Here is a 54861-nt window from a genome sequence, read left to right as displayed (position 1 = left end):
CCGCCCCCAGGATCGCCACGACCATCGAGACCAGGTTGAACCCGAACATCTCATAGTCGAAGTCGGACAGCGCCCGGAAGATCGTGCCGCCCACGATGGCGCCGACCAAGCCCAATGCGATGTTGAGGACGCAGCCTTCGCCGCGCTTGTTGACGATCAGGCTGGCCAGCCAGCCGGTGATCGCTCCGAAGAATATCCAGCCCAGTACCGACATCGGCGAAACCCCTTTCCCTTTACCGCATTAGGTAGATAGTTGGAGCGGGCGGCACAAGCGCGAGCGGGAGCGATGGCGGACGAGGCGGTCAAATCCCGCAAAATCTGGCGCGTGCTGGGCCCCGGCCTCATCACCGGCGCGGCCGACGACGATCCTTCCGGCATCGCGACCTATTCCCAGGCCGGCGCGCAATTCGGCTACGGCCTGACCTGGACCATGCTGCTGACGCTGCCCTTCATGGTGGCGATCCAGATCATCAGCGCCTGCATTGGCTGGGACACGCATAAGGGCCTCGCCAGCAACATCGCGCGCCGCCTGCCGGCGCCGGTGCTGCTCGGCCTCGTCGCGTTGCTCGTCGTCGCCAACACGCTCAACATCGCGGCCGACCTCGCGGCGATGGGGGAAGGCCTGCGCCTCATCGTGGGCGGCCCGTCGGTCGCCTATGCCCTCGGCTTCGGCGTCGCCTGCCTGCTGGCCGAAGTGTTCATCCCCTATCACCGCTATGCCGGCTATCTGAAATATCTGACGATGGTTCTCTTCGTCTATGTCGCGGCGGCGTTCAGCGTGACCATTCCCTGGGGCCAGGTGCTGGTCGCCACCTTCCTGCCGTCGCTGTCGCTGGGCAAGGACGAGCTGCTCACCATCGTCGCGGTGTTCGGCACCACGATCAGCCCCTATCTCTTCTTCTGGCAGGCCTCGCAGGAGGCCGAGGAGTCCCATCTCAGCTATCGCCACGGCTCGCGCCGGCTGCCGACGCTGAGCAAGAACGCCTTCCGCCACATCGCGGTCGACACCACCTTCGGCATGGTGGTCTCCAACGCCATCGCCTTCTTCATCATCGTCACCACGGCGGCGACGCTGCATGCCCATGGCATAACCAAGATCGACACGGCGGCGCAGGCCGCCGAGGCGCTGCGCCCCATCGCCGGCGCTTTGACCTTCGTGCTGTTCTCGGCCGGCATCATCGGCACCGGCCTCCTCGCCGTGCCAGTGCTGGCGGGCTCGGCGGCCTATGCGGTGGCCGAGACGTTCCACCTGCGCGGCAGCCTGGAGCTTCCCGCCAACCGCGCCATCGGCTTCTACGCCATCGTCAGCGCCGCGACGCTCGCCGGCGCCGCCTTGACGCTCACCAGCATCGACCCCATCGCCATGCTGTTCTGGTCGGCGGTGATCAACGGCGTCGTCGCGGTGCCGATCATGGTGGCGATGATGATCGTCGCCGCCAGCCGCGACGTGGGTCCCACCCTGCCGCGCTGGCTGGTGGTGCTCGGCTGGCTGGCGACGGCGCTGATGGCCGTCGCCGTGGCCCTGCTGGGCTGGTCGAGCTTCTGAAGCTCAGCCCATCGTCACCACGACCTTGCCCATCGCCTTGCGATCCATCAGCATACGGATCGACTTGCCGGCCTCGGCCAGCGGGAAGGTCGCCGACACGTCGGGCTTCAGCTTGCCCTCGGCGATCATGCCCAGGATCTCGCGCAGCGAGTCGTTGGCGCCCTTGGGATCGCGCGCCGTGAAGGCGCCCCAGAACACGCCCAGGATATCGCAGCCCTTCAGCAGCGTCAGGTTCAGCGGAATCTTCGGGATCTCGCCGGCCGCGAAGCCGATCACCAGATAGCGCCCCTCCCAGTTCATCGCGCGCAGCGCCGGCTCGGCATACTGGTCGCCCACCGGATCGTAGAGCACGTCGGCGCCCTTGCCGTCGGTCAGCTCCTTGATCTTGTCCGAGATCGCCTTCTGCTGGTCGCGCGACAAAGGCAGCTTGGGATAGACGAAGCCGGCCGTGGCGCCATGCTTGATCGCCAGATCGACCTTCTCTTGCGTCGAGGCGCCGGCGATCACCTTGGCGCCCATCGCGACGCCGAGCTCCACCGCCGACAATCCCACGCCGCCGGCCGCGCCGAGCACGACCAGGCTCTCGCCCGCCTTCAGCCGGGCCCGGTCCTTCAGCGCGTGATAGGACGTGCCGTAAGTGACGATGAAGGCGCTCGCGACCTCGAAGCCGACATTCGCCGGCACCTTCACGCAGCGCCGCGCGTCCGCGACGACTTCTTCCGCGAAGCCGCCATTGCCGATCGACACCGCGACGCGGTCGCCGACCGCGAAGCCGCTCACCCCTTCGCCCAGCGCCTTGACGAGGCCCGAGACTTCGCCGCCGGGCGGGAAGGGCAGCGCCGGCTTGAACTGGTACTTGTCGGCCAGCATCAGCACGTCGGGGAAATTCACGCCGCACGCCTTTACGGCGATCAGGACCTGGCCCTTGCCCGGCTCGGGCGACGGCAGCTCGCGCAGCTCCATCTCCTCCGGCGGCCCGTAATGCGTGCACAGCATGGCTTTCATGGCGATTCTCCCGATGGCTTACAGTGTTTTAATGACGAGGTGCCGCGACCATAAGCGATGCTTTGCGCGGCGCAAAGCCGGATCGAATTGTCACGGCCGCGCGTATAATGGGCGGCGTTTTTGGGATCTGCGACATGCGAAAATTGCTTCTGGCGATGTGCGGCGCGGCGATCCTGTCGGGTGCGCCCGCCATTGCCGCCGACAGCCCGGCCTGTGTGCGCCGCAACGACATCCGCGACTGGTCGAATGCCGGGCATAAGACGCTGCTGCTGGAAAGCTACGGCCACCGCAAGGTGCGGCTGACGCTCACCGGCAATTGCGCCGGCTTTGGGCCTTACGATTCCTTCCAGATCGCCGGCGCGCTGGAGAGCGCCGCAAGCTGCATCGTCGAAGGCGACATCGTGCGCACGCGCTGGGCCGGCGAGCCGGGCGTCTGCACCGTCGTTTCCGTGACGCCGTATAGCGGCGAGCTGCATCCCAAGGGCGAACACCATCTCGCATTCTGATGGATCGGAATCGGGAACTGCGCGTATAATGGAACCTGGACGGGCGCTCACATTTCAACGAAGGAATGCGCACCCATGCGTAAACTTGCTCTTGTCGCCGCCGTGGCCGTGGTTGCCGCGACGACGCCGGCCTTTGCCAAACCGACCATCTGCATTCGCCAGGACGACATCTACAACTGGTCGTCGCCCGACGACAAACATCTGGTGCTGGAGAACCTGCGCCACCAGAAGGCCCTGCTGACGCTGATCGGCACTTGCGGCGGCTTCAAATTCACCGAGACCCTCATGATCCGCTCGCCCGGCGCGATGGGCGTCAGCTGCGTCTCACGCGGCGACATGGTGACGACGCACGATCTGGGCTTCCGCGGCACCTGCTCGGTGGTGAAGATCGAGCCCTACACCGGCCCGGTCGGCACGCATCACGGCGGCCAGAGCGGCGACACACAAAATAGCAGCGGCCACTAGCATCACTGTCATCTCCGGCGAGCCGCGCGTAGCGCGGCGAGGGAAGGGGACCCAGGCCTCTCAGCCGGTAGGCTCCGCGATACCTGGGTCCCCTTTCCCTCGCTCACTTCGTTCGCTCGGCCGGGGATGACAGGGTTTACTGAATTCGCAGATCGCTCAACACCGCCGCCGGCCGCCGTTCTCCCACCATCGCCCCGCGCGTGTTGAGCACCGGCGCGCGCAGCACCGCCTTCGCTCCGTCGCCCAGAAGGCCCAGTCTGTCGAGCACCGCCGCGATGACGGTCTCCGCGGCGCGTCCGGCCCCGTCGTCGATCTTGATCGCGATGCCGAGGCCGCGTCCCGGAAGCCAGCCACCGAAGAAGCCCTCCGCGCCGGTCTTCACGGCGGCGGCGCCATCGCTCGCGCGGATCAGCGTGGCGCAGACCCGCCCCGTCCCCGACATCAACTCCGGATGCTTGATCATCGCGCCGAGAATCCGCTTCGCCGCGTCGGCGCGCGGCTTCGCCAATCCCTTGCCCGACGCCATGCGCGCCGCGGCCCGCGCGAACTCTCTCAGCGAGGTCGCGAAATTCGGCGCGGCGCAGCCGTCGATGCCATAGGGCAGGTCGGCCGCGCCGGACAGGTCCTTCAGCACCGCCGCCACCGCCTGCTGCACCGGATGGTCGATCCGCTCATAGCCCGCCGTCGCGACATCCCAATGCCGCGCCACGGTCAGGAATCCCGCATGCTTGCCCGAGCAATTGTTGTGCAGGCGCGTCGGTTTCTCGCCCGCGCGGATCATCGCCTCGGCGACCGGCTCGTAGCGCGACGGATGCGCGCCGCAAGCGAGGTCCTTCTCGGAAAGCCCGATCCGCGCCAGCCAGGCCGCGACGCGTGTCGTGTGCATCGGCTCGCCGGAATGGCTGGCGCAGGCCAGCGCGATCTCCTCGTCCGACAGGCCGAACGCCTCCGCCGCGCCGGATTCCACCAGCACCATCGCCTGCATCGGCTTGAGGGAAGATCGCGAATAGACCGGCGCCGCGATGTCGCCCAGCGACGCCACGACCGCGCCGTCCGCATCGACCACGGCCAGGACGCCGCGATGCACGCTCTCGACCAGTTCGCCGCGGGTCAGTTCGACTAGAATGGGATTCGTCATGGCCGTATGAATAACTCCGAACGGGGGCGCGGGACCAGCATGCGCGGATATTTTGCAGTAGGTGTTGACGGCATCTCCAAGCCGATGAATCTCGGCAATCTTATGCGCATCGCCAATGCGTTCGGCGCAAGCTTCTTCTTCACGATCAACGCGCGGGTGAAGCTGGCCGAGGCGCAATCCGACACCGCGCGCACCGAAGGCGCCATCCCGCTCTACAGCTACAAGGACGCCGGCGAGTTCCGCCTGCCGGTCGGCTGCCGCCTGGTCGGCGTGGAGATCGCCGAAGACGCCGTCGAATTGCCGCGCTTCCGTCACCCGACCCGCGCCGCCTATGTCTTCGGCGCCGAGCGCATGTCGCTGTCGCCGGAAATATTGTCGCGCTGCGAATTCGTGGTGAAGATCCCGACGCGGTTCTCGATCAATGTCGGCATGGCCGGCGCGATCACGCTGTACGACCGGTTGATCAGCATGGGCGGCTATGGCGCACGCCCCATCGTGCCGGGCGCCCCGCCGCCCGACCTTCCGCCCCCGCACAAATGGGGTGCCCCCCTTGTGCGTACAAGAAAGTGACAACGAAAATTGCGGCGCTATAGTCCCGCCCGCTCATGACCACCCCCGCTCTCGATATCTCCCATCTGCGCAAGGTCTATCGCGGCGGCACCGTCGCCGTGCAGGACGTTTCGCTCATCGTCCAGCCCGGCGATTTCGTCGGCCTTCTCGGTCCCAACGGCGCCGGCAAGTCGACCACGATCCACTGCGTCACCGGCATTTCGAACCCGACCTCGGGCACGATCCGCATCTTCGGCGTCGATGCGGTCGAGAACTATCGCGAGGCGCGCAAGCTGGTGGGCCTCAGCCCCCAGGAATTCAACGTCGATCCCTTCGCCACCGGGCGGCAGATCGTCGACTGGATGGGCGGCTATTTCGGCATGCGCAAGGCGGAGCGCAAAAAGCGCGTCGACATGCTGATCGAACGCTTCGATCTGGTGGCCCATGCCAACAAGCCGTTCCGCGAACTTTCCGGTGGCCTGAAGCGCCGCGTCATCCTCGCCCGCGCCATGATCAACGATCCGGCGCTGCTGATCCTCGACGAGCCGACCGCGGGCGTCGATGTCGAATTGCGCATGGATCTGTGGCGTTATCTCCAGGAGCTCAACCGCGACGGCAAGACCATCCTGCTCACCTCGCACTATCTCGAAGAGATCGAGCGGCTGTGCCGCACCATCGCCATCGTCGCCGGCGGCCGCATCGTGCGCCACGGCCCCAAGGGGGAATTCTTCACCGAGCCCGGCGGCCTGGAGCGCGCCTATCTCGCCGCCACCGGCCGCGCGGCCGATCACATCGCGGCGGCGGCACGATGAGCGTCAACTGGATCGGCCTGTGGACGATGATCCGGCGCGAACTGCAGCGCCTGGCGCGCGTGCCGATCCAGGCGGTGGTGGCGCCGCTGATCTCGGCGCTGTTGTTCATCTTCATCTTCGGCTTCGTGGTCGGCGGCAGCATCCGGCACATCGGCGGCTTCCGCTATCTCGAATTCGTGCTGCCCGGCGTGGTGATGATGAACGTCATCAGCGCCTCCTTCCTGCAATCGACCGCCCAGGTCTATTTCCAGCGCTTCCAGAAGAGCATCGAGGAAATCCTCGTCTCGCCGCTCTCCTATGTCGAGATGATTGCCGGCACGGTCAGCGTGGTGATCCTGCGCTCGGTCCTGACGGCGATCGGCATCATGCTGATCGGGGTCGGGTTCGGCGCGGTGCACATGCATTCGCTGCCGGAATTTTTGTTCTGGACGACCTTCGTCTCGATGATCTTCGGCTTTCTCGGCATCATCATCGCGCTTTGGGCCAAGACGTTCGAGCAGCTCAACATGCTCATGGTGTTCTTCATCCAGCCGCTGTCGATGGTCGGCGGGGTGTTCAACACGGTCGAGATGCTGCCGCCCTGGCTGCGCTGGCTGGCCTATGCCAATCCGCTGTTCTATTTCATCAACGGCCTGCGCCATTCGATGATCGGCTTCTCGGAAGGCTACGAGACCTTCGGCGCGATCTTCACCGTGGCGCTGGCCGCGATCCTCGGCGCCATCGTCTGGCGGCTCTACGCGATCGGCTGGGGCCTGAGGGAATAGCATTGCCGAAGCGGGCGGCTTGCACTCTCCTCCGATTTCCGTATCTTGCGCGCTCATGAACTCGATGCTTGCCCGTTCGCGACGCCGCACCTCCCTCCGATGGGGTGGATGAGCACGCGCGCCTGACCGCGAGTTATCTCAAACAGCCCCGCCGGAACCGCGCGGGGCTTTTTCGTTTCCAGACCCTTCGCGTCCCGGCTTTCACCGGAGAACGCCATGGACATGCCCAAACTTCACGCCCAGGTCGAGGAGACCTGCATGAACGCCTGGCCGGCCTTGAAAGAGGTCATCTATGACGGCTGGCTGATCCGCCTCGCCAACGGCGCGACGCGACGCACCAATTCCGTCAACGTCATCGGGCCGGGCAAACGCCCGCTGGCCGAGAAGATCGAGTACTGCGAGGCGATCTACCGCGCCCACGGCCGGCCCTCCTATTTCCGCCTGCTCAGCCATGCCCCGCCGGCGCTCGAGCAGGCGCTCGACGCCCGCGGCTACCGCGCCGAGGACGAGACGATCACGCTTTACATGAATTTCAGCCGGGCCAAGCCGAAGCCGCCGGACGGCGCCATCGTCACCGATGTCCGCGAGGGCCGCCCGACCAAGGCCTGGCTCAACGCCCATCGCATCCACTCCCGCCGCACGCCGGAAGAGGCGGCCGCGCTGCATGCCGTGCTCGATGCCGTGGCGGTTCCGGCCCTCTTCGCCGAGGCGCGGGGCGAAGACGGCGAGATCGCCTCGGTCGCCTTCTGCGGCATCCACCAGCGGATCGCCTGCCTGCAATGGGTGGTTACTGATCCAGCGCAACGCCGCATGGGCCTGTCGCATGCAACTTTGTCGGCGCTTCTCGCCCGGGCGGAGGCGGCCGGCGCGCGCGGTGCCTGCCTGCAGGTCATAGCAGCGAATGCCCCTGCCGTTGCGCTCTACAAACGTCTAGGATTTGGATGCGAACTCTATCGGTATCACTACCGCGTGCGATGACATCGGAAATCCTGACCGTCGAGGAGTGCTACGCCGCCGACCGCTATGCGGCCGCGCACGGCATCGCCACGCTCGAACTGATGGAACAGGCCGGCCGCGCCATTGCCGACGCGATCTGCAAGCGCTGGACGCCGCGCCCGATCGTGGTGTTCTGCGGCCCCGGCAACAATGGCGGCGACGGCTTCGTCGCGGCCCGCCACCTCGACGCGCGCGGCTGGGACGCCTGGGTGGAATGCCTGGTCGATCCCGCCACGCTCAAGGGCGACGCGGCGGAGATGGCCCGGCGCTGGACGGGCGAGACCATCGCCATCGCCGAGAGCAACCGCATGGCGGACTTGTTCGTGGACGCGCTGTTCGGCGCCGGCCTGTCGCGCCCGCTGGAGGGCGAAGCCAAGCGCCTGGCGCTGGCCGCGCCGAAATACAAGGACCGGATCATCGCCGTCGACGTGCCGAGCGGCATCCATGGCGACACCGGCAAACCGCTGGGCGAGTGTTCCTTCGACGCCGGCCTGACCGTCACCTTCTTCCGCAAGAAGCCGGCGCATGTCCTGCTGCCCGGCCGCGAACGCTGCGGCGAGGTCGTGGTTGCCGATATCGGCATCCCCGAAGCGGCGCTCGGGGCGATCAAGCCGACGCTGTTCGAGAACGGCCCCGCGCTGTGGACCTATCCTTGGCCGAAGACGGAGGGGCACAAATACGCCCGTGGCCATTGCGTCGTGGTCAGCGGCCCGGCCCATGCCACCGGCGCCGCGCGCCTGGCGGCGCGGGGCGCGTTGCGCGTCGGCGCCGGCCTCGTCAGCGTCGCGAGCCCGCCGCCCGCCGTCGTGGTCAATGCCGCGGCGCTCACCGCGATCATGGTCAAGCCGTTCGACGGCCCGACCGGCCTCGCGGGCCTGCTCAAGGACGCTCGGTTCAACGCCGTCGTGATCGGCCCCGGCTGTGGCGTCGGCGCCGAAACGCAGCAACTCGTGGCGGCCGTGCTGCGCAGCACAGCGTCGGCGGTGCTCGATGCCGACGCGCTCACCTCCTTCCGCGCCGAGCCGAAGGTTCTTTTCGCGATGCTGCGCGAGCCCGCCGTGCTGACGCCGCACGAAGGCGAATTCGAACGGCTGTTTCCCGGCCTGCTCGCCGCGTCGAAAAGCCGGATCGAAGCCGCCCGGGCCGCCGCCGCCAGCGCCAAATGCACCGTGCTGCTCAAGGGCGCGGACACCGTGATCGCCTCCGCCGACGGTCGCGCGGTGATCAACAGCAACGCGCCCCCGACCTTGGCGACGGCCGGCTCCGGCGATGTCCTTTCCGGCTTAATCGGCGGTTTGCTGGCGCAAGGGCTGTCGTCCTTCGACGCCGCGGCCGGCGCCGCTTGGCTGCACGGCGAAGCGGCGAACGCTTTCGGTCCGGGCTTGATCGCGGAAGACCTGCCGGAGCAGCTTCCCGCCGTGTTGAAGGAACTGAAAGGCAATGAGTGACGTCGAAGTCCGTCCGGTGGCGCAAAGCGATCTGCCGGCCTTGCTCGACATCTACAATCACTACGTCGTCCACACCCCGATCACCTTCGACCTCGAACCGCGCACGCCGGCCCAGCGCCAGGCCTGGCTCGACCAGTTCCAGCCGACCGGTCGCTATCGCTGCTTCGTGGCGGCGCGAGGCGGCACGGCCATCGGCTGGGCCAGCTCGGCGAAGTTCAAGGACCGCGCCGCTTACGACACCTCCATAGAGACCAGCATCTATCTGGCGCCGGGCGAGGGCGGCAAAGGCCTCGGCCGCCTTCTCTATCGAACCCTGTTCGACGCCCTGAAGGGCGAGGACATTCATCGCGCCTATGGCGGCATCACGCTGCCCAACGACGCCTCGGTCGGCCTCCATCGCGCGATGGGTTTCGAGCACATCGGCACCCAGCGCGAGATCGGCCGCAAATTCGGCCGCTACTGGGACGTGGCGCTCTATCTGAAGCCGTTCCCCTAAAGCCCTAGCCACCCCCCCAAACCCCTGCTATACGGCCCGCCTTCCGGCGGTTCGGGCTTGAAATCCCGGGCTTTCGGCAAGGCCCCGGCGCGGGCGTGGCGGAACTGGTAGACGCACTGGTTTTAGGTACCAGCGGCGAAAGTCATGGGGGTTCAAGTCCCTCCGCCCGCACCACTTCGGGAACGCGTATTTTCAGGGAAGCAGAACGATGCAAATTACCGAGACCGTATCCGAAGGCCTGCGCCGCGAATATAAGGTCGTCATCGCCCAGAGCGATCTCGACTCGCGCCTCACTGGCCGGCTCGAGGAAATGAAGCCGCGCGTGAACCTCAAGGGCTTTCGCCCGGGCAAGGCACCGGTCTCCTTCCTGAAGAAGAGCTTCGGCAAGTCGCTGATGGGCGAGATTGTCGAGGCCGCCGTCAACGAATCCAGCCAGAAGGCCGTCAGCGACAACGCGCTGAAGCCCGCCGCCCCGCCCAAGGTCGATCTCGTCAGCCAGATCGAGCAGGTCGTCGACGGCAAGAGCGATCTGGAATTCACCGTCCAGGTCGATCTGATGCCGGATTTCGAGCTGGCGGACGTCTCCAAGCTGAAGATCGAGCGGCTGGTCGGCGAAGTCGGCGACGCCGATGTCGAAGAAGCCCTGAAGCGCCTGGCCGAGCAGTCCAAGACCTTCTCGCCGCGCGAGGCGGACGAGCCGGCCGAGAGCGGCGACACGCTGGTCATCGATTTCGTCGGCAAGACCGACGGCGTCGAATTCCCTGGCGGCCGGGCGGAGAATTTCAATCTCGGCCTGGGCACCGGCCAGCTCATCCCCGGCTTCGAGGACCAGCTCATCGGCGCCAAGAAGGACGAGGCGCGCGAGGTCAAGGTGGCGTTCCCCGCCGACTATCCGGAAGCCAGCCTCGCCGGCAAGGACGCGGTGTTCGAGGTCACGGTGAAGGAGGTCAGGAAGCCCGACCCCATCGTCATCGACGGCGAATTCGCCAAGAAGCTCGGCATCGAAGACCTCGCCACGCTCAAGGATCGCGTGCGCGACCAGATCAAGTCCGATTTCGCCAAGGCCAGCCGGCTGCACATGAAGCGCCGCATCCTCGACGCGCTCGACGAGACCCATTCCTTCGCGCTGCCGCAGGGCATGGTCAATGCCGAGTTCGACGGGATCTGGAAGCAGGTCGAGGCCGAGCTCAAGCGCGAAGGCAAGACCGCCGAGGACGAAGGCAAGTCCGAGGACGAGCTCAAGAAGGAATACCACGAGATTGCCGAGCGCCGCGTGCGACTCGGCCTGGTGCTGGCGCGCCTCGGCGAGCAGAACGGCATCACGGTCGGCGCCGAAGAGGTCCAGCGCGCCGCCATGGCGCGGGCACGTCAGTTCCCCGGCCAGGAGCAGCAGGTGCTGCAATTCTACTCGCAGAATCCGCAGGCCGCCGCCGAACTGCGCGCCCCGATCTTCGAGGACAAGGTCGTCGACTTCATCGCCGAACTGGCCGACGTGACCGACCGCAAGGTCGATCGCGACACGCTGTTCATGGACCCGGACGAGGCGGTCGAGAAGATGAAGGCCGAGAAGGCCTGAAACCGCGCCAATCCGGGTGTGGCGCGGGAGTTCCGCGATTTCGCGCGACAGGATTCAGCGTCCAATAACCCTTTGTGAGCAAGGGTCGCAATGACGCTTGCGGCGCTATATATGTGTCATTGACGTGCCACCGGGCGCGTAAGACTCTCGGAAAGCTGATTCGAAAGGCTGGAATTCATGGCAGACCCGCGCGACATCATGATGAACACGCTGGTGCCGATGGTGGTCGAACAGACCGCGCGCGGCGAACGCGCCTACGACATCTATTCGCGTCTCCTGAAGGAGCGGGTGATCTTCATCACCGGCCCGATCGAGGATTACGGCGCCAGCCTCATCACTGCCCAGCTTCTGTTCCTCGAGGCCGAGAATCCGAAGAAGGAAGTCCACATGTACATCAACTCGCCGGGCGGGGTGGTGACGGCGGGCCTTGCGATCTACGACACGATGCAGCTCATCCGCCCGCCGGTGCAGACCTTCTGCGTCGGCCAGGCGGCGAGCGCCGCGTCGCTGCTGCTCATGGCGGGCAAGAAGGGCGAGCGTTTTGCGCTGCCCAACAGCCGCGTCCTGGTGCACCAGCCGAGCGCCTCCTATTACGGCCAGGCGGCGGACATCGCCCGCCACGCCGAGGAAGTGGTCAAGCTGAAGCACCGGCTTAACGAAATTTACGCCAAGCATACCGGTCGTACGGTGGCGGAGATTGAAAGAGCGCTCGATCGCGATACATATATGACGGCAGAGGAGGCGAAAGCCTTCGGCCTGATCGACCAGATCATGGCGCGGCGTCCGGAAGGCACGGACGGCGCCTGAAGTTCCCGAAAAAGCGCCGGATTCCCAAGGGATTGAGCCAGATTAAACAATTCTTGATCCGCCTGGCGCTAACGTGGTCGAATGAACGGATGTGGGCGCTGCTTCGGTTGGCGCCAATTATGGAATGCATCGGCCCGCAAGGGTTGGGTGGGAAGCAAACGAGGCAAAAAGCCTTGGAGAACCAATGAGTAAGGCGAGCGGCGGCGAATCCAAGAATACGCTGTACTGTTCCTTCTGCGGCAAGAGCCAGCACGAGGTCCGCAAGCTCATTGCCGGGCCGACCGTGTTCATCTGCGATGAATGCGTCGAACTGTGCATGGAGATCATCCGCGAGGAGAACAAGACCTCCTTCATGAAGTCGAAGGAGGGCGTGCCGACGCCCCAGGAGATCTTCAAGGTCCTCGACGACTACGTGGTCGGCCAGCAGCACGCCAAGAAGGTCCTGAGCGTCGCGGTCCACAACCACTACAAGCGCATCAATTCGTCCGGCAAGAACGGCGATGTCGAGTTGGCGAAATCCAACATCATGCTGATCGGCCCGACCGGCTGCGGCAAGACGCTGCTCGCGCAGACGCTGGCCCGCATCCTCGACGTGCCCTTCACGATGGCCGACGCCACGACGCTGACCGAGGCCGGCTATGTCGGCGAGGACGTCGAGAACATCATCCTCAAGCTGCTCCAGAACGCCGACTACAATGTCGAGCGGGCGCAGCGCGGCATCGTCTATATCGACGAGGTCGACAAGATCAGCCGCAAGTCCGACAATCCCTCGATTACCCGCGACGTGTCGGGCGAGGGCGTGCAGCAGGCGCTGCTGAAGATCATGGAAGGCACGGTCGCCTCGGTTCCGCCGCAGGGCGGGCGCAAGCATCCGCAGCAGGAGTTTCTCCAGGTCGACACGACCAACATCCTGTTCATCGTCGGCGGCGCCTTCGCCGGCCTCGACAAGATCATCTCGTCGCGCACCCACGGCTCCTCGATGGGCTTCGGCGCCAATGTCCGCGCCCCCGACGAGCGCGGCACGGGCGAAGTGCTCCGCGAAGTGGAACCCGAGGATCTGCTGAAGTTCGGCCTGATCCCGGAATTCATCGGCCGCCTGCCGATCCTGGCGACGCTGGGCGATCTGTCGGAGCCGGCGCTGATCGAGATCCTGACCCGCCCGAAGAACGCGCTCGCCAAGCAGTATCAGCGCATGTTCGAGATGGAAGGCGTCAAGCTGCGCTTCCAGGAAGAGGCGATGCACTCGATCGCCCGCAAGGCGATCGCGCGCCGCACCGGCGCCCGCGGCCTGCGCTCGATCATGGAAGGCTTCCTCCTGGAGACGATGTTCGAGCTTCCGACGCTGAACGGCGTGCAGGAAGTGGTGATCACGTCGGACGTCGTCGAAGGCAAGGCGCGTCCGCTGTACACCTATTCGGACAAGGCCGAAGCCCGCGAAAACAAGGCGAGCTGACCTAAGGGTTCGAAGCGCGCTCGCACGCGCTGTCTCGGGACTGCGCACGCTATCCGGCTATCGGCGGGAAAGTTTCCCAAGGCCGCGTTTTTGCGTGCGCCTTGCTTGTTCGGCATTGAGAGCAGAGATTGTAGCCGGGCTGGTTCACTCGTACGTCGGCGCAAGCGCGCAAGCAAAAGAGGCAAGATGCAAACCAAGCCCAATACCACCAGGCCCGAAGTCGGGCCCCTACCGGCGCGTCGGCGCTGGGAAGCGCCGCGTGTCATCGTGAGCGAATTGGTGTCGAATACCAACGTGAAATTCAACGCCAATCCCAGCGAAGTACACGCGTTGACAACCAATTCCATCGCCAATCATAGTTCTTGAGCGCGCTGGCGGGGGTCTTGCGGCTCGATGGCGGTCCGTTGCGCCAGGCCGATGTCGAACGCCAGATCAGCACCATGCAGCATGCGGGCCCGGATCGCATGCGGGTCCGGTGCAGCGGGCCGATCGGGCTCGGTCATGCGTTGTTGCGCGTCACGCATGAAGATGCTTTCGACAGCCAGCCGATCGTCGCGGACGGCATCGCGGTCGTCGCCGATGTGCGCCTCGACAACCGCGAAGAGCTCGCGCGTGCGCTCGACATCGGCGAAACCTCGTTGGCGCGCCTCGCCGACAGTGCCCTGATTGCCGCTGCCTACAAGCATTGGGGCGAGGATTGCGCCGCCCATCTGCTCGGCGATTTCGCCTTCGCGATCTGGGACGGTCGGCTGCAAAAGCTGACGCTCGCCCGCGATCACATGGGAAACCGTTCCATTCGTTACCATCGCGGCGCAGGCTTCTTCGCCTTCGCCAGCCAGGCAAAGGGCTTGTGGGCGCTTGCCGACGTGCCGCGCCGGATCGACGAATTCCAGCTCGGCCGCAGGCTCACCTTCGACTTTCGCGGCCCGCCGGGGCGCACGCTGTTCGAGGGCATCGACGCACTTGCGGGGGGCACGGTTCTGACGGTCTTGGCCGACGGAACGACGCGCTTGAACCGCTACTGGACGCCGGCGCCGGATCCCGCCCATCTCGGCCGCGACGAAGCCTATTATGTCGAGACCTATCGCAAGATTCTCGCCGAGGCGGTGGCATGCCGCATCCGCAGGGCGGTTCATCCGGTCGGGCTGTTCCTCAGCGGCGGCATGGACAGCGCGGCCATCGCGGCGCTCGCCGGTCCGGCGATGCGGGCACGGCGGCGCAGGCTCATCGCCGTCTGTTCGGCGATGCCGTCGGACCGGCCGGGAAATCCGCTCGATTCACGCCCGTGGGCGCAAGCCTGCGCGCGCCACATGCCGCATCTCGATGTGCGTTATGTCACGCGCGAGGATACGCGCTATCTCGACGGGCTGGAAACCGCTTTCCTGCGCACCGATCTCGCGTCGAGCGTCAATCGCGTGGCGAATCACGCCGTGCACCGCGTTTTGGCCGAGGCCGGTGCGCGGGTCGTCATGGATGGGCACGGCGGCGATTACACGGTCAACGAGACATCGCATGGCTGGTTCGCGGACCGGCTCAAGCGGGGTCATCTGCGCGGCGTCCTTCGGGAACTGCTCGCCTGTGCCCGTCGCCGAAACCTCTCGGCATGGACGGTCCTGCGGGCCGAGGCGATTGTGCCTTTCGTGCCGGAATGGCTCGTGCGTTTGCGGGATCGACGGCGCGGACGTGCGCTCAACCATGAAGCGGTTTTTCCGCTGACCCGGGCCTTCGAACAACAGATTGAGCGGCAGGGCGGTCACCGCCAGGCGCTGAAGCTGGTGTTTGGCGGCAAGACGTATCGCGCAGGCCGTTTGGCGGCGCTAAATCAGCAGCTGGCACAGGAAGCCAGTTCCGGTCATCCCAGTGCGGCGGCACATGGTCTGGAATACACGCAACCCTTCCACGACAAGCGGGTGATCGAGTTCGCGCTGGCCGTACCGTCGTCTCTGCTGCTCCGCGACGGGCTCGACCGCCATCTCGGGCGGCGGGCGCTTGCCGATCTTCTGCCGCCGGAGATTTTGCAGCGCCCGCGCAAAGGCCGCGACGATCGCATCCCGGACCTCGCGGCCGTGGTCGAACGGGAGCGGCCGCAATTGCTGGCCGAAATCGCGCGGATGGAAGCCAAACCGCGGCTGCGCGCCATCTTCGCCTTCGCGGCGATGCGCCACATGCTCCGGCCGCCGGATGGCCGCGACGACGGGTTGCCCAACATGCGGCTCGCGCGCGCCGTATCCGCCTTCATGCAGGCCCGCTTCATCGAATGGTTCGAGCGCGACAATCGCGGAGCCGAAGGAGATGAGGCCGAAGCGGTCGGGTCGCGCGGCGTGTCCAGGAATGGAACTCCGGCGGGGATTTTGGAACTGGAGACGCCACAGGCCATTGAATCCTGACCTGGATTGCCGCGGACCGAAGCGGCGCTCGCAATTTGGCGGTCGAAAAGCGATTATCGTGACGGACCGTCACGCACGGACAACATGTCGCTAAGCAAGAGTGCGGAAACCTTGATCCTCTAGGGTTCGGGTTCGAGAAATTGCGGCTAGCATCAATATCTTGAAACGGCCCAACCGGGGGGCCACTTTACCTATCCACGGAGTCGTCCATCGGGAGGCTCCATCACCCCGGTACCGGTGCCCATCGCAAGGGGCTGGCACCGATCAGCACCCGCCCCACGGATAGTGGAGCGGCGAGGAGAACAAAATGTCCGATTTCGAAGGCATTCCCAGTACCCCAAAGAGCGAAAGTGGCGGCCTTCTGGCGCCGGTTCTGCCGCTCCGCGATATTGTCGTGTTTCCCCATATGATCGTTCCGCTGTTCGTCGGCCGCGAGAAGTCCGTGCGCGCCCTCGAAGAGGTGATGAACGACGAAAAGCAGATCCTGCTGCTCACCCAGAAGAACAAGGACGATGACGATCCAGGCGCCGACGGCCTGCATTCCATCGGCACGCTGGCGACGGTGCTTCAGCTCCTGAAGCTTCCCGACCAGACCGTGCGCGTCCTCGTCGAGGGCAAGAGCCGCGCCCGCGTCACCGGTTTCGTGCCGCGCACCGACTTCTTCCAGGCGACCATCGAGCGCATTCCGGACGGCGTCAGCGACGCCAAGGAAGTCGAGGCGCTGGTCCGCACGGTGAAGACGAACTTCGAACAGTACATCAAGCTGAACAAGAAGGTCCCGGCCGAGCAGCTCGCCATGGTCGCGCAGATCGACGAGCCGGCGAAGCTCGCCGACACCGTCGCCTCGCATCTGTCGGTGAAGATCGCCGACCGCCAGGCATTGCTCGAGACGCTGGGCACCGTCCAGCGGCTGGAGAAGGTCCTCTCGCTGATCGAATCGGAGATCGGCGTGCTTCAGGTCGAGCGGAAAATCCGCAGCCGCGTGAAGCGCCAGATGGAGAAGACCCAGCGCGAGTACTACCTCAACGAACAGCTCAAGGCGATCCAGAAGGAGCTCGGCGAAGGCGACGACGGCCGCGACGAGATGAACGAGCTGGAAGAGCGCATCCGCAAGACCAAGCTCTCCAAGGAAGCCCGCGACAAGGTGCAGGCCGAGGTGAAGAAGCTCCGCTCGATGTCGCCGATGTCGGCCGAGGCCACGGTGGTGCGCAACTACCTCGACTGGATCCTGTCGCTCCCCTGGGGCAAGCGGTCGAAGGTCAAGCGCGACATCGTCGAGGCCGAGCGCGTCCTCAACGACGACCATTACGGCCTGGAGAAGGTCAAGGAACGCATCCTGGAATATCTCGCCGTGCAGCAGCGCGCCGGCAAGATGAAGGGCCCGATCCTGTGTCTCGTCGGCCCGCCCGGCGTCGGCAAGACTTCGCTCGCCAAGTCGATCGCCAAGGCCACGGGGCGCGAATACGTCCGCATGAGCCTCGGCGGCGTGCGGGACGAAGCGGAGATCCGCGGCCATCGCCGTACCTATATCGGCTCGATGCCCGGCAAGGTCATCCAGTCGATGAAGAAGGCGAAGACGGCCAATCCGCTCTTCCTGCTCGACGAGATCGACAAGCTCGGCGCCGACTGGCGGGGCGACCCGTCCTCGGCGCTGCTTGAAGTCCTGGACCCGGAGCAGAACCACACCTTCAACGACCACTATCTGGAGGTCGATTTCGACCTGTCGGACGTGATGTTCATCACCACGGCGAATTCCCTGCGCATGCCGGGACCGCTGATGGACCGCATGGAGATCATCCGCATCCCCGGCTACACCGAGGACGAGAAGGTCGAGATCGCCAAGCGCCACCTCATCGCCAAGGAGATGAAGGCGCACGGCCTGAAGGACGACGAGTGGCGGATCACCGACGCGGGCCTGCGCGACCTCATCCGCTATCACACCCGTGAGGCGGGCGTGCGCAGCCTGGAGCGTGAGATCGCCAACCTCGCCCGCAAGGCGGTGAAGGAGATCGTCAGCCACAAGGCGACCAGCGTCGTGGTCGACGAGACCAATGTCGACACCTATGCCGGCGTGCGGAAGTTCCGCTATGGCGAGGTCGAGGGCGAGGACCAGGTCGGTGTCGTCACCGGTCTGGCCTGGACCGAGGTCGGCGGCGACACGCTGCAGATCGAGTCCGTCATGCTGCCCGGCAAGGGCCGCATGCAGACCACCGGCAAGCTCGGCGAGGTGATGAAGGAATCGATCGACGCGGCGCGGTCCTATGTCCGCTCCAAGGCGACCAGCTTCGGCATCAAGCCGCCGCTGTTCGACAAGATCGACATCCATGTGCACGTGCCCGAAGGCGCGACGCCCAAGGACGGTCCGTCGGCGGGGCTCGCCATGGCCACCTCCATCATCTCGGTGATCACCGGCATCCCGGTGCGCCGCGACGTGGCGATGACCGGCGAGGTCACCTTGCGGGGCAGGGCGCTGCCGATCGGCGGCCTGAAGGAGAAGCTGCTCGCGGCCCTGCGCGCCGGCATCAAGACGGTGATCATCCCGCAGGAGAACGAGAAGGACCTGGCCGAAGTCCCGGACAATGTGAAGTCCGGCATGACCATCGTGCCGGTCGCCAATGTCGGCGAAGTCCTGAAAGTCGCGCTCGTGCGCCAGCCCGAGCCGATCGACTGGAGCGAGACCGATGTGGTGACGCCGCCCCCGGTGGCACCCGAAAACGACGCCATCGTCACGCACTGACAAGGTGTTAGCTTAAGAAGAGGCCCCGGACGGTTAACCGTCCGGGGCCTTTTTCCTGCCTTTTTCCGCTGAAATCTTGGGTTTTTCGGTTTGACCGCGCGCCAACTGGTCATAAAGTCGGCGTGTCGGAGCGAATCGCGCAAAGGAGCCGTCGCCGTGAACAAGAACGATCTCATCCAGAAACTGTCCGAGCAGACCGGACTGGACAAGAATACCTCGGCCAAGGCCGTGGATGGTGTGTTCGATTTGATCGCGGCCACGCTCAAGTCGGGAGAAGAAGTCCGCCTGACCGGCTTCGGCGTTTTCGTCGTCGCCACCCGCGCCGGCGGCAAGGGCCGCAACCCGCAGACCGGCGAGGAGATCGTCATCAAGCCCTCCAAGCAGCCCCGGTTCCGCCCCGGCAAGCAGCTCAAGGATTCGCTGAACACCTAGCCGCGCGGGCGTTCGACACTTTCCAGACCTTTTCCCGTTGAGACACGGTCGGGCGGATTTTGTGTCGGCGCCCGGCTCAGGTCGCGTGGAACAGCGCGCTCACGGATTCGCCGTCATGGATGCGCCGGATCGCCTCGGCGAGCGGCGCCGCGATCGACAGGACCGTCAGCTTCGGCGCCCGCTTGTCGGCGGCGATCGGCACCGAATTGGTGCAGACGATCTCCAGCACGTCGGGCTGCTCGCTGAGGCGCGCCGCCGCGCCGGCCGCGAACAGGCCGTGCGTGCAGGCGATCCGGATCGAGCGGACCTGGCGCTCGCGCAGATGCTTCAGGAGCTCCATCGTGGTCGAGCCCTTGGCGATCTCGTCGTCCAGCACGATCACGTCCTTGTCCCTGACATCGCCGATGATGGAGCTGATCTTCACCTTGTCGTCGGCGAAGCGCTGCTTGGCGGCCGCCGCCACGCCGACGCCCAGCAGCCGTGCAAAGGCGGCCGTCTCCTTGGCGTTGCCGAGGTCCGGCGACACCGCCACCGTGTTGGAGAGGTCGTATTGCCGGAAGTGGTCGGCCAGCTCGTTCAGCGCGTGCAGGTGATCGACGGGAATCGAGAAGAACCCATGCACCTGCGGCGAATGCAGCGTCATGGTGAGCACGCGGTTGGCGCCCGCCGTCACGATCAGGTCGGCCACCAGCCTTCCGCCGATGGAGATGCGTGGCGCGTCCTTCTTGTCCGACCTGGCATAGGAATAGTGCGGCATGACGAGCGTGATGCGCGAGGCCGAGGCGCCGCGCGCCGCGTCCAGCATCAGCAGTGCCTCGACCAAGTGCTCCTGCACCGGCGTCACCAGCGGCTGGATGATGAACACGTCGCGCTCGCGGCAATTGGACTGGAGCTGGACCTCCAGGCAGTCATTGGCGAAGCGCACGAGCTTGGACGGGTGCAGCGGCACGCCGAGGTGCTGGCAGATCTCCGCCGCGAGCTCGGGATGGGCGCTGCCGCTGAAGACGGTGATCTCTTTCAAGGCGGTCGCCTCCGTGCCGGATCGCGCGCGCCTTATCCACGGTTTGGCGGCGGCCGCCCATGCGGCCCAGCGCCGCCACGGCGCGCCGTCAGCTTTCCCCGCTCTTTTGGTTGCGCACGATATAGACCTGGTAAGCGACCGCATCCCATGCGTTGTGGATGCCGTCGAACAGCAGGATGAGCGTCGCGGCGCCGATGCCGAACAGTGCCGCTTCCAGATGCGCCAGCGCCACGGCGCCGCTCAGCACCAGCAGGCCGTACGCCACGAAAGGCAGCAGGACGTGGAAGATCCGATCCTCCATGTCCATCCGATAGGCGCGCTGGCGCCGCATGCGCTCTACCGGCAACGCCATGTAGAGCAGGCCGCACAGGCCCGCCGCCGCGGCGGCCCAAATTGCGTCGATCGCGGCGGGCCACGGCACCCGCACCAGCGCCGAGACGAGCAGGCAGGCGGCGAAATGCACCACGGTCGGCGTGGCGAAGGCGCGGCCGGCTTCCGCGAGGCCGGGCTGCGGCCGTTCCGCGATCAGGGTCATGACCACGAATTGCAGGCCGATCAGCGCGCCGGCGGCCGATCCGACGATGACGTAGAAACTGTCCCACTCGCTCAACGCCGACATGCATCCTCTCATGGCTGCGAATGGTGGGCGGTGACGGGCTCGAACCGCCGACCCTATCGGTGTAAACGATATGCTCTACCAACTGAGCTAACCGCCCATTTGGCGGCTATATAGCAGCATCTTCGCTGCTTGCCAGCTTTCGCGGCCGGCACCGGCCGTGCCACTGTTTCCGGGCTTTTGCGGCGGGGAATTCATGCGCGCTTTCTCGGTTCTTTTGACGGCCTTTGCCCTGGCCGCCGTTTCGCTCCCGCCCCTCTTCGACAGCGTCCGGGGCAAGGTCGGCCTCTGCTGACGATTACGGGCCGGCAATCCAGCGACGCTTTGCGACACAAGCGGGTTCGCGGTTGTTCCCGCCCCGGTCTATGGTGACGCCATGAACAAAACCGCGCTCGCCGTCATTCCGCTCGTCCTTGTGCTGGCGGCCGCCTGCAGTTCGACGCCGCCCCGCCAGGGCCGCTGGAATCCCAACGCCGTGCCGCGCGACGAGAACTGGCATTCGCCGGCCGCCGCGCTGCTGCGCTACGACGCCAACCATGACGGCACGCTGACGCGCACCGAGCTCCTCGCCGGCCTGCACGCCGAGTTCGACACCTATGACGTCGAGCACAAGAACTGCCTCGGCCCCGACCAGGTCCGCGCCATCAACCAGTTGCGCGTGCAGCAGGACGGCTCGCAGGCCTCGCCGCTGGTCGACTGGAACCAGGACAATTGCATCGAGTTCAACGAATTCTCGGGCGCGGCGCTGTCCTTGTTCGACACGCTCGACGTCAACAGCGATGGCCAGCTCACGCCGCAGGAGCTCAATGCCGGCGGCGTGCGCACGCCCGGCGCGGGGCAGGGCGGCACCGGGCAGGGCAGCCGAGGCGGTCACGGCCACCATCGTGGTGGTGGCGGGAGCGGCGGGGGCGGGATGCCGCCCGGCCAGTAACCCAAGGCCGCGCCGGCCGCTTGACGGCGTATCGCCGACAATGCCGAACTTGGCCGATGCGGGGGCGTCTACTCACACTCATAGCGGCATCGCTGCTGGCCGCGGCGTGCTCGACGCCGCACAAGCCGCGCTGGTCGCCTTACCCGGTGCCGCGCTCCGAGGAATGGCACTCCGGCCGGATGACGATCGCCAATTACGACACCGACGGCGACGGCACCGTCACGCGCGAGGAGCTGGAATCGGGCTTGCGGCAATATTTCATGCAGGCCGACACCAACCACGACGGAAAGCTCGACCCCGACGAGGCGGCCGCGGCCAATCAGCGCCGTATCGAGAAGGACGGCACGGCCGCCATTCCGCTGATCGATTGGAACCACGACGGCTATGTCGACTTCACGGAGTTCGCCGGCGGCGTGCGGTCCCTGTTCGAGCAACTGGACCTGGACGGCGACGGCAAGGTGACGATAGACGAATTCCGCCGCGCGCCGCCCTGACGCGCGCATTTTTCCCGGGAAATGCCTTGCTCTGCTTGACAGCGACGGAGCGGGCGCCCTACACCGGCCCCCTTTCGCGGAACGGGCCCTCAGGCCCCGATGCGGGGGCGTAGCTCAGTTGGTTAGAGTGTCGGCCTGTCACGCCGAAGGTCGCGGGTTCGAGCCCCGTCGCTCCCGCCATTTCCATCCTTCATGCGGTGCGAAATGGCTTCCCGGAAGGGCCTGATTCACGGGCCAATTCCGCTGTTGGGAATCGTTCGCAACTGGCCGCAAAAATCCTGTTTTTTCCGGTCGAATCTTGGTCTACACCCGCGTTGCTCGCGGGTGGCCGGCTCTTATACTGCACCCGCGAAATACCAAAGTCCGACCTGTTCCTTGGGCGCGCCCGCGCCAGGGCCGGATGAGAAGGCTCGGGAATGGAAAAGCAGCTCCTGGAATATCTCCCCATCCTGATCTTCATCGGCATCGCGGGCGTCATCGCCACCGCCCTGGTCCTGGCACCCGTCATCCTCGCGCCCTCCAAGCCCGATCCCGAAAAGCTCTCGGCCTACGAATGCGGCTTCAATGCCTTCGGCGACGCGCGCATGAAGTTCGACGTGCGCTTCTATCTCGTCTCCATCCTCTTCATCATCTTCGACCTGGAAGTGGCGTTCCTGTTTCCCTGGGCGATCACGCTCGGCGCCACCGGCGTCTTCGCCTTCTGGTCGATGGTGACCTTCCTCGGCGTCCTGACCGTCGGCTTCATCTACGAATGGAAGAAGGGAGCGCTCGAATGGGAGTGATCCCGGCCGGCCCGACATCGCCATTGCCGTATGGAACGGCCGCGCGCGGCGGCGTCGAGGGCGCCCGCGCCGCGCGCGACGACGAGCCCTATTTCAAGGCGATGCAGCAAGAGATGGCCGACAAGGGCTTTCTCGTGACCTCCGCCGAGGCGCTGGTGAACTGGGCCCGCACCGGCTCCTTGATGTGGATGACCTTCGGCCTGGCCTGCTGCGCCGTCGAGATGATGCAGGCGAACATGCCGCGCTATGACCTCGAACGCTTCGGCGCCGCGCCGCGCGGTTCGCCGCGCCAGTCGGACGTGATGATCGTCGCCGGCACGCTGACCAACAAGATGGCGCCGGCCCTGCGCAAGGTCTATGACCAGATGCCGGAGCCGCGCTACGTCATCTCGATGGGCTCCTGCGCCAATGGCGGGGGCTACTATCATTATTCCTACGCCGTCGTGCGCGGCTGCGACCGCATCGTGCCGGTCGACATTTACGTCCCGGGCTGCCCGCCCACCGCCGAAGCGCTGATGTACGGCATCATGCTTCTGCAGCGGAAAATCCGCCGCACCGGAACGATCGAGCGATAGATGGCCGATCTCACCGCCCTTGCGACTCATCTGAGCGAAGCGCTGCCCGGCGCGGTCTTTGGCCACCGGCTGAATGTCGGCGAGCTGTCGGTCGACGTCGCGCCCGGCGAAATCGTGCGCGTCATGAGCTTCCTGCGCGACGATCCGTCCTGCGAGTTCAGGATCCTCGTCGACCTCTGCGGCGTCGACTGGCCAGAGCGCGCCGAGCGCTTCGATGTCGTCTATCACCTGCTGTCGCTCACCAGGAATTTGCGCCTGCGCGTGCATGTGCATGTCGCGGAAGACGAGGCGGTGCCATCCATCGTCGCCGTCTATCCCGCCGCCAACTGGTTCGAGCGTGAGACCTTCGACATGTACGGCATCGCCTTCGCCGATCATCCGGACCTGCGCCGCATCCTCACCGATTACGGCTTTTCCGGTCACCCGTTGCGCAAGGACTTCCCGCTCACCGGCTATGTCGAGGTGCGCTATGACGACGAGCTCAAGCGCGTCGTCTACCAGCCGGTGCAGCTCGTACAGGAATTCCGCGACTTCGATTTCATGAGCCCGTGGGAAGGCGCGCCGCACATCCTGCCCAGCGGCAACAAGGCCGCCTCCGGCAATCCGGGGAAAAAGGCATGAGCGCGGTCCCCGACATCAAGAAAGATACCGGCAACGAAGAAGCGCAGATCACGCTGAACTTCGGCCCGCAGCATCCCGCCGCGCATGGCGTGCTGCGCCTAGTCCTCGACCTTGACGGCGAGATCGTCACCCGCGTCGATCCGCATATCGGCCTCTTGCATCGCGGCACCGAGAAGCTGATCGAGCACAAGACCTATCTGCAGAACATCGGCTATTTCGACCGCCTCGACTACGTAGCCCCGATGAACCAGGAGCACGCCTATGTGCTCGCCATCGAGAAGCTGATCGGCCTGGAAGTGCCCAAGCGCGGCCAATACATCCGCGTGCTGTTCTCCGAGCTCGGCCGGCTGATGAACCACATCCTGAACGTGACGTTCCAGGCGATGGACGTCGGCGCGTTGACCCCGCCGCTTTGGGGCATGGAAAGCCGCGAGACGATGCTGTCGTACTACGAGCGCGTCTCGGGCAGCCGCATGCATGCCAAGTATTTCCGCCCCGGCGGCGTGCACCAGGACCTGCCGCCCGGCCTGCTCGACGACATCCACGCCTTCTGCGATCCCTATCTGAAGGTGCTTGACGACATCGACAGCCTCCTGATCGAGAATCGCATCTTCAAGCAGCGCAATGTCGACATCGGGGTCATCGACCGCGCCCAGGCCGAGATGTGGGGCTTTTCCGGCGTGATGCTGCGCTCCGCCGGCGTCGCCTGGGACCTGCGTCGCGCCCAGCCTTACGAGTGCTACAACGAACTCGATTTCCAGATCCCGATCGGCCGCAACGGCGATTGCTACGACCGGTACGTGATGCGCATGGAAGAGATGCGCCAGTCGGTCAAGATCATGAAACAATGCATCGAGAAGATGCCGTCCGGCCCGGTGTCGTCCACCGACAACAAGGTCGTGCCGCCCAAGCGCGCCGAGATGAAATCGTCGATGGAAGCGCTGATCCACCACTTCAAGCTCTACACCGAGGGCTTTCATGTGCCGGAAGGCGAAGCCTATGCCGCGGTCGAGGCGCCCAAGGGCGAGTTCGGCGTCTATCTGGTGTCGGACGGCTCGAACAAACCCTATCGCTGCAAGATCCGCGCGCCCTCCTTTGTGCATCTTCAGGCGATGGACTACATGAACAAGGGCCACATGCTCGCCGACGTTTCCGCTGTCCTAGGCTCGCTCGACATCGTGTTCGGCGAGGTGGATCGATAATGTCACGCACGAACTTGGTGCTTCGACTGTTGGATCCGTTTGCGGCCTTGATGCTGCTGTTAAGCGCGCCAGCTCTCATGATGGCCGCGCGGGCCCGTTGGCGTGCTCCGCTCACGCGCATGGTGCAAGACCGCATCGGCGTGGGGATTGTGGGTCACCATTACTACGAGCCCATCATCCATCCCAATGATTTGTCGAAGTCGCTCGATGAGGAGCGGAATCTGCCGGGAATTGATCTCAACGCGAACGCGCAGCTGGAACTGGTCTCGCACTTTGGCTATCGCGACGAATTGTTGCAGATTCCCGTCGAAAAGACCGCGCCGAATCAATTCGGCTATAACAACGGCTACTACGGCGCAGGGGATGCCGAAATTCTTTACGACATTATCCGCCATTTCAAGCCGAAGCGGCTATTCGAGATAGGAAGCGGCCAATCCACGCTCATGGCGAGGCTTGCAATCGGTCGGAATATGGCGGAACGCCCTGGATATACTTGCTATCATGTGTGCGTAGAGCCATACGAACAGCCCATGCTCGAAACACTTGGCGTCGAGGTTGTGCGCAAGCGAGTGGAGGATCTCGGCACCGACTTTTTTGGGCCGCTAGAGGATGGCGACATCCTCTTTATCGACTCGTCGCATATCATACGTCCGCAGGGCGACGTCCTGTTCGAATACCTGGAATTGCTGCCTCTGTTGAAATCCGGTGTCATCGTCCATGTCCATGATATCTTTACGCCGCGCGACTACCCCGCTGATTGGGTGCTGCGGTCGCGATGGCTATGGAATGAACAGTATCTGTTGGAGGCGTTCCTCAGTTTCAACGCCGCATATCAGGTCCTGCTGGCTGTGAATTGGCTGTCCAATAATCATCGCGACAAGCTTGGCGATGCATGTCCTGTCCTGTGCAGCCAGCCTGAATTCAGACCCGTAGCTTTTTGGTTGCGCAGGAATTGACGAGATGAGCCTGCGCCGTCTCGCCCCGCCCGAGCTCCAGCCTGCCTCCTTCGAGTTCAATCTCGAAAACCAGGCGCGCGTCGAAAAGGAGATCGCGAAATATCCGCCCGGCCGCCAGGCCTCCGCCGTCATCTCGGCGCTATGGATCGGCCAGGAACAGCAGGGTTGGGTCACCCATCCGATGATCGAAACTATCGGCCGGCGCCTCGACATGCCGTTCATCCGCGTGCTGGAGGTCGCGACCTTCTACACGATGTTCAACCTCGCCCCGGTCGGCAAATTCCATCTGCAGGTCTGCACCACGCCGCCTTGCACGCTGCGCGGCTCCGACGACATCGTGGCCGTCTGCAAGAAGCTGATCGGCCCGGCGCAGATGACGCCGACGGCGGACGGCATGCTGTCCTGGACCGAGGTCGAATGCCTCGGCGCCTGCACCAACGCGCCGGTGTTCCAGGTCTACAAGGATTTCTACGAAGACCTCACCGCCGAATCGACCGCGCGGCTGATCGAGGCCTTCCGTCGCGGCGAACAGCCCAAGCCCGGCCCGCAGGCCGGCCGCACCGGCTCCGAGCCCGCCGGCGGCCCCACCACGCTCACCGATCCATCGCTCTACGCGAAGAAACCGGAACCCGCCTGATGCTCGCCGACAAGGACCGCATCTTCACCAACATCTACGGCTTCCAGGACAAGTCCGTGGCCGGCGCGAAATCGCGCGGGCTGTGGGACGGCACCAAGAAGATCCTCGAACTCGGGCCCGAAGGCATCTGCGATGTCGTCAAGAAGTCGGGCCTGCGCGGCCGCGGCGGCGCCGGCTTCGCCACCGGCCTGAAATGGACCTTCATGCCGAAAGAAGTGAAGGACCGGCCGCATTATCTCGTCGTCAACGCCGACGAATCCGAGCCCGGCACCTGCAAGGACCGGGAGATCATGCGCAACGACCCGCATCATCTCATCGAAGGCTGCCTGATCGCGTGCTTCGCGATGCGCTCGCACACCGCCTACATCTATGTCCGCGGCGAGTTCGTGCGCGAGCGCGAGGCGCTGCAGGCCGCGATCGACGAGTGCTATGAGAAGAAGCTGATCGGCAAGGACAACGTCCACGGCTGGGACTTCGACTGCTACGTCCATCACGGCGCCGGCGCCTATATCTGCGGCGAGGAGACCGCGCTGCTCGAAAGCTTCGAGGGCAAGAAGGGCCTGCCGCGCATGAAGCCGCCGTTCCCGGCGAACATGGGCATCTATGGCTGTCCGACGACGGTGAACAATGTCGAGAGCATCGCGGTGGTTCCGACCATCATGCGGCGCGGCCCCGAATGGTTCGCGAGCTTCGGCCGCCCCAACAACACCGGCACCAAGCTGTTTCAGATCTCCGGCCATGTCGAGAAGCCCTGCGTCGTCGAGGAGAGCCTCGGCATTCCGATGAAGGAACTGATCGAGAAATATGCTGGCGGCGTGCGCGGCGGCTGGGACAATCTTCTGGCCGTGATCCCCGGCGGCGCCTCCTGCCCGATGATCCCGAAATCGGTCTGCGACGAGGTCCTGATGGATTTCGATTCGCTGAAGGCGGCGAATTCCTCGCTCGGCACTGCGGCGGTGATCGTGATGGACAAGTCCACCGATCTGGTGAAAACCGTCGCGCGCTATGCCTATTTCTACAAGCACGAGAGCTGCGGCCAGTGCACGCCGTGCCGCGAAGGCACCGGCTGGATGTGGCGCGTGATGCGCCGCCTCGAAACCGGCGATGCCCGCGTCGAGGAGATCGACCAGCTCTGGGAAGTCGGCAAGCAGTGCGAGGGCCACACGATCTGCGGCCTGGGCGACGCCGCGCCCTGGCCGATTCAGGGCCTGATCCGCCATTTCCGCCCCGAGCTCGAACGGCGCATCGCCGAACGCGCCAGGCAACCGATGGCGGCGGAGTAGCCGATGCCCTCACGCAAGCTCATCATCGACGGCAAGGAAGTGGAGGCGGACGACAACGCCACGCTGCTGCAGGTCTGCGAGACCACCGGCGCCGAGATTCCGCGCTTCTGCTATCACGAGCGCCTCTCCGTCGCCGGCAATTGCCGCATGTGCCTGGTCGAATGGGTCGGGGCGCCCAAGCCGCAGGCCTCCTGCGCGCTGCAGATCAAGGACATCATGCCGAACCGCGACGGCACGCCGGCCAAGATCAACACCAACTCCGAAATCGCCCGCCGCGCCCGCGAGGGCGTGATGGAGTTCCTGCTGATCAACCATCCGCTCGATTGCCCGATCTGCGATCAGGGCGGCGAGTGCGATTTGCAGGACCAGGCGATGGGCTATGGCCGCGCCGCCTTCAACCGCTTCCACGAGAACAAGCGCGCCGTCGAAGACAAATACATGGGTCCGCTGGTCAAGACCGTCATGACCCGCTGCATCCAGTGCACGCGCTGCATCCGCTTCGCCACCGAAGTCGCCGGCGTCCCCGATCTGGGCGCCACCGGCCGCGGCGAGGACATGGAGATCACGACCTATCTCGAAAAGGCGTTCGCATCGGAACTCTCCGGCAACGTCGTTGATCTCTGCCCGGTCGGCGCGCTGACCTCAAAGCCTTACGCCTTCAACGCGCGCCCCTGGGAGCTGCGCCACACCGACTCCGTCGACGTGATGGACGCGCAGGGCTGCAATATCGTCGTCGATGCGCGCGGGCCCCAGGTCATGCGCGTGCTGCCGCGCCTCAACGAAGAGGTGAACGAGGAGTGGATCTCCGACAAGGCCCGTCATGCCTGTGACGGCCTGATGCGCCAGCGCCTCGACCGGCCTTATGTCCGCAAGAGCGGCAAGCTCCAGCCCGCCACCTGGGGCGAGGCCTTCGCCGCCATCGCGGCGCGCGTGTCGCAGACCACGCCCGACAAGATGGCCGCCATCGCCGGCGACCTCGCCGCGGCGGAGGAGGTCAAGGCGCTGAAGGACCTGATGGCGGCGCTCGGCGTGGCAAATATCGACTGCCGGCAGGACGGCACCAAGCTCGGTGGCGCGCGCCAGTCCTATCTCTTCAACACCACCATCGCCGGCGTTGAAGCCGCCGACGCGATCCTTCTGATCGGTGCCAATCCGCGCTGGGAAGCCCCCGTGCTGAACGCGCGCATCCGCAAGGCCTGGTCGAACGGCGCCGTCAAGATCGCCGGCATCGGCGTGACGATGAACCAGACCTATCCGGTCGCCGATCTCGGCGCCGGCGTCGAAGTGCTGGAGCAGATCGCCAATGGCGGCCATGCCTTCGCTCAGGTGCTGCGCGACGCCAAGCGCCCGATGCTGATCCTCGGCGCCGGCGCGGTCGCGCGCGCCGACGGCGCCGCAATCCTGAAGGCCGCGGCGAAGATCGCCGCCGACACCGGCATGATCGGCCCTGCCGGCAAGGCGGCCGAAGGCGGCTGGAACGGATTCAACGTGCTGCATACCGCCGCCTCGCGCGTCGCGGCGCTCGATCTCGGCTTCGTGCCGGGTGATGGCGGGCGCGACGTCGCCGGCATCGTCGATGGCGCGCAGAAGGGCGAGATCGACTTTATCTATCTGCTCGGCGCCGACGAGTGCGACGTCGCCCATCTCGGCCGCGCCTTCGTCGTCTATCAAGGCAGCCATGGCGATGCCGGCGCGCACAATGCCGATGTCATCCTGCCCGGCGCCGCCTATACCGAGAAGGAAGGTCTCTATTTGAATTTCGAGGGCCGCGTGCAGCCCGGCCATCGCGCCGTCTTCCCGCCCGGCGAGGCGAAAGAGGATTGGGCGATCATCCGCGCGCTCTCCGACGTGCTCGGCAAGAAGCTGCCCTACGACACGCTCGACGCCCTGCGCGCGGCGATGGTCGCCGAGGCGCCGCATTTCGCCGATCATCACGAGTTGGTGCCGCATGGCGGCGCCGGCGCGACCGATTGGGCCCAAGTCGGCGCCGACCGGCCGCTCGACACCTCGCTGCCGCTCGGCAGCACGATGGCCGACTACTACCTGACGAACCCGATCGCGCGCGCCAGTACCACGATGGCCGAATGCAGCCGCGAATTCGTCACCGGCGCCTCGCAGATGGCGGCGGAGTAGGGCGATGCTTCTGACGCACTACTTCAACACGCTGGGGCTTCCTTACGGCTGGGCCTGGACCTTGAGCCAGGTCCTGGTGCTCGGCGTGCTCGAATTCCTCATGCTGCTGATGGTCGCCGCCGTCATCCTGCTCGACCGCAAGATCTGGGCGGCGGTGCAGCTTCGCCGCGGCCCCAACGTGGTGGGCCCGTTCGGCGTGCTGCAGACCATCGCCGACGCCTTCAAATTCCTGCTCAAGGAAGTCGTCATCCCGGCCGGCGCCAACAAGGTGATCTTCATCCTGGCGCCGCTCGTCACCGCCACGCTCGCCTTCGCCGGCTGGGCCGTGGTGCCGCTGGACGACGGCTGGGTCGCCGCCGACATCAATGTCGGCATCCTCTATCTCTTCGCCATGTCCTCGCTCGGCGTCTACGGCATCATCATGGCGGGCTGGGCGTCGAATTCGAAATACCCGTTCCTCTCCGCCTTGCGCGCCGCGGCCCAGATGGTGTCCTACGAGGTCTCGATCGGCTTCGTGATCATCACCGTGCTCTTGTTCGCCGGCTCGCTGAACCTCTCCGCCATTGTGCGGGCGCAGGAGACCAGCAGCGTCTTCGCCTTCGCTGGCTGGAACGTGTTCTCGATCCTCTTTCCCATGCTGCCGATCTTCTTCGTCTCGGCGCTGGCCGAGACCAACCGCCCGCCCTTCGACCTGGTGGAGGCGGAGTCCGAACTGGTCGCCGGCTTCTTCGTCGAATATTCGGCGACGCCGTTCTTGCTGTTTTTCCTGGGCGAATACATCAGCGTCCTTCTGATGTGTGCGCTGTGCTCGGTGCTGTTCTTCGGCGGCTGGCTGCCGCCGCTGAACGTCGTGCCCTTCACGCTGGTTCCGGGCGTGATCTGGCTCGCGCTGAAGATGCTGTTCTTCTTCTTCCTTTTCGCGATGGTGAAGGCCATAGTGCCGCGCTATCGCTACGATCAACTCATGCGGCTCGGCTGGAAGGTCTTCCTGCCGACGTCGCTCATCTGGGTGGTGGTCACGGCGGGCTATGTGCTCGTCTTCCACCACCATGCGTGAGGCCGCCATGGCTACACTCGACCGCACCGCCCGCCAGCTGTTCTTCTGGGAGTTCGTCACGAGCTTCTTCCTCGCGATGCGCTACTTCTTCGCGCCGAAGACGACGATCAACTATCCCTTCGAGAAGGGCCCGCTCAGCCCGCGCTTCCGCGGCGAGCATGCGCTGCGCCGCTATCCCAACGGCGAAGAACGCTGCATCGCCTGCAAGCTGTGCGAGGCGATCTGCCCCGCCCAGGCCATCACCATCGAGGCCGAGCCGCGCGACGACGGTTCGCGCCGCACCACGCGCTACGACATCGACATGGTGAAGTGCATCTACTGCGGGTTGTGCCAGGAAGCCTGTCCGGTGGACGCCATCGTGGAAGGCCCGAATTTCGAATACGCCACCGAAACGCGCGAGGAGCTCTACTACAACAAGGACAAGCTGCTCGCGAACGGCGACCGCTGGGAGCGCGAGATCGCGCGCAATCTCGAACTCGACGCGCCGTACAGGTAACGCAGATGCTGCTCCAGGCCATCGCCTTCTACGTCTTTTCCGCGGTCATGCTCGCCGCCGCGTTCATGGTGATCGTGGCGCGCAACCCCGTGCATTCGGTGTTCTTCCTGATCCTCGCCTTCTTCAACGCCGCGGGCCTCTTCGTGCTGCTCGGCGCCGAATTCCTCGCGATGATCCTGGTCATCGTCTATGTCGGCGCGGTCGCCGTGCTGTTCCTGTTCGTGGTGATGATGCTCGATGTCGATTTCGCCGAGCTCAAGAGCGGCGTGCAGCAATACATCCTGGTGGGCGCCGGCGTCGGCCTGCTGCTCTTGTTCGAGCTCGCCTTCTTCGTCGCGACCAAGTGGAACCTCAACTCCGCCGCGCCGTCGGCGCTGGCGCATCCGACGCCGGCCACGCTCAGCAACACCGAAGCGATCGGGCGCATCCTCTACACCGACTACATCTATTACTTCCAGGTCGCGGGTCTGGTGCTGCTGGTCGCGATGATCGGCGCCATCGTGCTGACGCTGCGCCACCGGCCCGGCGTGCGCCGCCAGAACATCGGCAAGCAGAACGCGCGCGTGATGGCCGATGCGATGACCGTCGTGGACGTCAAGCCGGGGCAGGGAGCCTGAACATGGCCATCGGACTTGGGCAATATCTCTTCGTCGCGGCGGTGCTGTTCACCATCGGGGTGTTCGGCATCTTCCTGAACCGCAAGAACGTCATCGTCATCCTGATGTCGATCGAGCTGATCCTGCTCGCCGTCAACATCAACTTCGTGGCGTTCTCCTCCTTCCTGCACGATCTGGTGGGGCAGGTCTTCGCCCTGTTCATCCTGACGGTGGCGGCAGCGGAATCCGCCATCGGGCTCGCCATTCTCGTCGTCTATTTCCGCAACCGCGGCACGATCGCCGTGGAAGACGTCAACCTGATGAAGGGCTGAGATGTACGCCGCGCTCGTCTTCCTCCCCATCATCGCTTCGGCTATCGCCGGCCTGTTCGGCCGCCTCATCGGGGCACGCGCCTCGGAGCTGATCACCACCGGCGCGCTGTTCATCTCCGCCGGGCTGTCGATCGTCGCGTTCTACGACACGACGATTCTCGGCCATTCGCACATCATCCAGATCATGCCCTGGATCTATTCCGGCGATCTCAAGGTCGATTGGGCGATCCGGGTCGACGCGCTGACCGGCGTCATGCTGGTCGTCGTGACCGGCGTCTCCTCGCTGGTCCACCTCTACTCCATCGGCTACATGGCCGAGGACGACAGCCGCGCGCGCTTCTTCTCCTATCTGTCGTTCTTCACCTTCGCGATGCTGATGCTGGTGACGGCGAACAATTTCGTCCAGATGTTCTTCGGCTGGGAGGGCGTCGGCGTCGCTTCCTATCTCTTGATCGGCTTCTGGTACAAGAAGCCGGAGGCCAACGCCGCCGCGATCAAGGCCTTCGTGGTCAACCGCGTCGGCGATTTCGGCTTCGCGCTCGGCATCTTCGGCATCTTCTACATCTTCAAGACGCTCGACTTCGACGCGGTGTTCGCCGCCGCGCCGGCCCAGGCCGGCCACACCTTCCATTTCGGAAGCTGGGACGTCGACGTGCTGACCACGCTCTGCCTGCTGCTGTTTGTCGGCGCGATGGGCAAGTCGGCGCAGCTCGGCCTGCACACCTGGCTGCCGGACGCCATGGAAGGCCCGACGCCGGTCTCCGCGTTGATCCATGCCGCCACCATGGTGACGGCCGGCGTGTTCCTGGTCTGCCGCTGCTCGCCGATGTTCGAATTGGCGCCCCGCGCCCTGGAATTCGTCACCTTCATCGGTGCGACGACGGCGTTCTTCGCCGCCTCGGTCGGCCTCTTCCAGAACGACATCAAGCGCGTCATCGCCTATTCGACATGCTCGCAGCTCGGCTACATGTTCGTCGCCGCCGGCGTCAGCGCCTATGGCGGCGCCATGTTCCATCTCTTCACCCACGCCTTCTTCAAGGCGCTGCTGTTCCTCTCCGCCGGTTCGGTGATCCACGCGATGCATCACGAGCAGGACATGCGCAAGATGGGCGGGCTGTGGAAGCAGATCCCGTTCACCTGGGCCATGATGCTGATCGGCAATCTCGCGCTGACCGGCGTCGGCATCCCGCTGCTGGGCGTCGGCCTGGCCGGCTTCTACTCCAAGGACGCGGTCATCAACGCCGCCTACGCCGCGCATAGCGGCATGGGCAACTATGCGTTCGTGCTCACGCTGGTCGCCGCGGCCATGACGTCGTTCTACTCCTGGCGCCAGTTCCTGATGACTTTCCACGGCCGCTACCGGGGCCAGGATCACGTCCACCTCTCGCACAGCGACAGCCACAGCCATACCGACGCGGAAGGGGACGACCATGGCGAGCACCATGCGCCCGCGCTGTCGGAGGTCCACGAATCCCCGCTGGTGATGCTGGTCCCGCTGGGCGTTCTCGCCCTCGGCGCGCTGTTCGCCGGCATGGCCTTTACGCATTACTTCATCGGCGAAGGCTCGCTTCAATTCTGGCACGGCGCGCTCGGCGCCATTGCCGGCGATCGCCTGAAGCCGATGCCGGAGGACTTCCCGGTCTGGGTCGAGCTCGCGCCGATCGTCCTGACGATCCTCGGCTTCGGCGTCGCCTACTACTATTACATCCTGAACCCCGACCTGCCGCGCCGGATGGCGGCCAAGCGCGGGCTGCTCTACCTCTTCCTCTACAACAAGTGGTACTTCGACGAACTGTACGACTTCCTGTTCGTCCAGCCCGCGCTGAAGCTCGGCCGCTTCCTGTGGAAGCGCGGCGACGGCACGGTGATCGACGGGCTCGGCCCCGACGGCATCGCCGCCCGCGTGCTGGACGCGACGCGCGGCGCGGTGCGCCTCCAGTCCGGTTACGTCTACCACTACGCCTTCGCGATGCTGATCGGCGTGGTCGCGCTCGCCACCTGGTTCATGCTCGCGGGAGCGCACCCATGAGCGGCTGGCCCATTCTCAGCATCGTCACCTTCCTGCCCCTGATCGGCGCGGGCGCCATCATTTTGCTGGCGCGCGGCTCGAACGCCACCGTCGCGAGCAACGCCCGCTGGATCGCGCTGGTCACGACCATCGTGGAGTTCGCGCTGTCGCTCGTGATCTGGGCGAAGTTCGACGGCCACACCGCCGCCTTCCAGTTCGAGGAGACCGCGAACTGGCTGGCGCCCGGCATCGGCTATCATCTGGGCGTCGACGGCATCTCGATGCTGTTCATCGTGCTGACCGCCGGGCTGATGCCGTTCTGCATCCTGGCGAGTTGGGAATCGATCGAGGATCGCGTCGCCGAATACATGATCGCGTTCCTCGCGCTCGAAACTATGATGATCGGCGTCTTCACCGCGCTCGATCTGGTGCTGTTCTACGTCTTCTTCGAAGCCGGCCTGATCCCGATGTTCCTGATCATCGGCGTGTGGGGCGGCAAGCGCCGCGTCTATGCCAGCTTCAAGTTCTTCCTCTACACGCTGCTCGGCTCGCTACTGATGCTGCTGGCGATCCTGGTGATGTATTACACCGCCGGCACGACCGACATCGTGACGCTGCTGCACTACCACTTTGATCCGAGGCTCCAGACCTTCCTCTGGCTGGCCTTCTTCGCGAGCTTCGCGGTCAAGATGCCGATGTGGCCGGTCCACACCTGGCTGCCCGACGCGCATGTCGAGGCGCCGACCGCTGGCTCCGTGATCCTGGCCGGCATCCTGCTGAAGATGGGCGGCTACGGCTTCCTGCGCTTCTCGCTGCCGATGTTCGCCAGCGCCTCGGTCACCTTCACGCCGCTGGTCTTCGCGCTCTCCGTCATCGCCATCATCTACACCTCGCTGGTGGCGCTGGCGCAGGAGGACATGAAGAAGCTCATCGCCTATTCCTCCATCGCCCATATGGGCTTCGTCACCATGGGCCTCTTCACGCTCACCCAGCAGGGCCTCGATGGCGGCATCTTCCAGATGCTCAGCCACGGCGTCGTTTCGGGCGCGCTGTTCCTCTGCGTCGGTGTGATCTACGACCGCATGCACACGCGCGAGATCGCGGCCTATGGCGGCCTCGTCAACCGCATGCCGATCTACGCCGCCTGCTTCATGGTGTTCACGCTGGCCAATGTCGGCCTGCCGGGCACCGGCGGCTTCGTCGGCGAGTTCATGACCATGCTGGGCGCCTTCATGGCCAACACCTGGGTCGCGATCTTCGCCGCCACGGGCGTGATCCTGTCGGCCGCCTATGCGCTCTATCTCTTATCGCCGCGTCGTGTTCGGCGAATTTGGTCAAGCCGGCGCTTCAGACCATCCAGGACCTTTCGCTGCGCGAGATCGCCATCCTGGCGCCGCTGGTGGTCCTCACCATCGCGATGGCATCTATCCCAAGCCGGTGTTCGACGTGACCTCGGCCTCCGTCGCCAACCTGATCGCCGAGCACCAGACCGCGCTCGCCATCGACCATGCGCCCAAGCTCGCGGCGCGGGGACTTCACCCATGACCCTGCAAGCCGACCTTCTCGTCCTTCTGCCGGAGCTTCTGCTCGCGGTCGGCACGCTGGTGCTCTGATCGGCGGCGTCACCGCGGGCGACCGTGCCGCCGGCGTCGTTTCCTGGCTGGCGATCGCGCTGATGGCCGTCGCCGGCTGGCTCGTCTTCGCGCAGGCGAGCCCCGCCTCGGCCTTCGGCGGCGCTTTCGTGGTTGATGGTTTCGCGCGGTTTCAGCAAGATCCTCATCCTCGCCGGCTCGGCGCTCTCCGTCCTGATGGCCAACGAGTTCTTCGGCCTCGAAAGGAGCCGGCGCTTCGAGCTGCCGGTGCTCATGCTTCTGGCCACGCTTGGCATGATGCTGATGGTCTCGGCCTCCAGCTTCAGTCGCGCTCTATATGGGCCTGGAGCTTCAGAGCCTGGCGCTCTACGTGCTGGCCGCCTTCAACCGGGATTCGCTGCGCTCGACCGAGGCCGGCCTCAAATATTTCGTCCTCGGCGCGCTGTCGTCCGGCATGCTGCTCTACGGCATCTCGCTGATCTACGGCTTCACAGGCTCGACGGAGTTCGCGGTCATCGCCAAGGCGACCGCCGGCGGCGGCGCCAATCTCGGCCTGATTTTCGGCCTCGTCTTCCTGATCGCGGGCCTCGCCTTCAAGGTCGGCGCCGTGCCCTTCCACATGTGGACGCCCGACGTGTACGAGGGCTCGCCCACGCCCGTCACCGCCTTCTTCGTCACCGCCGCCAAGGTCGCCGCCTTCGCGCTCTTCATCCGCGCTGTGGTCGCGCCGTTCCCCGGCCTGATCCATCAATGGCAGCAGATCGTCGTGGTGGTCTCGGTGCTGTCCCGTCGTCCTGGGCGCGGTCGCCGCCATCGGCCAGACCAACATCAAGCGCCTGCTCGCCTACAGCTCCATCGGCCATGTCGGCTACGCGCTGCTCGGCCTCGCCGCCGGGACGCAGCTCGGCATCCAGGGCATGCTGGTCTATCTGGCCTATTACCTGCTCACCAATCTCGGCATGTTCGCCCTGCGTCTCCGCCATGCGCCGCGACGGCGAGCCGGTGGAGGACATCCGCCAGCTTGCCGGCCTGTCGCGCACCCAGCCCTGGTTTGCCTTCGCCATGGCGGCGCTGACGCTCAGCCTTGCCGGCCTGCCGCCGCTCGCCGGCATCTTCGCCAAGCTTTACGTGTTCGGCGCCGCCATCCAGGCCCATCTCTATGTGCCGGGCCGTCATCAATATCGTCGCCAGCGTGGCGGGCGCGTTCTACTATTTGCGCATCCTGCAGATCATGTATTTCGACGAGCCGGTGCGCGGCTTCGACCGCGGCATCGGCGGCGGCACGCAGGCGATCATGTGGGGCACGAGCTTCGTCACCCTGTTCTTCGTCGTCGTTCCGGCGCCCCTGATCGCCATCGCCGGCAGCGCGGCGCACGCGCTGTTCCCGTGAGCCCGATCCGGCGTGGCCGCGCGGCTACGCCCTGAAGACCTTCGACGTCATCGACTCGACCAACGAAGAGGCCAAGCGCCTCGTCGCGCAAGGCGAGATGGGGCCGATCTGGATTTCGGCCGCGCGCCAGACCGCGGGCAGGGGGCGGCGCGGCCGCGTCTGGGAATCGCCCGCCGGCAACCTCGCCGCCACGCTCATGCTGCGCCCCGGCAAGCCGGCCCAGGACTGCGCCCAGCTCTCCTTCGCCGCCGCCATCGCCGCCTGCGACGCGCTGCGCGATTTCGCGCCGGCGGTGGAGCTGCGCGTGAATGGCCGAACGACGTCTTGGGGGCCGACCGCCGCAAGATCGCCGGCATCCTCCTGGAATCCTCCGGTCCGGCCGGAGAGGTTCCCGCCTGGCTCGCCATCGGCATCGGCATCAACCTTGCGGTGCATCCCGACGGCACCGAGTTTCCCGCCACTTCGCTGAAGGCCATGGGCGCCGCCGCGCCGACGCCCGACGACGCCCTGCTGCATCTCGCCGCCCATTTCGCCCGGTGGTATCGGCGCTGGCAGGATGAGGGCTTCGCGCCCATCCGCGATGCCTGGCTCGCCCGCGCCGCCGGTCTCGGCACCCGCATCCGCGCCAGGCTGGCGATCGGCGAGACCGCCGGCGTGTTCGAGGGCATCGACAACACCGGTGCTCTGGTCCTGCGCGAGGGCACGGGAAACGTCCGCCACATCGCTGCGGGCGAAGTGTTTTTCGCGTAAGGTCTTCCCATGCTTCTCGCCATCGACGCCGGCAACACCAACATCGTCTTCGCGGTCAGCGAAGCGGGGGAAATCCGCGCCGAATGGCGCGCGGTGACGGAAACCCGCCGCACCGCCGACGAATACGCGGTCCTGCTCCAGCCGCTGCTCCAGCTCCAGGGCATCAGCTTCGCCGACATCGACGCGGCGATCATCGCGACCGTCGTGCCCTCGGCGCTGTTCGACCTGCGCCAGCTCTGCCGCCGCTACCTCAAATGCGAGCCGCTGGTGATCGGCGATCCCGATCTCGACCTCGGCATCCGGATCAATGTTCGACCGTCCCGAGGCCGTCGGCGCCGACCGCCTGGTCAACACCGTCGCGGCGCATGAGCGCTACAAGGGCGCGCTGATCGTGGTCGATTTCGGCACCGCCACGACCTTCGACGTGGTGTCGGAGAACGGCGACTACGAGGGCGGCGTCATCGCGCCGGGCGCCAATCTCTCGGCCGAGGCGCTGCACGGGGCGGCCGCCATGCTGCCGCGCGTCGCCGTCGTGCGCACCCAGAGCGTGATCGGCAAGGACACCGTCCCCGCCATGCAGTCCGGCCTGTACTGGGGCTATGTCAGCCTGATCGAGGGCATTGTGGCGCGCATCAAGGAGGAGTACGGCAAGCCCATGACCGTCATCGGCACGGGCGGCCTCGCCAATCTGTTCCACCGCCAGACCGCGGCGATCGAGCATCTCGATCCCGACCTCACCATCCGCGGCCTCATCCAGATCCACGCGCGCAACGCCGAACGCGCCAAGGCGAAGCCCGCGCCCGCATGAACCATCCCGAACGCGACGACGAACTCGTCTTCCTGCCGCTCGGCGGCTCGGGCGAGATCGGCATGAACTTCAACGCCTATGGCTACGGCCCGCCGGACGACCGCAAATGGATCGTGGTCGATTGCGGCGTGCTGTTCGGGCGCGAGACCACCACGCCCGGCGTCGATCTCATCATGCCGGACATCCGCTTCCTCGCCGAACAGCGCGAGAACGTGCTCGCTATCGTCGCCACCCATGCGCACGAAGATCACATCGGCGCCATCCCGCATCTGTGGCCGCTGCTGCGTTGCCCGGTCTATGCCACGCCGTTCACCGCCGTGCTGATCGAGGGCAAGCTGGAAGAGGCCGGCCTCTCCGCCAAGGTGCATCCCAGGCGCGTGCCGCTCTCCGGCAGGATCGAGCTCGGCCCCTTCGCGATCGAGTTCATCTCGATCACCCATTCGATTCCCGAGCCCAATGCGCTCGCGATCCGCACGCCGCTCGGCCTCATCGTCCACACCGGCGACTGGAAGATCGACCCGGAGCCGCAGGTCGGCGAGGCCACCGACATCGCCGCGCTGAAGGCGCTGGGCGACGAGGGCGTGCTCGCCACCGTCTGCGATTCCACCAACGCGCTGGTCGCCGGCGAGTCCGGTTCCGAGGCGCGGGTGCGCGAGGCGCTGACGGCGCTGATCGGCACGCTGAAGGGCCGCGTCGCGGTGACTTCCTTCGCCTCGAACGTCGCGCGTCTCGACACCATCGCCCGGGCCGCCAAGGCGCTATGGCCGCCAGGTCGCCCTCGTCGGCCGCGCCATGCACAAGATCACCGCCGCCGCGCGCGAGACCGGCTATCTGAAGGGCTTCCCGTCGATCATCGACGAGGCCGAGGCGGCGCAACTTCCGCCCAATCGGGTCCTTTATCTGTGCACCGGCAGCCAGGGCGAGCCGCGCGCCGCGCTGGCCCGCATCGCCGAGGGCAACCATCCCAATGTCAGCCTCGGCAAGGGCGACGCCGTGATCTTCTCCAGTCGCGTCATTCCGGGCAACGACATCGCGATCCACGAGCTGCACAACAAGCTGTCGCTGCTCGGTGTCGAGGTCCTCTCCGCCGACGACCATTTCGTCCATGTCTCTGGCCATCCCTGCCGCGACGAACTGGCCGAGATGTACCGCTGGACCCGCCCGCAAATCTCCATTCCCGTCCATGGCGAGCCGCGCCACCAGGCCGAGCACGCCCGCCTCGCGCTTTCGCTGCAGGTGCCGCAGGCCATCGTGCCGGAGAACGGCCAGCTCATCCGCCTCGCCCCCGGCCGCGCCGGCGTGATCGACGAAGTGCCGTCGGGCCCGCGTCTACATGGACGGCCGGATATTGATCGGCGAGGGCGCCGGCCTCACCCGCCACCGCCGCGCGCTCGCCTTCGCCGGCATGATCGCGATCACGCTGGTACTCGACGGCAAGGGCCGCCCCGCCGCCGAGCCCGCGATCATCATCGAAGGCATCCCGGAGCCGGTGCACGACGCCATCCGCGCCGCGCTGGACGAGCCGCTCAAGCGCCACAATCCGAAGCGCGACCTGGACGGCCACGATCTCAAGGAAAGCGTCCGCCGCGCCGCCCGCCGGGCCGCCGAAAACGCCTGGGGCAAGAAGCCGGTGACGCGGGTGGAAGTGGTGCAGATCTAGCGAAGCGGGCCGCCGTCAGATCCAGCGCCGGATCGCGTCCATCGTGTCGTGCGGCCCGGTATTGAAGCACAGCTTCGCCCCCGGCGCCTTGGCGTGCACCACGTTCAGCAGCTTCTCGAACAGAACGAGATAGGCCGGGTTGTTCCGCACACCGGCGCCGATGCAGACGCAATCCGGCTTCTGCTTTTCGAGCGCATCGGCCAGCACCGTCTCGGCCGTCGCGCCGGTGTCGAGATAGAGGATGCTCGCCTCATAGCCCGCGGCCGCCAGCGCCGCCACCTGCGCGTTCAGCGCCGCGACCAGCGTCTCAGGATTGAGCGACGGACTGGTCCGGGGCGAAGTCGACGAGCGGCGGTTCCAGCCCCGCCACGATCACGCGCTTGCCCATTTGCCCCTCCGTAAATCGGCCGACATTGTTGCCGTCGTCGTTAGCATGATAGTTTGGCGGTTCGAAGTCATCAGCTTGGGAAGCCTCATGATCGGACGCCTCAACCACGTCGCCATCGCCACCGGCGACATCAAGAAAGCCGCCGCCATCTACCGTGACGTCCTCGGCGGCAAGGTCTCGGAGGAGGTGGCGCAGCCCGACCACGGCGTCACCACCGTGTTCGTCGATCTCGGCAACACCAAGATCGAATTGCTCGAGCCCCTGGGCGAGAACTCGCCGATCGCGAACTTCCTCAAGAAGAACCCGAACGGCGGCATGCACCATGTCTGCTACGAGGTCGAAGACATCTACGCCGCGCGCGACAAGATGAAAGCGGAAGGCGCGACGATCACCGGCACCGGAGAGCCCCGCATCGGCGCCCATGGCAAGCCGGTTCTCTTCCTGCACCCCAAGGATTTCGTCGGCACGCTGGTCGAGCTCGAACAGGCGTGACGCTTATCTCCTTTATCCATGGCGTGGTGCTGTTCGCGACCTACGCCATCCTGTGGTTCCTGTCGCTGTTCTGCCTGTTGCCGGTCGGCCTCGAGCGCCGAGACCGATCCGGAATCCGGCGCCCCGCTGACGCCGATGCTCGGCCGCAAGGCCCTGCTGGCGACCGGCATCTCGGCGGTGCTCTGGGTGCTCTTCTATGTGCTGATCGCGTTCAAGGTGCTCGACCTGTAGTCAGCCCGCCAGCGCGATTTTCGCCGCGAACGCAACCGCGATGATCGCCACCGCCGCGTTCACGTCGCGCCGGCGCCCCGACACGATCTTGATCGCGGCATAGGCGATGAAGCCGATTCCGATCCCGCCGGCGATCGAATAGGTGAAGGGGATGGCAAGCGCCGTCACCAGGGCCGGGGCGGCCTCCGTCATGTCGTCCCAGTCGATCTCCTTGAGGCCCTTGGCCATCAGCGCCGCGACGAAGACCAGCGCCGGCGCCGTCGCATAGGCCGGCACCGCGCCCGCCAGCGGCGCGAAGAACAGGCTCAGCAGGAACAGCACCGCCACCACGGCAGCCGTCAGGCCCGTCCGTCCGCCGGCCTGAACGCCCGCTGCGCTCTCGATATAGGCCGTCACCGGCGAGGTGCCGATGGCCGCGCCGATCATGGTGCCGACCGCATCGGCGGTCAGCGCCCGCCGCGCGTTCTTCAGCCGCCCGTCCAGCTCCAGCAGCCTGGCCTGCTGCGCCACGGCCGTCAGCGTGCCCGACGTGTCCAGCATGTCGATCAGGAAGAAGGCGAACACCGCGGTCGCGATCGTGCCGCCCGAGGCGCCGCCGAACGACATCTGAAACAGCGTCGGCGCCGGCGAAGGCGGCAGGGCAAGGATGGATGGGACCGGCTCCAGATTGCAGCAGCGCGGCAGCGACCGTAGCGGCCACGATGGCGATCAGCACCGCGCCCACGATCCGCCGCGCGGCCAGCGCGAACATCAGCACGAAGGCGCAAGCGGCGATCAGCACCTTGGGATCGGTCAGGACGCCCTGCTGGATCAGCGTCGCCGGGCTCGCCACCGCGATGCCGGCATTCTCGAATCCGATCAGCGCGAGGAAGAACCCGATCCCCGCCGCGATGGCGAGCTTCCTGGGGATCGCATTGATCAGCCATTCGCGGGCCGGACGTGACCGAGACGATCACGAACAGTGATGCCCGACAGGAACACGCAGCCCAGCGCCAGGCGCCAGTCGCCGCCCATCGCCGGCACGACGGTGAAGGCGAAATAGGCGTTCAGCCCCATCCCCGGGCGCCAGCGCGACCGGCAGGTTCGCGTACAGGCCCATCAGGAGCGTGGTGGCGGCGGAGGCGACGCAGGTCGCGACGAACACCGCGCCCGGATCCATGCCCGCCCGCGCCAGGATCTGCGGGTTCACGAACATGATGTAGGCCATCGTCAGGAAGGTCGTCGCTCCGGCGACGAGGTTCCCGCCGCGCTGTCGTGCCGTGCGCCTTCAGCGCGAACATCCGTTCGAACATTCCAGGTTCCCGCGCGTTGACGCCGCGGTTCCCATGGTTGCCGGATGTTCTGAAAATGCGAAAGGCCGGTTGCCCGGCCTTTCTTCCGCCCCTAGCGGTTATGCTCCCCGAACTTGGCCGCTCTAAAAAGCGCCTTTTTGGTTCTTTGTGGTGCAGGTTCATACTGGAATTCGCAGTGCCTGTCACGAAATATCTCGCCAACTGACACGAAATCAGCGCAACAAAATGTCAGTTCGACAACCCCCGCGAAGGCTGGGGTTGAGAGAGCGCTACCGCCGGACTTTTACGCCGAGCTGGCCGTTGCCTTGACACGGCGAGGTCGTGCCCGGAGCGTGGCGGCGGGACGGGGGATCATGCGCTCGGTTTTGCTTGCTTTGATTGTTCTGTGGCTCGGCGCCGGCACCGCCGAGGCGGCCGGCCAGTGGCGCATCCTCCGCGATCATTGGACGGCCGAGGACGAGGCGGGATTCGGCAAATTCGTCGCCGCCCTCGGGGCGAGCAATTGCAGCTCCTCGGAGAGCTGCCTGCGCGACGAGGCCAACCCCTACCGCAAGACCGACCAGCGCTTCATCGACATCGATGTCGACTGCGCCAAGCTCCCCTATCTCCTGCGCGGCTACTACGCCTGGAAGAACGGGCTGCCCTTCGGCTATGTCGATGGCGTCAGCGGGGAGGGCGGCGACCTGCGCTATACCAAGGCCGCCAACCGGGCGACCGGCCGCCACGAGATCGTCGACCGGGGCCAGGGCATCGACGGGCCCTCTACCCTTGCGCCAGATGATGGACGCGGTGTTCTCCGGCACCTACCGCACCGACGCCGCCGAGCGCCGCGGCGTGCTGTCCGACTTCTATTCGCCCGCCCTGCAGCCGGGCTCGATCCATCCCGGGTCGGTCGTCTACGACGTCAACGGCCATGTCGGCATCGTCTGGAAGGTCGATGAGGACGGCCGCATCTACTACATGGACGCCCATCCCGATTTCACCATCACCCGCAGGCGTCTACGGCGCGCAATTCGGCCAAAGCCCGATGCGCCTCGGCGGAGGCCTGAAGAACTGGCGGCCGTTCAAGCTTATCGGGCCCCACCACGAGTTCGGAGGGTCATCTCATCGGCGGCCGTCTCGCCTATGCCGAGAACGACCAGATCGCCGATTTCTCGCTGGTCCCAATACATCGGCACCGAGCCCAATCCCAGGATGGACGTTAAGAAGGCGCGGTTCCTCTACAACGGCGAGGAATTGGGCTTCTACGAATATGTCCGCGTCGCGGTCTCGGGCGGGCCCGCATGGACTTCAATCCGGTCTACGAGCTCAAGGCGACGATGAAGACCCTGTGCAACGATCATGGGCGACCTGCGCGCCAATATGTCGACCTCGACCTCAAGGACGGCATCGCGGTCAAGCCGCATCCCGAGCGCCTGCCGGACAACATCTACGGCTCGGAGAACCTGGAATGGGAGACCTATTCCACGCCCTCGCGCGACGCCCGCATCAAGGCCGCCTTCGTGCAGTTCTACAAGGACATGGCCCAGATGATCGATCTGTGGGTCAAGCGCGATCCGCGCATCGTCTATGACGGCAATTTCCTGAAAGACGACCTGCAGCGCGCCTATGCGCAGCAGAGCCGGGCCTGCACCATCACCTATCTCAACTCCGCCAGCCGTCCGGTCGCGATGACCTTCGACGACATGCTGCACCGGTTGTTCGACCTCTCCTTCGACCCCTATCATTGCGTCGAGCTGCGCTGGGGCGCCGACGGCGACGAACGCACCAGTTGCACCGACGGCAAGGCAAAGCAACGCTGGTACGAGGCCGAGCAGCGCCTGCTGCAACCAGCCCGACCGGACCTATGATTTGCAGATGGGTTTCAACATCGCCGAACTGAACGAGCGCGTCAGAGGCAGCGGCATCGACAAACCGCCGCCGGTCGACATCAAATCCCTGATCGACGCCATGCCAGATCGCGCGCCCCTGGCCGCGATGGTGCCGGTGGGACGGTAATCAAAAGAGGTTACAAAAAAAGATGTCATGGCCCACGAATGCGGCCCACCCAGTTGGGTTCTGTGTGGTGTTGCAGATTGTTAGAGCGCTGCTCGTGCAAATTCTGCTCGAGTGAGCTTGGATCACCTGGGTGGCCCGCATTCGCGGGCCATGACAATTGGGTTTAATACGCCCGCGCGATCAGCACCTCTTCGACGCCCGGCCGTCCCGTGAAGATGCACGGCCCGAATGTTGCCGGCTGATCCGACGGCGCGTTGCGCAGGGTGAGCTTCAGCGTCTTCAGCTTCGCATCGATCGCTTCCAGCTCCGCCCCGCTCGCCTTGCACCACGGGCGCGCGGACCCAGCCCTTGAATTCGTCATTGTCGTCCTCGCCGGCCGCGCCGAAATACTCGGCCAGCGCGTCCCAGGTCTTGATGTCGGTCTTGATGTTCGCGTCGAGCCGCGCCTTGGCCTCTTTGAACAGCGCCGCCTGGATCTCGACCAGCAGGGTGGGGACCAGCGCCACGAATTCGTCGCGGGGCAACGCCTGGCTCTTGATCTTGTCGCCGTCGCGCAGGACGACGTCGCGGCGCATGAAACGTGACCGTGCCGCTTGCCGCGTCGCGCGCGCCGAGCTCCACGATGATCGGAGCACCGCGCCGCACCCAGTTTCCAGCGCTTGTCGGCCGATTTGGTCGCCCGCTTGTCCACCAGCACGCGCAGCCGCTCGTCGAAGGCGCGTTCTGTCTTGAGGGACGCCGCCAGCCCTTCCGCGAATTCCAGCACCTGCGCATCTTCCGGCTTGTCGCGCAGCATCGGCACGATCACAACCTGGCGCGGCGCGATTGCCGGCGGCAGGCGCAGCCCGTCGTCGTCGCCATGGGTCATGATCACCCCGCCGACCATGCGGGTCGAAAGTCCCCAGCTCGTCGGTTCGCCCGCGTCGTTCTGGAACCGGATGTTCTGCGCCTCGGCAAAATGCGTCCCCAGGTAATGGGACGTGCCGGCCTGGAGCGCCTTGCCGTCCTGCATCATCGCCTCGATGGAATAGGTCGCGACCGCGCCGGGAAAGCGCTCGTTTCTCCGGCTTTTCGCCCGAGATCACCGGCACCGCCAGCGTCTCCTCGGAGAAGGCGCGGTAGACTTCGAGCATCTTCATCGTCTCCTCGACCGCCTCCGCCTCGCTGGCATGGGCGGTGTGGCCCTCCTGCCAGAGGAACTCGGTCGTGCGCAGGAACAGGCGCGGCCGCAGCTCCCAGCGCACCACATTGGCCCACTGGTTGATCAGCAAGGGCAGGTCGCGATGGCTCTTGATCCAGCGCGAGAAGGCGTCGCCGATGATGGTTTCCGAGGTCGGCCGCACGATGTACGGTTCCTCCAGCTTGGCCTCGGGATCGGGCACCAGTCTGCCGTCGATGTTCTTGAGCCGGTGATGGGTGACGACCGCCATCTCCTTGGCGAAGCCCTCGACATGCTCGGCCTCCTTGGCGATGAAGGAGAGCGGGATTGAACAGCGGGAAATAGGCGTTCTCGTGCCCGGTTTCCTTGATCCGGCGGTCGAGGTCGCGCTGCATCTCCCTCCCAGGTGCCGAAGCCCCAAGGCTTGATGACCATCGCGCCGCGCACCGGCGACGGCTCCGCCATGTCGGCCTCGCGCACCACGGCCTGGTACCACTGGGCGAAGGTCGACCGGTTGCCGGTCGTCCGGGACACGCTGAGGGCGCGCTGTGCCATGAATTTCTCGCGAATTGCTCTGTTAACCGGGGTTTCGTAAGAAGGATCGGGGCGATTTGCAACCGAAGCCCGACTTGACCGATTGTATCCTGTGGAATACAAATGATCCGTCTGCTTCAAACGGATGTATTTTCCAAATGGCTGGGAGGTCTGCGCGACAGTGTCGCGCGAACGCGAAATCAACAAGCGGCTTGACCGATTGGCCTTGGAAATCCGGGAGACGTGAAAGCACTCGGCAAAGGTCTGTTCGAAATGCGGATCGATCACGGTCCTGGATATCGTGCCTACTATTTTCGCCATGCGCAGGAAATCGTCGTACTCCTGGCCGGCGGTGATAAGAAAATGCAGGAACGGGACATCGTGACGGCGTTTGAACTCATGGAAGCGGTGAAGGCAACATGGCCAAAGTGACAAGGGTGAAGCTCAGCCCGTATGATTCCGCCGACTATCTCAAGTCCGAAGAAGATGTTGCGAATTATCTCGATGCCATTTTCGAAGATGGCGATCCCGCGCTGATCGCTCACGGTCTCGGTGTCGTTGCCCGCTCCAAGGGCATGGCGAAGATTGCCAAGAAGACCGGTTTTAGGTCGCGAGAGCCTGTACAAGGCTCTGTCGAAAGACGGCAATCCGGGATTCATGACAGTGTTGAAGGTCGTCCAGGCGCTCGGCTACAAGCTGAAGCTCGCCGCCTGATGGCCGATCACCCCGCAGACATCGAGCCGCGCGTGACCGCCGGCGCCGCGATCGCGGCGACCGAGTTGCCGCCTTTCGTCCATGCCGGGGCGACGGCGCCACCAGCGCCCCGCCCCGCCGCTAGCCGCCCCTTCGCCGGCTTCGAGTGGATGGTCGCGTTTCGCTACCTGCGGCCGCGGCGCAAGGACGGGTTCATTTCGTTCATTTCGATCCTGTCGCTGGCCGGGATCGCGCTCGCCGTCGCCGCGCTCATCATCGTCATGTCGGTGATGAACGGCTTTCGTCACGACCTGCTGGCGCGCATCCTGGGCCTGCAAGGTCATTTCATCGTCCAGGGTTATGGCGGCAACCTGACGAGTTTCGACGCGGTCGCCGCCCGCGTGCGCGCGGTGCCGGGCGTGGTCCACGTCGCGCCGATCATCGACGGCCAGGCGCTGGCCTCGGGCGGCGGCACCTCGCCCGGCGTCGTGGTGCGCGGCATCCGCGCCGGCGACCTCAAGGGACCTGACGGCGGTCTCCAACTCGCTGACGCCCGATGCGCTCGCCATGTTCAAGGGCGGCGACAGCGTGATCATCGGCGCCCGTCTCGCCGCCAAGCTCGACATCGCGCCGGGCGGTTCGATCACGCTGATCGCGCCGCGCGGCAACGTCACGCCGTTCGGCGTCACCCCGCGCATCAAGACCTATACCGTCGCCGGCACCTTCAACATCGGCATGAGCGAATACGATTCCACCTTCGTCTTCATGCCGCTGGACGAGGCGCAGCTCTATTTCAACCTCGCTGACAGCGTGACCGGCCTGGAAGTCATGGTGTCCAATCCCGACGACGTGAATGCGATGCTGAAGCCGCTCGGCGACGCGGCCGGCCCTGGCGCGCGCGTCTTGAGCTGGCAGGCGATCAGCTCCAGCCTGTTCCAGGCGCTGCAGGTCGAAGCCAATGTCATGTTCCTGATCCTGGCGATCATTACCCTGGTCGCGGCGTTCAACATCGTCTCGACCCTCATCATGCTGGTGAAGGACAAGTCCGGCGACATCGCGATCCTGCGCACCATGGGCGCCACGCGCGGCGCGGTGACGCGCATCTTCTTCATCGCCGGCGCCTCCATCGGCAATCGCCGGCACCGCGACCGGGCTTCTGATCGGCACGCTGTTCTGCGCCAATATCGAGAGCATCCGCCAGGTCCTGTCGCACATCACCGGCACGACGCTGTTCGACCCGACGATCTATTTCCTCGAACGCATGCCGGCGCGCATAGAGATCGGCGATGTCGCGTCCGCCGTGGTGCTGGCGCTCGGCCTGTCGTTCCTCGCCACGCTCTACCCCGCCTGGCGCGCCGCGCGTCTCGATCCGGTGGAGGTGCTGCGCTATGAGTGAGGCGCTGCGCCTGGAAAATGTCGTGCGGACCTACACCCAGGGCCCCGCCACGCTCGAAGTGTTCCGCAATGTGAATTGCACGCTGCGCCAGGGCGAGCTTGTCGCGCTGGTCGGGCCGTCCGGCGCCGGCAAGTCGTCCTTGCTGCACATGGCCGGCCTGCTCGAAGCGCCCAGCAGCGGCGAGGTCTATATCGGCGGCGTCGCGGCCTCGACGCTGCCCGATGCCGAGCGCACCCGCATCCGCCGCGACACGATCGGCTTCGTCTACCAGGCCCATCATCTGCTGCCCGAGTTCAGCGCGCTGGAGAATGTCGTCATGCCCCAGCGCATCGCGGGCCGCCCGCGCGCGCAGGCCGAGCGCGACGCCGCGCACATCCTCACTTATCTCGGCCTCGGCGAGCGCCTGACGCACCGCCCCTCGCAGCTTTCCGGCGGCGAGCAGCAGCGCGTCGCCATCGCCCGCGCGCTGGCCAACCGGCCGAGGATCCTCTTGGCCGACGAGCCGACCGGCAATCTCGACACCCGCACCGCCGTCGGCGTGTTCCAGGCGCTGGTTGATCTGGTGCGCTCCGAAGGCCTCGCCGCGCTGGTCGCCACGCACAATCTGGAACTCGCCGCCCGCATGGACCGCGCCCTGGTCCTGCACGAGGGCAGGCTGCTCGACGGCGGCAAGCTCGGCACGCCCCAGCCGGCCTAGCGCTTCGGCTTCGGCGCCGTCGTCGCATTCCTCAAGGCACGCGCAAGTGCCGTGCTGGCGGCCATCGCGCCCGGTCCCGGCGCTACCCCGAGCATCACGCTGAGCACGAAGCCGAAGAAGCTCGACCGGCTCATGCCGAGGTCGGCGGCGCGCGCGTCCACCTTGGCGATCAGCCGCTTGGGCAGATAGACGTTCACCCGCTCCGACGGATCGGGCGGCGCCACGCTGATCATCACGAAAGCGAGGAAGTTCTTCGGCTTGGCGATGGCGTCCATCGCCGTGGGCTCGGGCATTTCGCGATCCTGCTCCGCCAGCCCGTCGACGATGTCGGACAGTCGAACTTGCGCCTTCTCGACCGCCTCCTCCTGGGTGCGGCCGGCCGCGACGCAATCCGGAAAGTCCGGCAGCCAGACCGCGAAGGTCTTCTTCTCCGCCTTTTCGAGGACCGCAGGGTAAAGCCTGGACGCCATCTGGAGCTCCTGTTTGGTGTGTTATATCGCACAACATCGGCAGTGTGTTAATCCACACAATCGGATGCAGACGAGCGGCCGGGCGATGGCATGGGCCAGCACGAAATCCGCCGGTTTTCCGGCGACGCCGGTCCTTGCAAGGCCTTGGTGGAGCACAGGAAACCGTTGGCCTGTGGATAAGTTCTCGCTTTCGCGGCCGTCCCGAATCAGATTCGATCCCGTTTTGTTCTTGACAAGACAAGAACACAAAGAGAACATGTGATCCTCAAACGAGCGAGGACGATCATGTGGATCAGGGATGCGGTAGCGGGCGTGAGTTTGGTGGTGTTTGTGGCGTCGTCCTACCTCCTGGTTCCGGTGGCACAGGCGCTGCTCTCGACCTTCTAGGGGTGGGGCGATTCGGACCTGTGGATAGCGGCGCGGTGCCGCTGTCGGCGGCGTCCGATACTGGTCCAATGGCCATGAAATCGAATCGGGACGGCAATGGAGCGCAAACCGGCGATATTCGTCCATTTGAGGGTGAAAAGCGCCTACTCGCTCCTCGAAGGCGCGGTCAGGCCTGGCGAGCTTGCCGCGCTGGCGTGCGAGAACGCGATGCCCGCCGTCGCGGTCACCGACGTCAACAACCTCTTCGGGACCTATGAACTCTCCGACACGCTGGCCAAGGCCGGCGTGCAGCCGATCGTCGGCTGCCTGGTCTCGGTCGAGCTGGAAGACGCACCGGCGATCCATGTCCTGGGCACGCGCAAGAAGCCGCCGGCGATGGCCCTGCTGGTCCAGAACGATACCGGCTACCGCAACCTCTCCAAGCTGCTCAGCGCCGCCTTCCTGGGCGCCGAGCCGGGCGATTTCCCGCATGTGACCGCGGCCCAGCTTGCCGATCATGCCGAGGGGCTGATCGCGCTCACCGGCGGCCCCGGCGGGCCGGTCAACAAGCTCATCCTCGAGGGCCAGGTCGCCGCCGCCGATGCGCTGGTGGCCAAGCTCCAGACGATCTTCGGCGACCGGCTTTATGTCGAGCTGCAGCGCCACAACCTTCCGGAAGAACGCGCCGCCGAGGACAAGCTGATCGACATCGCCTATGCGCGGGCGATCCCGCTGGTCGCCACCAACGACGTGCATTTCGGCAAGGCCGACATGTACGAGGCGCACGACGCGCTGCTCTGCATCGCCGACGCCGCCTTCGTCAGCCAGGAGGACCGCCGCCGCCTGACGCGCGAGCACCGGTTCAAGTCTTCCGCCGAGATGGCGGCGCAGTTCGCCGACCTGCCCGAGGCGATCGAGAACACGGTCGAGATCGCGCGGCGCTGCGCCTTCCGGCCCAAGAAGCGCGATCCCATCCTGCCGCAATTCGTCCCCGAATCCGGCCGCTCGCCGGAAGACGAGATGCGCGAGCAGGCGGCGGCCGGCCTCAAGGCCAAGCTCGCCCAGCACGGCCTGCATGCCGAGATGCAGGTGTATCTCGATCGTCTCGCATTCGAGCTCAACGTCATCCTCCGCATGAATTTCGCGGGCTACTTCCTGATCGTCTCCGATTTCATGAAATGGACGCGCGGGCAGGGCATTCCGGTCGGCGTGCGCGGCTCGGGCGCGACCTCGCTGGTCGCCTGGGCGCTCGACATCACCAATCTGGATCCCATCCGCTTCGGTCTTCTGTTCGAGCGCTTCCTTAATCCCGAGCGCATCTCGATGCCGGATTTCGATATCGATTTCTGCCAGGAGCGGCGCGACGAGGTCGTGCGCTATGTCCGCGAGAAATACGGCCGCGACCGCGTCGCCCATATCATGGCGCTGGGTTCGCTCCAGGCCCGCGCCGCGGTGCGCGACGCCGGCCGCGTTTTGCAGATGCCGCTCGGCCTGGTCGACCGCATCGCCAAGCTGGTGCCCAATCCGCCCGGCAAGCCGGTGTCGATGGAAGACGCCTTCGCCTCCGAACCGCGCCTGCAGCAGATCGCCGAGCAGGAACCGGTGGCGCAGAAGCTGTTCTCCATCGTAGAGAAGATCGAGGGTCTCTACCGCCACGCCTCCACCCATCCGGCAGGCGTGGTGATCGGCGACCGGCCGCTGGACGAGATCGTGCCGCTCTACCGCGATCCGCGCTCCGAAATGCCGGTGACGCAGTTCGACTATGAGGATGCCGAGAAGGCGGGCCTGGTGAAGTTCGACTTCCTGGGCCTGAAGACGCTGACCGTCATCGCCAAGGCGGAGGAATTGCTCAAGAAGCGTGGCATCGATCTGGACACCCAGAACATCGATTTCGACGATCCGGGCACCTACGAGATGCTGTCGAAGGGCGACAGCGTCGGGGTGTTCCAGCTCGAAGGCGCGGGCATGCGCGACCTGTTGCGCAAGATGAAGCCCGACCGCGTGCACGATCTGATCGCGCTGGTGGCGCTCTACCGCCCGGGCCCGATGGACTCGATTCCGAAATACATCGCGGTCAAGAACGGCAAGGAGAAGCCGGAATATCTGCACCCCGCGCTCGAGCCGATCCTGAGCGAGACGTTCGGCGTCATGACGTACCAGGAAGACGTGATGAACATTGCGCGGGTGCTGGGCGGCTACACGCTCGGTGGCGCCGATCTTCTGCGCCGCGCCATGGGCAAGAAGATCGCCTCCGAAATGGCGGTGCACGAGCAGCGCTTCATCGACGGCGCCGTGAAGAACGGCGTGCCCAAGGGCGTCGCGGCGCAGATCTTCGAGCAGGCCGCGAAATTCGCCGGCTACGGCTTCAACAAAGGCCACGCCGCGGCTTATGCCCAGGTCGCCTATCAGACGGCGTATCTCAAGGCGAATTATCCGGTCGAATTCCTCGCCGCCTCGATGACGCTCGATATCGGCAACACCGACCGGCTCAACGTCTTCAAGCAGGAAGCGCAGCGGCTGGAGATCAAGGTCCTGGCGCCGGACGTCAACCGCTCCGAATCCGTCTTCACCTGCGATGCCGAGAAGGGCCTCATCTTCTACGCGCTTGCCGCCGTGAAGGGTGTCGGCCGCCAGGCGATGGACCATGTGGTGGAGGAACGCCGCGCCAACGGCCCGTTTCGCAGCCTCGGCGACTTCGCCCGCCGCATCGATCCCAAGCTCGTCAACAAGCGCGCCTTCGAAAGCCTCGCCCGCGCCGGCGCCTTCGACGCCTTGAACCGCAACCGCCGCCAGGTGGTCGAATCCGCCGACATCCTGCTCAACAGCGCCCAGCGCAATGCCCGCGAGCGCGAATCCGGCCAGATCGCGCTGTTCGGCGGCGCGCCCGAAGAGCAGGACGATATCCGCCTCGCCGCCGTCGCCGACTGGCCCTCGCACGAAAGGCTGAGCGAGGAATTCGCCGCCATGGGCTTCTATCTCTCGGGCCATCCGCTCGACGCCTATGCCGCGCCCTTGAAGCGCCTCGGCGCCACGACCCTGGCCGCGCTGGCGGAAGATCGCCGCCGCTCCGGCTTCAAGGCGATCCTCGCCGGCACCATGATCCGCAAATACGAAAGGCGCAGCCGCAACAATGAGAGCTATGCCTTCGTCTCCTTCTCCGATCCGACCGGCATGTTCGAGGTGATGCTGTTCCCCGAAGTGCTGGCCGCCGCGCGCCCGCTGCTGGAGGCCGGCAAGTCCGTGCTGATCACCGCCAGCGCGGAATGGGACGGCGACGAGCTCAAGCTGCGCGCCGCCGCCATCGCCGATCTCGACGCCGCCGCCGCCAATGCGGGGGAGGGGCTCAAGGTCTATCTTCAGGACGCGACGTCGCTCGGCGCCATCGCGGCGCAGCTCAAGCAAGCCGGCAAGGGCATCGTCACCTTCGTCGTCCCCGGCGGTCCCGGCGAGGAAGTCGAGATCAATCTGCCCAAGCCCTATCAGGTGTCGGTGGCGCTGAAAAACGCGATCAAATCGCTGCCCGGCGTGGCGCAGGTGGAGTCGGTATAGAGGTCGCCCGACGCGGCGCGATCACAAACTTGCGAGCGCTCGCTCGATTCGGCCGAGCCCTTCGCCGAGCAGCGCCTTGTCCTGCGCGAAACAGATGCGGACGAACGAATCCGCCTGTCCGTCTCCCGCCGGACCGAAGGCTGAGCCCGGCGCCACGCCCACTCGTCCCTTCTTGACCAGGTCGCGCGCGAAGGCGAGCGAATCCGTCAGCCCGTCCATGTGCAGGAAGCCGTAGAACGCGCCCTCGGGCCGGATCCAGCGGATGCGATTCTGGCCGTCGATGAAGCGTTGCACCACCTCGCGCCCGGTCTGGCAGCGCTCGCGCATCTCCTCGCGAAACGCATCGCCCCTGGGCGACAGCGCCGCCAGCGCGCCATATTGCGCGAAGGTCGTGGGCCCCGTGTTGTTGGCTATGGTGATGACGCCGAGCTGCTTGCCCAGGTGCTCGGGATGCACCAGCCAGCCGATGCGCCAGCCGGTCATCGCCCAGGCCTTGGAGAAGCTGTTGATCACGAAGAGATTGTCCTCCGGCTCCGCGA

The 54861-nt window shown here is 65.6% G+C and carries 62 protein-coding genes and 3 tRNA genes (2 of these 65 running past the window's edge); 52 read left to right on the top strand and 13 right to left on the bottom strand.

The window, feature by feature from the left end:
- A protein-coding gene (locus WDM86_19800) for a GlsB/YeaQ/YmgE family stress response membrane protein (GenBank protein ID MEI9992268.1) crosses the window boundary here: on the bottom strand, window positions 1–214 show its 5' portion. 53 nt of this gene lie to the left of the window's left edge; the window shows 214 of its 267 coding nt (coding positions 1–214); its start codon is at window positions 212–214; its stop codon lies off the left edge, out of view.
- Window positions 215–286: 72 nt separating this feature from the next.
- On the opposite strand from WDM86_19800, the gene WDM86_19795 reads away from it, so the two are divergent.
- Window positions 287–1546 (top strand): divalent metal cation transporter, encoded by a 1260-nt coding sequence (locus tag WDM86_19795; protein MEI9992267.1) that lies wholly within the window; start codon window positions 287–289, stop codon window positions 1544–1546.
- Window positions 1547–1549: 3 nt separating this feature from the next.
- Here WDM86_19795 and WDM86_19790 read toward each other — a convergent pair whose 3' ends face one another.
- Entirely contained in the window at window positions 1550–2551 is a 1002-nt protein-coding gene (locus WDM86_19790; protein ID MEI9992266.1) for an NADPH:quinone oxidoreductase family protein, read from the bottom strand.
- Window positions 2552–2685: 134 nt separating this feature from the next.
- Here WDM86_19790 and WDM86_19785 point away from each other — a divergent pair, with 134 nt between their 5' ends.
- Both WDM86_19785 and WDM86_19780 read left to right on the top strand, forming a co-directional pair.
- On the top strand, window positions 2686–3057 hold the full coding sequence (locus tag WDM86_19785; GenBank protein MEI9992265.1) for a hypothetical protein: 372 nt from the start codon (window positions 2686–2688) through the stop codon (window positions 3055–3057).
- 75 nt (window positions 3058–3132) lie between these two features.
- Window positions 3133–3522, top strand: coding sequence for a DUF6491 family protein (locus tag WDM86_19780; GenBank protein MEI9992264.1), 390 nt, complete (start codon window positions 3133–3135; stop codon window positions 3520–3522).
- A gap of 136 nt (window positions 3523–3658) precedes the next feature.
- Here the strand turns inward: WDM86_19780 and WDM86_19775 are convergent, their stop codons facing one another.
- Window positions 3659–4660, bottom strand: a complete 1002-nt coding sequence (locus tag WDM86_19775) for an asparaginase (GenBank protein MEI9992263.1) — start codon at window positions 4658–4660, stop codon at window positions 3659–3661.
- 39 nt (window positions 4661–4699) lie between these two features.
- Here WDM86_19775 and WDM86_19770 point away from each other — a divergent pair, with 39 nt between their 5' ends.
- The 14 genes from WDM86_19770 (at window position 4700) to WDM86_19705 (ending at window position 19117) form a co-directional block, all read left to right on the top strand.
- Window positions 4700–5230: an RNA methyltransferase gene (locus tag WDM86_19770; protein ID MEI9992262.1), complete on the top strand. Its 531-nt coding sequence runs from the start codon at window positions 4700–4702 to the stop codon at window positions 5228–5230.
- 35 nt (window positions 5231–5265) lie between these two features.
- Complete coding sequence (locus tag WDM86_19765) at window positions 5266–6021, top strand: ABC transporter ATP-binding protein (GenBank protein MEI9992261.1); 756 nt, start codon at window positions 5266–5268, stop codon at window positions 6019–6021.
- On the top strand, window positions 6018–6785 hold the full coding sequence (locus WDM86_19760) for an ABC transporter permease (GenBank protein ID MEI9992260.1): 768 nt from the start codon (window positions 6018–6020) through the stop codon (window positions 6783–6785). The genes WDM86_19765 and WDM86_19760 overlap by 4 nt, the downstream gene beginning before the upstream one ends.
- 216 nt (window positions 6786–7001) lie before the next feature.
- Complete coding sequence (locus WDM86_19755; GenBank protein MEI9992259.1) at window positions 7002–7763, top strand: GNAT family N-acetyltransferase; 762 nt, start codon at window positions 7002–7004, stop codon at window positions 7761–7763.
- On the top strand, window positions 7760–9229 hold the full coding sequence (locus tag WDM86_19750) for an NAD(P)H-hydrate dehydratase (GenBank protein ID MEI9992258.1): 1470 nt from the start codon (window positions 7760–7762) through the stop codon (window positions 9227–9229). The genes WDM86_19755 and WDM86_19750 overlap by 4 nt, the downstream gene beginning before the upstream one ends.
- Window positions 9222–9725 (top strand): N-acetyltransferase family protein, encoded by a 504-nt coding sequence (locus tag WDM86_19745; GenBank protein ID MEI9992257.1) that lies wholly within the window; start codon window positions 9222–9224, stop codon window positions 9723–9725. The genes WDM86_19750 and WDM86_19745 overlap by 8 nt, the downstream gene beginning before the upstream one ends.
- Window positions 9726–9814: 89 nt before the next feature.
- Window positions 9815–9899 (top strand) — tRNA-Leu (locus tag WDM86_19740).
- Window positions 9900–9933: 34 nt separating this feature from the next.
- Window positions 9934–11301: a trigger factor gene (gene tig, locus WDM86_19735; protein MEI9992256.1), complete on the top strand. Its 1368-nt coding sequence runs from the start codon at window positions 9934–9936 to the stop codon at window positions 11299–11301.
- A 201-nt stretch (window positions 11302–11502) separates the two neighbouring features.
- Window positions 11503–12108, top strand: coding sequence for an ATP-dependent Clp protease proteolytic subunit (locus tag WDM86_19730; GenBank protein ID MEI9992255.1), 606 nt, complete (start codon window positions 11503–11505; stop codon window positions 12106–12108).
- 184 nt (window positions 12109–12292) lie between these two features.
- Complete coding sequence (gene clpX, locus WDM86_19725; protein ID MEI9992254.1) at window positions 12293–13561, top strand: ATP-dependent Clp protease ATP-binding subunit ClpX; 1269 nt, start codon at window positions 12293–12295, stop codon at window positions 13559–13561.
- A gap of 186 nt (window positions 13562–13747) precedes the next feature.
- On the top strand, window positions 13748–13927 hold the full coding sequence (locus WDM86_19720) for a hypothetical protein (protein MEI9992253.1): 180 nt from the start codon (window positions 13748–13750) through the stop codon (window positions 13925–13927).
- The gene (locus tag WDM86_19715) at window positions 13924–15948 is read left to right on the top strand and encodes an asparagine synthase-related protein (GenBank protein MEI9992252.1); all 2025 of its coding nucleotides are present in this window, start codon (window positions 13924–13926) and stop codon (window positions 15946–15948) included. The genes WDM86_19720 and WDM86_19715 overlap by 4 nt, the downstream gene beginning before the upstream one ends.
- Window positions 15949–16255: 307 nt before the next feature.
- Complete coding sequence (gene lon, locus WDM86_19710; GenBank protein ID MEI9992251.1) at window positions 16256–18685, top strand: endopeptidase La; 2430 nt, start codon at window positions 16256–16258, stop codon at window positions 18683–18685.
- 156 nt (window positions 18686–18841) lie between these two features.
- Window positions 18842–19117, top strand: coding sequence for an HU family DNA-binding protein (locus WDM86_19705; GenBank protein MEI9992250.1), 276 nt, complete (start codon window positions 18842–18844; stop codon window positions 19115–19117).
- A gap of 76 nt (window positions 19118–19193) precedes the next feature.
- Here the strand turns inward: WDM86_19705 and WDM86_19700 are convergent, their stop codons facing one another.
- From WDM86_19700 to WDM86_19690, 3 genes are all read right to left on the bottom strand, one after another.
- Window positions 19194–20138 carry a ribose-phosphate pyrophosphokinase gene (locus WDM86_19700; GenBank protein ID MEI9992249.1) on the bottom strand — a complete coding sequence of 315 codons (945 nt, stop codon included), beginning with the start codon at window positions 20136–20138 and terminating at the stop codon, window positions 19194–19196.
- 88 nt (window positions 20139–20226) lie between these two features.
- Window positions 20227–20757, bottom strand: a complete 531-nt coding sequence (locus WDM86_19695) for a hypothetical protein (GenBank protein ID MEI9992248.1) — start codon at window positions 20755–20757, stop codon at window positions 20227–20229.
- Window positions 20758–20778: 21 nt separating this feature from the next.
- A tRNA-Val gene (locus WDM86_19690) sits at window positions 20779–20854 on the bottom strand.
- Window positions 20855–21130: 276 nt separating this feature from the next.
- Between WDM86_19690 and WDM86_19685 the strand changes: the two genes are divergently transcribed.
- The 24 genes from WDM86_19685 (at window position 21131) to WDM86_19570 (ending at window position 41057) form a co-directional block, all read left to right on the top strand.
- Window positions 21131–21685, top strand: a complete 555-nt coding sequence (locus WDM86_19685) for a hypothetical protein (GenBank protein ID MEI9992247.1) — start codon at window positions 21131–21133, stop codon at window positions 21683–21685.
- Between the two features lie 56 nt (window positions 21686–21741).
- Window positions 21742–22179 carry an EF-hand domain-containing protein gene (locus WDM86_19680; GenBank protein ID MEI9992246.1) on the top strand — a complete coding sequence of 146 codons (438 nt, stop codon included), beginning with the start codon at window positions 21742–21744 and terminating at the stop codon, window positions 22177–22179.
- 103 nt (window positions 22180–22282) lie between these two features.
- Window positions 22283–22359 (top strand) — tRNA-Asp (locus WDM86_19675).
- A gap of 236 nt (window positions 22360–22595) precedes the next feature.
- Window positions 22596–22961 carry an NADH-quinone oxidoreductase subunit A gene (locus WDM86_19670; protein ID MEI9992245.1) on the top strand — a complete coding sequence of 122 codons (366 nt, stop codon included), beginning with the start codon at window positions 22596–22598 and terminating at the stop codon, window positions 22959–22961.
- Entirely contained in the window at window positions 22952–23536 is a 585-nt protein-coding gene (locus tag WDM86_19665; GenBank protein ID MEI9992244.1) for an NADH-quinone oxidoreductase subunit B family protein, read from the top strand. The genes WDM86_19670 and WDM86_19665 overlap by 10 nt, the downstream gene beginning before the upstream one ends.
- On the top strand, window positions 23537–24157 hold the full coding sequence (locus WDM86_19660) for an NADH-quinone oxidoreductase subunit C (protein MEI9992243.1): 621 nt from the start codon (window positions 23537–23539) through the stop codon (window positions 24155–24157).
- Window positions 24154–25359 (top strand): NADH-quinone oxidoreductase subunit D, encoded by a 1206-nt coding sequence (locus tag WDM86_19655; GenBank protein MEI9992242.1) that lies wholly within the window; start codon window positions 24154–24156, stop codon window positions 25357–25359. Before WDM86_19660 ends, WDM86_19655 begins: the two co-directional genes overlap by 4 nt.
- Window positions 25359–26315 carry a class I SAM-dependent methyltransferase gene (locus WDM86_19650; GenBank protein ID MEI9992241.1) on the top strand — a complete coding sequence of 319 codons (957 nt, stop codon included), beginning with the start codon at window positions 25359–25361 and terminating at the stop codon, window positions 26313–26315. The genes WDM86_19655 and WDM86_19650 overlap by 1 nt, the downstream gene beginning before the upstream one ends.
- Before the next feature lie 4 nt (window positions 26316–26319).
- On the top strand, window positions 26320–26952 hold the full coding sequence (gene nuoE, locus WDM86_19645) for an NADH-quinone oxidoreductase subunit NuoE (GenBank protein MEI9992240.1): 633 nt from the start codon (window positions 26320–26322) through the stop codon (window positions 26950–26952).
- Window positions 26952–28235, top strand: a complete 1284-nt coding sequence (gene nuoF / locus WDM86_19640) for an NADH-quinone oxidoreductase subunit NuoF (GenBank protein ID MEI9992239.1) — start codon at window positions 26952–26954, stop codon at window positions 28233–28235. Before nuoE ends, nuoF begins: the two co-directional genes overlap by 1 nt.
- 3 nt (window positions 28236–28238) lie before the next feature.
- The gene (nuoG, locus tag WDM86_19635; protein ID MEI9992238.1) at window positions 28239–30368 is read left to right on the top strand and encodes an NADH-quinone oxidoreductase subunit NuoG; all 2130 of its coding nucleotides are present in this window, start codon (window positions 28239–28241) and stop codon (window positions 30366–30368) included.
- A 4-nt stretch (window positions 30369–30372) separates the two neighbouring features.
- Complete coding sequence (gene nuoH / locus WDM86_19630) at window positions 30373–31425, top strand: NADH-quinone oxidoreductase subunit NuoH (GenBank protein MEI9992237.1); 1053 nt, start codon at window positions 30373–30375, stop codon at window positions 31423–31425.
- Between the two features lie 7 nt (window positions 31426–31432).
- Window positions 31433–31921 (top strand): NADH-quinone oxidoreductase subunit NuoI, encoded by a 489-nt coding sequence (gene nuoI, locus WDM86_19625; protein ID MEI9992236.1) that lies wholly within the window; start codon window positions 31433–31435, stop codon window positions 31919–31921.
- Window positions 31922–31926: 5 nt separating this feature from the next.
- Entirely contained in the window at window positions 31927–32538 is a 612-nt protein-coding gene (locus WDM86_19620) for an NADH-quinone oxidoreductase subunit J (GenBank protein MEI9992235.1), read from the top strand.
- 2 nt (window positions 32539–32540) lie between these two features.
- A complete protein-coding gene (nuoK, locus tag WDM86_19615; GenBank protein MEI9992234.1) occupies window positions 32541–32849 on the top strand; it encodes an NADH-quinone oxidoreductase subunit NuoK in 309 nt (102 codons plus the stop codon).
- Between the two features lies 1 nt (window position 32850).
- A complete protein-coding gene (gene nuoL / locus WDM86_19610) occupies window positions 32851–34878 on the top strand; it encodes an NADH-quinone oxidoreductase subunit L (GenBank protein MEI9992233.1) in 2028 nt (675 codons plus the stop codon).
- Window positions 34875–36470 carry an NADH-quinone oxidoreductase subunit M gene (locus WDM86_19605; GenBank protein MEI9992232.1) on the top strand — a complete coding sequence of 532 codons (1596 nt, stop codon included), beginning with the start codon at window positions 34875–34877 and terminating at the stop codon, window positions 36468–36470. The genes nuoL and WDM86_19605 overlap by 4 nt, the downstream gene beginning before the upstream one ends.
- A gap of 316 nt (window positions 36471–36786) precedes the next feature.
- Window positions 36787–37524: an NADH-quinone oxidoreductase subunit N gene (locus WDM86_19600; protein MEI9992231.1), complete on the top strand. Its 738-nt coding sequence runs from the start codon at window positions 36787–36789 to the stop codon at window positions 37522–37524.
- 84 nt (window positions 37525–37608) lie between these two features.
- Window positions 37609–37839, top strand: coding sequence for a hypothetical protein (locus WDM86_19595; protein ID MEI9992230.1), 231 nt, complete (start codon window positions 37609–37611; stop codon window positions 37837–37839).
- Window positions 37840–38163: 324 nt separating this feature from the next.
- A complete protein-coding gene (locus tag WDM86_19590) occupies window positions 38164–38589 on the top strand; it encodes a biotin/lipoate--protein ligase family protein (GenBank protein MEI9992229.1) in 426 nt (141 codons plus the stop codon).
- 9 nt (window positions 38590–38598) lie between these two features.
- Complete coding sequence (locus tag WDM86_19585; protein ID MEI9992228.1) at window positions 38599–38958, top strand: type III pantothenate kinase; 360 nt, start codon at window positions 38599–38601, stop codon at window positions 38956–38958.
- Window positions 38897–39397, top strand: coding sequence for a type III pantothenate kinase (locus tag WDM86_19580; GenBank protein ID MEI9992227.1), 501 nt, complete (start codon window positions 38897–38899; stop codon window positions 39395–39397). Before WDM86_19585 ends, WDM86_19580 begins: the two co-directional genes overlap by 62 nt.
- Window positions 39394–40749, top strand: a complete 1356-nt coding sequence (locus WDM86_19575; protein ID MEI9992226.1) for a ribonuclease J — start codon at window positions 39394–39396, stop codon at window positions 40747–40749. Before WDM86_19580 ends, WDM86_19575 begins: the two co-directional genes overlap by 4 nt.
- The gene (locus tag WDM86_19570) at window positions 40731–41057 is read left to right on the top strand and encodes a hypothetical protein (protein MEI9992225.1); all 327 of its coding nucleotides are present in this window, start codon (window positions 40731–40733) and stop codon (window positions 41055–41057) included. Before WDM86_19575 ends, WDM86_19570 begins: the two co-directional genes overlap by 19 nt.
- Window positions 41058–41072: 15 nt before the next feature.
- On the opposite strand, the gene WDM86_19565 is transcribed toward WDM86_19570, so the two are convergent.
- A complete protein-coding gene (locus WDM86_19565) occupies window positions 41073–41336 on the bottom strand; it encodes a hypothetical protein (protein MEI9992224.1) in 264 nt (87 codons plus the stop codon).
- 196 nt (window positions 41337–41532) lie between these two features.
- Here WDM86_19565 and mce point away from each other — a divergent pair, with 196 nt between their 5' ends.
- Both mce and WDM86_19555 read left to right on the top strand, forming a co-directional pair.
- On the top strand, window positions 41533–41937 hold the full coding sequence (gene mce / locus WDM86_19560) for a methylmalonyl-CoA epimerase (GenBank protein MEI9992223.1): 405 nt from the start codon (window positions 41533–41535) through the stop codon (window positions 41935–41937).
- Window positions 41938–41955: 18 nt separating this feature from the next.
- On the top strand, window positions 41956–42168 hold the full coding sequence (locus WDM86_19555; GenBank protein MEI9992222.1) for a DUF1467 family protein: 213 nt from the start codon (window positions 41956–41958) through the stop codon (window positions 42166–42168).
- On the opposite strand, the gene WDM86_19550 is transcribed toward WDM86_19555, so the two are convergent.
- The gene (locus tag WDM86_19550) at window positions 42169–42774 is read right to left on the bottom strand and encodes an NCS2 family permease (protein ID MEI9992221.1); all 606 of its coding nucleotides are present in this window, start codon (window positions 42772–42774) and stop codon (window positions 42169–42171) included.
- Between the two features lie 95 nt (window positions 42775–42869).
- Here WDM86_19550 and WDM86_19545 point away from each other — a divergent pair, with 95 nt between their 5' ends.
- Window positions 42870–43133, top strand: a complete 264-nt coding sequence (locus WDM86_19545) for a hypothetical protein (GenBank protein MEI9992220.1) — start codon at window positions 42870–42872, stop codon at window positions 43131–43133.
- Here WDM86_19545 and WDM86_19540 read toward each other — a convergent pair.
- Window positions 43121–43375 (bottom strand): hypothetical protein, encoded by a 255-nt coding sequence (locus WDM86_19540; protein ID MEI9992219.1) that lies wholly within the window; start codon window positions 43373–43375, stop codon window positions 43121–43123. The genes WDM86_19545 and WDM86_19540 overlap by 13 nt on opposite strands.
- A 438-nt stretch (window positions 43376–43813) precedes the next feature.
- On the opposite strand from WDM86_19540, the gene WDM86_19535 reads away from it, so the two are divergent.
- The 3 genes from WDM86_19535 to WDM86_19525 all read left to right on the top strand — a co-directional run bounded on the left by WDM86_19535 (window position 43814) and on the right by WDM86_19525 (window position 45458).
- Window positions 43814–44401 carry a hypothetical protein gene (locus WDM86_19535; protein MEI9992218.1) on the top strand — a complete coding sequence of 196 codons (588 nt, stop codon included), beginning with the start codon at window positions 43814–43816 and terminating at the stop codon, window positions 44399–44401.
- A 342-nt stretch (window positions 44402–44743) separates the two neighbouring features.
- A complete protein-coding gene (locus WDM86_19530) occupies window positions 44744–45310 on the top strand; it encodes a hypothetical protein (protein ID MEI9992217.1) in 567 nt (188 codons plus the stop codon).
- Window positions 45311–45317: 7 nt separating this feature from the next.
- On the top strand, window positions 45318–45458 hold the full coding sequence (locus WDM86_19525; protein ID MEI9992216.1) for a hypothetical protein: 141 nt from the start codon (window positions 45318–45320) through the stop codon (window positions 45456–45458).
- Between the two features lie 122 nt (window positions 45459–45580).
- Here WDM86_19525 and WDM86_19520 read toward each other — a convergent pair whose 3' ends face one another.
- Window positions 45581–46888 (bottom strand): aminoacyl--tRNA ligase-related protein, encoded by a 1308-nt coding sequence (locus WDM86_19520; protein ID MEI9992215.1) that lies wholly within the window; start codon window positions 46886–46888, stop codon window positions 45581–45583.
- A 156-nt stretch (window positions 46889–47044) separates the two neighbouring features.
- Between WDM86_19520 and WDM86_19515 the strand changes: the two genes are divergently transcribed.
- Both WDM86_19515 and WDM86_19510 read left to right on the top strand, forming a co-directional pair.
- The gene (locus tag WDM86_19515; protein ID MEI9992214.1) at window positions 47045–47212 is read left to right on the top strand and encodes a hypothetical protein; all 168 of its coding nucleotides are present in this window, start codon (window positions 47045–47047) and stop codon (window positions 47210–47212) included.
- 158 nt (window positions 47213–47370) lie between these two features.
- Window positions 47371–47583 carry a type II toxin-antitoxin system RelE/ParE family toxin gene (locus tag WDM86_19510; GenBank protein ID MEI9992213.1) on the top strand — a complete coding sequence of 71 codons (213 nt, stop codon included), beginning with the start codon at window positions 47371–47373 and terminating at the stop codon, window positions 47581–47583.
- Between the two features lie 257 nt (window positions 47584–47840).
- Here WDM86_19510 and WDM86_19505 read toward each other — a convergent pair whose 3' ends face one another.
- Window positions 47841–48440 carry a hypothetical protein gene (locus tag WDM86_19505; GenBank protein MEI9992212.1) on the bottom strand — a complete coding sequence of 200 codons (600 nt, stop codon included), beginning with the start codon at window positions 48438–48440 and terminating at the stop codon, window positions 47841–47843.
- Between WDM86_19505 and WDM86_19500 the strand changes: the two genes are divergently transcribed.
- Window positions 48412–49236, top strand: a complete 825-nt coding sequence (locus WDM86_19500; protein ID MEI9992211.1) for an FtsX-like permease family protein — start codon at window positions 48412–48414, stop codon at window positions 49234–49236. The genes WDM86_19505 and WDM86_19500 overlap by 29 nt on opposite strands.
- Window positions 49233–49937 carry an ABC transporter ATP-binding protein gene (locus WDM86_19495; protein MEI9992210.1) on the top strand — a complete coding sequence of 235 codons (705 nt, stop codon included), beginning with the start codon at window positions 49233–49235 and terminating at the stop codon, window positions 49935–49937. Before WDM86_19500 ends, WDM86_19495 begins: the two co-directional genes overlap by 4 nt.
- Here the strand turns inward: WDM86_19495 and WDM86_19490 are convergent.
- Window positions 49934–50407, bottom strand: a complete 474-nt coding sequence (locus WDM86_19490; GenBank protein ID MEI9992209.1) for a type II toxin-antitoxin system HicB family antitoxin — start codon at window positions 50405–50407, stop codon at window positions 49934–49936. The genes WDM86_19495 and WDM86_19490 overlap by 4 nt on opposite strands.
- A gap of 483 nt (window positions 50408–50890) precedes the next feature.
- Between WDM86_19490 and dnaE the strand changes: the two genes are divergently transcribed.
- Window positions 50891–54322: a DNA polymerase III subunit alpha gene (gene dnaE, locus WDM86_19485; GenBank protein ID MEI9992208.1), complete on the top strand. Its 3432-nt coding sequence runs from the start codon at window positions 50891–50893 to the stop codon at window positions 54320–54322.
- A gap of 21 nt (window positions 54323–54343) precedes the next feature.
- Here dnaE and WDM86_19480 read toward each other — a convergent pair whose 3' ends face one another.
- Window positions 54344–54861, bottom strand: the final stretch of a protein-coding gene (locus WDM86_19480) for an aminotransferase class I/II-fold pyridoxal phosphate-dependent enzyme (GenBank protein ID MEI9992207.1). Its footprint extends 673 nt past the window's final position; the window shows 518 of its 1191 coding nt (coding positions 674–1191); its start codon lies beyond the right edge, outside the window — the gene reads right to left on this strand; it ends in the stop codon at window positions 54344–54346.

Origin of the sequence: Rhizomicrobium sp., from assembly GCA_037200045.1 — a bacterium.
GTDB lineage: Bacteria > Pseudomonadota > Alphaproteobacteria > Micropepsales > Micropepsaceae > Rhizomicrobium.
Note: the sequence above shows the minus strand (reverse complement) of the source record. Positions and strands in the feature narration are given on the sequence as shown.

Bases quoted from the DNA above. Each gene is read 5' to 3' on its own strand.
- WDM86_19795 (MEI9992267.1), top strand. From the start codon at position 287: ATGGCGGACGAGGCGGTCAAATCCCGCAAAATCTGGCGCGTGCTGGGC.
- WDM86_19790 (MEI9992266.1), bottom strand. From the start codon at position 2,551: ATGAAAGCCATGCTGTGCACGCATTACGGGCCGCCGGAGGAGATGGAG.
- WDM86_19785 (MEI9992265.1), top strand. From the start codon at position 2,686: ATGCGAAAATTGCTTCTGGCGATGTGCGGCGCGGCGATCCTGTCGGGT.
- WDM86_19780 (MEI9992264.1), top strand. From the start codon at position 3,133: ATGCGTAAACTTGCTCTTGTCGCCGCCGTGGCCGTGGTTGCCGCGACG.
- WDM86_19775 (MEI9992263.1), bottom strand. From the start codon at position 4,660: ATGACGAATCCCATTCTAGTCGAACTGACCCGCGGCGAACTGGTCGAG.
- WDM86_19770 (MEI9992262.1), top strand. From the start codon at position 4,700: ATGCGCGGATATTTTGCAGTAGGTGTTGACGGCATCTCCAAGCCGATG.
- WDM86_19765 (MEI9992261.1), top strand. From the start codon at position 5,266: ATGACCACCCCCGCTCTCGATATCTCCCATCTGCGCAAGGTCTATCGC.
- WDM86_19760 (MEI9992260.1), top strand. From the start codon at position 6,018: ATGAGCGTCAACTGGATCGGCCTGTGGACGATGATCCGGCGCGAACTG.
- WDM86_19755 (MEI9992259.1), top strand. From the start codon at position 7,002: ATGGACATGCCCAAACTTCACGCCCAGGTCGAGGAGACCTGCATGAAC.
- WDM86_19750 (MEI9992258.1), top strand. From the start codon at position 7,760: ATGACATCGGAAATCCTGACCGTCGAGGAGTGCTACGCCGCCGACCGC.
- WDM86_19745 (MEI9992257.1), top strand. From the start codon at position 9,222: ATGAGTGACGTCGAAGTCCGTCCGGTGGCGCAAAGCGATCTGCCGGCC.
- tig (MEI9992256.1), top strand. From the start codon at position 9,934: ATGCAAATTACCGAGACCGTATCCGAAGGCCTGCGCCGCGAATATAAG.
- WDM86_19730 (MEI9992255.1), top strand. From the start codon at position 11,503: ATGAACACGCTGGTGCCGATGGTGGTCGAACAGACCGCGCGCGGCGAA.
- clpX (MEI9992254.1), top strand. From the start codon at position 12,293: ATGAGTAAGGCGAGCGGCGGCGAATCCAAGAATACGCTGTACTGTTCC.
- WDM86_19720 (MEI9992253.1), top strand. From the start codon at position 13,748: ATGCAAACCAAGCCCAATACCACCAGGCCCGAAGTCGGGCCCCTACCG.
- lon (MEI9992251.1), top strand. From the start codon at position 16,256: ATGTCCGATTTCGAAGGCATTCCCAGTACCCCAAAGAGCGAAAGTGGC.
- WDM86_19695 (MEI9992248.1), bottom strand. From the start codon at position 20,757: ATGTCGGCGTTGAGCGAGTGGGACAGTTTCTACGTCATCGTCGGATCG.
- WDM86_19685 (MEI9992247.1), top strand. From the start codon at position 21,131: ATGAACAAAACCGCGCTCGCCGTCATTCCGCTCGTCCTTGTGCTGGCG.
- WDM86_19680 (MEI9992246.1), top strand. From the start codon at position 21,742: ATGCGGGGGCGTCTACTCACACTCATAGCGGCATCGCTGCTGGCCGCG.
- WDM86_19670 (MEI9992245.1), top strand. From the start codon at position 22,596: ATGGAAAAGCAGCTCCTGGAATATCTCCCCATCCTGATCTTCATCGGC.
- WDM86_19665 (MEI9992244.1), top strand. From the start codon at position 22,952: ATGGGAGTGATCCCGGCCGGCCCGACATCGCCATTGCCGTATGGAACG.
- WDM86_19660 (MEI9992243.1), top strand. From the start codon at position 23,537: ATGGCCGATCTCACCGCCCTTGCGACTCATCTGAGCGAAGCGCTGCCC.
- WDM86_19655 (MEI9992242.1), top strand. From the start codon at position 24,154: ATGAGCGCGGTCCCCGACATCAAGAAAGATACCGGCAACGAAGAAGCG.
- WDM86_19650 (MEI9992241.1), top strand. From the start codon at position 25,359: ATGTCACGCACGAACTTGGTGCTTCGACTGTTGGATCCGTTTGCGGCC.
- nuoE (MEI9992240.1), top strand. From the start codon at position 26,320: ATGAGCCTGCGCCGTCTCGCCCCGCCCGAGCTCCAGCCTGCCTCCTTC.
- nuoF (MEI9992239.1), top strand. From the start codon at position 26,952: ATGCTCGCCGACAAGGACCGCATCTTCACCAACATCTACGGCTTCCAG.
- nuoG (MEI9992238.1), top strand. From the start codon at position 28,239: ATGCCCTCACGCAAGCTCATCATCGACGGCAAGGAAGTGGAGGCGGAC.
- nuoH (MEI9992237.1), top strand. From the start codon at position 30,373: ATGCTTCTGACGCACTACTTCAACACGCTGGGGCTTCCTTACGGCTGG.
- nuoI (MEI9992236.1), top strand. From the start codon at position 31,433: ATGGCTACACTCGACCGCACCGCCCGCCAGCTGTTCTTCTGGGAGTTC.
- WDM86_19620 (MEI9992235.1), top strand. From the start codon at position 31,927: ATGCTGCTCCAGGCCATCGCCTTCTACGTCTTTTCCGCGGTCATGCTC.
- nuoK (MEI9992234.1), top strand. From the start codon at position 32,541: ATGGCCATCGGACTTGGGCAATATCTCTTCGTCGCGGCGGTGCTGTTC.
- nuoL (MEI9992233.1), top strand. From the start codon at position 32,851: ATGTACGCCGCGCTCGTCTTCCTCCCCATCATCGCTTCGGCTATCGCC.
- WDM86_19605 (MEI9992232.1), top strand. From the start codon at position 34,875: ATGAGCGGCTGGCCCATTCTCAGCATCGTCACCTTCCTGCCCCTGATC.
- WDM86_19600 (MEI9992231.1), top strand. From the start codon at position 36,787: ATGGGCCTGGAGCTTCAGAGCCTGGCGCTCTACGTGCTGGCCGCCTTC.
- WDM86_19595 (MEI9992230.1), top strand. From the start codon at position 37,609: ATGTGCCGGGCCGTCATCAATATCGTCGCCAGCGTGGCGGGCGCGTTC.
- WDM86_19585 (MEI9992228.1), top strand. From the start codon at position 38,599: ATGCTTCTCGCCATCGACGCCGGCAACACCAACATCGTCTTCGCGGTC.
- WDM86_19580 (MEI9992227.1), top strand. From the start codon at position 38,897: ATGTTCGACCGTCCCGAGGCCGTCGGCGCCGACCGCCTGGTCAACACC.
- WDM86_19575 (MEI9992226.1), top strand. From the start codon at position 39,394: ATGAACCATCCCGAACGCGACGACGAACTCGTCTTCCTGCCGCTCGGC.
- WDM86_19570 (MEI9992225.1), top strand. From the start codon at position 40,731: ATGGACGGCCGGATATTGATCGGCGAGGGCGCCGGCCTCACCCGCCAC.
- mce (MEI9992223.1), top strand. From the start codon at position 41,533: ATGATCGGACGCCTCAACCACGTCGCCATCGCCACCGGCGACATCAAG.
- WDM86_19555 (MEI9992222.1), top strand. From the start codon at position 41,956: ATGGCGTGGTGCTGTTCGCGACCTACGCCATCCTGTGGTTCCTGTCGC.
- WDM86_19550 (MEI9992221.1), bottom strand. From the start codon at position 42,774: ATGTCGTTCGGCGGCGCCTCGGGCGGCACGATCGCGACCGCGGTGTTC.
- WDM86_19545 (MEI9992220.1), top strand. From the start codon at position 42,870: ATGGCGATCAGCACCGCGCCCACGATCCGCCGCGCGGCCAGCGCGAAC.
- WDM86_19540 (MEI9992219.1), bottom strand. From the start codon at position 43,375: ATGGCCTACATCATGTTCGTGAACCCGCAGATCCTGGCGCGGGCGGGC.
- WDM86_19535 (MEI9992218.1), top strand. From the start codon at position 43,814: ATGCGCTCGGTTTTGCTTGCTTTGATTGTTCTGTGGCTCGGCGCCGGC.
- WDM86_19530 (MEI9992217.1), top strand. From the start codon at position 44,744: ATGGACTTCAATCCGGTCTACGAGCTCAAGGCGACGATGAAGACCCTG.
- WDM86_19525 (MEI9992216.1), top strand. From the start codon at position 45,318: ATGGGTTTCAACATCGCCGAACTGAACGAGCGCGTCAGAGGCAGCGGC.
- WDM86_19520 (MEI9992215.1), bottom strand. From the start codon at position 46,888: ATGGCGGTCGTCACCCATCACCGGCTCAAGAACATCGACGGCAGACTG.
- WDM86_19515 (MEI9992214.1), top strand. From the start codon at position 47,045: ATGACCATCGCGCCGCGCACCGGCGACGGCTCCGCCATGTCGGCCTCG.
- WDM86_19500 (MEI9992211.1), top strand. From the start codon at position 48,412: ATGTTCAAGGGCGGCGACAGCGTGATCATCGGCGCCCGTCTCGCCGCC.
- WDM86_19505 (MEI9992212.1), bottom strand. From the start codon at position 48,440: ATGATCACGCTGTCGCCGCCCTTGAACATGGCGAGCGCATCGGGCGTC.
- WDM86_19495 (MEI9992210.1), top strand. From the start codon at position 49,233: ATGAGTGAGGCGCTGCGCCTGGAAAATGTCGTGCGGACCTACACCCAG.
- WDM86_19490 (MEI9992209.1), bottom strand. From the start codon at position 50,407: ATGGCGTCCAGGCTTTACCCTGCGGTCCTCGAAAAGGCGGAGAAGAAG.
- dnaE (MEI9992208.1), top strand. From the start codon at position 50,891: ATGGAGCGCAAACCGGCGATATTCGTCCATTTGAGGGTGAAAAGCGCC.